This is a genomic window from Pseudomonas lopnurensis (assembly GCF_015070855.1).
Taxonomy (GTDB): Bacteria; Pseudomonadota; Gammaproteobacteria; order Pseudomonadales; family Pseudomonadaceae; genus Stutzerimonas; species Stutzerimonas lopnurensis.
The window spans coordinates 171,019-227,798 of sequence record NZ_JADDIX010000099.1; the positions used below are offsets into that span (position 1 = coordinate 171,019).

The 56,780-nt window shown below is 65.4% G+C and carries 47 protein-coding genes, 3 tRNA genes and 4 pseudogenes (2 of these 54 only partly in view); 20 read left to right on the forward strand and 34 right to left on the reverse strand.

Annotated features, from left to right (window positions below; all coding sequences use genetic code 11):
• From IN820_RS21605 to glgA, 4 genes and pseudogenes are all read right to left on the reverse strand, one after another.
• Positions 1-999 (reverse strand): annotated as a pseudogene (locus tag IN820_RS21605) (malto-oligosyltrehalose synthase) (it extends 1,820 nt beyond the left edge of the window).
• Positions 996-3,074: a 4-alpha-glucanotransferase gene (malQ, locus tag IN820_RS21610; protein ID WP_193682947.1), complete on the reverse strand. Its 2,079-nt coding sequence runs from the start codon at positions 3,072-3,074 to the stop codon at positions 996-998. Before malQ ends, IN820_RS21605 begins: the two are co-directional and overlap by 4 nt.
• Complete coding sequence (treZ, locus tag IN820_RS21615) at positions 3,071-4,843, reverse strand: malto-oligosyltrehalose trehalohydrolase (protein ID WP_193682948.1); 1,773 nt, start codon at positions 4,841-4,843, stop codon at positions 3,071-3,073. Before treZ ends, malQ begins: the two co-directional genes overlap by 4 nt.
• A 12-nt stretch (positions 4,844-4,855) precedes the next feature.
• Positions 4,856-6,409, reverse strand: coding sequence for a glycogen synthase GlgA (glgA, locus tag IN820_RS21620; RefSeq protein ID WP_193682949.1), 1,554 nt, complete (start codon positions 6,407-6,409; stop codon positions 4,856-4,858).
• Between the two features lie 296 nt (positions 6,410-6,705).
• Here glgA and IN820_RS21625 point away from each other — a divergent pair, with 296 nt between their 5' ends.
• Positions 6,706-7,200 (forward strand): CinA family protein, encoded by a 495-nt coding sequence (locus IN820_RS21625; protein WP_193682950.1) that lies wholly within the window; start codon positions 6,706-6,708, stop codon positions 7,198-7,200.
• A gap of 224 nt (positions 7,201-7,424) precedes the next feature.
• Here IN820_RS21625 and IN820_RS21630 read toward each other — a convergent pair.
• Positions 7,425-7,664: pseudogene (locus IN820_RS21630) on the reverse strand (putative toxin-antitoxin system toxin component, PIN family); the annotation flags it as partial.
• Positions 7,665-7,686: 22 nt separating this feature from the next.
• Positions 7,687-8,799 carry a mechanosensitive ion channel family protein gene (locus tag IN820_RS21635; protein WP_193683010.1) on the reverse strand — a complete coding sequence of 371 codons (1,113 nt, stop codon included), beginning with the start codon at positions 8,797-8,799 and terminating at the stop codon, positions 7,687-7,689.
• Positions 8,800-9,002: 203 nt separating this feature from the next.
• On the opposite strand from IN820_RS21635, the gene IN820_RS21640 reads away from it, so the two are divergent.
• Together IN820_RS21640 and IN820_RS21645 are read left to right on the forward strand one after the other, a co-directional pair.
• Complete coding sequence (locus IN820_RS21640) at positions 9,003-9,533, forward strand: ferritin-like domain-containing protein (RefSeq protein WP_193682951.1); 531 nt, start codon at positions 9,003-9,005, stop codon at positions 9,531-9,533.
• A gap of 127 nt (positions 9,534-9,660) precedes the next feature.
• Positions 9,661-9,948: a DUF2061 domain-containing protein gene (locus tag IN820_RS21645; protein WP_193682952.1), complete on the forward strand. Its 288-nt coding sequence runs from the start codon at positions 9,661-9,663 to the stop codon at positions 9,946-9,948.
• A gap of 30 nt (positions 9,949-9,978) precedes the next feature.
• On the opposite strand, the gene IN820_RS21650 is transcribed toward IN820_RS21645, so the two are convergent.
• Entirely contained in the window at positions 9,979-10,257 is a 279-nt protein-coding gene (locus tag IN820_RS21650) for a DUF1652 domain-containing protein (RefSeq protein ID WP_193682953.1), read from the reverse strand.
• Between the two features lie 287 nt (positions 10,258-10,544).
• On the opposite strand from IN820_RS21650, the gene IN820_RS21655 reads away from it, so the two are divergent.
• A complete protein-coding gene (locus tag IN820_RS21655; protein WP_193682954.1) occupies positions 10,545-10,838 on the forward strand; it encodes a hypothetical protein in 294 nt (97 codons plus the stop codon).
• Between the two features lie 30 nt (positions 10,839-10,868).
• Positions 10,869-13,433, forward strand: a complete 2,565-nt coding sequence (gene ligD, locus IN820_RS21660) for a DNA ligase D (protein ID WP_193682955.1) — start codon at positions 10,869-10,871, stop codon at positions 13,431-13,433.
• A gap of 66 nt (positions 13,434-13,499) precedes the next feature.
• Here the strand turns inward: ligD and IN820_RS21665 are convergent, their stop codons facing one another.
• The 6 genes and pseudogenes from IN820_RS21665 to IN820_RS21690 all read right to left on the reverse strand — a co-directional run bounded on the left by IN820_RS21665 (position 13,500) and on the right by IN820_RS21690 (position 19,607).
• On the reverse strand, positions 13,500-13,736 hold the full coding sequence (locus tag IN820_RS21665; protein ID WP_193682956.1) for a DUF2790 domain-containing protein: 237 nt from the start codon (positions 13,734-13,736) through the stop codon (positions 13,500-13,502).
• A gap of 283 nt (positions 13,737-14,019) precedes the next feature.
• A pseudogene (locus IN820_RS21670) lies at positions 14,020-14,956 on the reverse strand (LysR family transcriptional regulator).
• A 45-nt stretch (positions 14,957-15,001) separates the two neighbouring features.
• Positions 15,002-16,453, reverse strand: coding sequence for an efflux transporter outer membrane subunit (locus IN820_RS21675; RefSeq protein WP_193682957.1), 1,452 nt, complete (start codon positions 16,451-16,453; stop codon positions 15,002-15,004).
• Positions 16,450-17,349 carry an efflux RND transporter periplasmic adaptor subunit gene (locus IN820_RS21680; protein ID WP_193682958.1) on the reverse strand — a complete coding sequence of 300 codons (900 nt, stop codon included), beginning with the start codon at positions 17,347-17,349 and terminating at the stop codon, positions 16,450-16,452. The genes IN820_RS21675 and IN820_RS21680 overlap by 4 nt, the downstream gene beginning before the upstream one ends.
• Before the next feature lie 3 nt (positions 17,350-17,352).
• A complete protein-coding gene (locus IN820_RS21685) occupies positions 17,353-17,556 on the reverse strand; it encodes a DUF1656 domain-containing protein (RefSeq protein WP_193682959.1) in 204 nt (67 codons plus the stop codon).
• Positions 17,553-19,607, reverse strand: a complete 2,055-nt coding sequence (locus IN820_RS21690; protein ID WP_193682960.1) for an FUSC family protein — start codon at positions 19,605-19,607, stop codon at positions 17,553-17,555. The genes IN820_RS21685 and IN820_RS21690 overlap by 4 nt, the downstream gene beginning before the upstream one ends.
• Positions 19,608-19,779: 172 nt before the next feature.
• Here IN820_RS21690 and IN820_RS21695 point away from each other — a divergent pair, with 172 nt between their 5' ends.
• Both IN820_RS21695 and IN820_RS22740 read left to right on the forward strand, forming a co-directional pair.
• On the forward strand, positions 19,780-20,679 hold the full coding sequence (locus IN820_RS21695) for a helix-turn-helix domain-containing protein (RefSeq protein WP_193682961.1): 900 nt from the start codon (positions 19,780-19,782) through the stop codon (positions 20,677-20,679).
• Positions 20,680-21,072: 393 nt separating this feature from the next.
• Complete coding sequence (locus IN820_RS22740) at positions 21,073-21,351, forward strand: hypothetical protein (protein ID WP_235989222.1); 279 nt, start codon at positions 21,073-21,075, stop codon at positions 21,349-21,351.
• 18 nt (positions 21,352-21,369) lie between these two features.
• Here the strand turns inward: IN820_RS22740 and paoC are convergent, their stop codons facing one another.
• The 3 genes from paoC to paoA are packed head-to-tail and all read right to left on the reverse strand — an operon-like array spanning position 21,370 to position 25,180.
• Positions 21,370-23,577 carry an aldehyde oxidoreductase molybdenum-binding subunit PaoC gene (gene paoC, locus IN820_RS21705; protein WP_193682962.1) on the reverse strand — a complete coding sequence of 736 codons (2,208 nt, stop codon included), beginning with the start codon at positions 23,575-23,577 and terminating at the stop codon, positions 21,370-21,372.
• Positions 23,578-23,579: 2 nt separating this feature from the next.
• Positions 23,580-24,527: an FAD binding domain-containing protein gene (locus IN820_RS21710; RefSeq protein WP_193682963.1), complete on the reverse strand. Its 948-nt coding sequence runs from the start codon at positions 24,525-24,527 to the stop codon at positions 23,580-23,582.
• On the reverse strand, positions 24,524-25,180 hold the full coding sequence (gene paoA / locus IN820_RS21715; RefSeq protein ID WP_193682964.1) for an aldehyde dehydrogenase iron-sulfur subunit PaoA: 657 nt from the start codon (positions 25,178-25,180) through the stop codon (positions 24,524-24,526). The genes IN820_RS21710 and paoA overlap by 4 nt, the downstream gene beginning before the upstream one ends.
• 562 nt (positions 25,181-25,742) lie before the next feature.
• Here paoA and IN820_RS21720 point away from each other — a divergent pair.
• The 3 genes from IN820_RS21720 to IN820_RS21730 all read left to right on the forward strand — a co-directional run bounded on the left by IN820_RS21720 (position 25,743) and on the right by IN820_RS21730 (position 29,200).
• Positions 25,743-26,201, forward strand: a complete 459-nt coding sequence (locus tag IN820_RS21720; RefSeq protein ID WP_193682965.1) for a (2Fe-2S)-binding protein — start codon at positions 25,743-25,745, stop codon at positions 26,199-26,201.
• A 16-nt stretch (positions 26,202-26,217) separates the two neighbouring features.
• Complete coding sequence (locus IN820_RS21725; protein WP_193682966.1) at positions 26,218-28,401, forward strand: xanthine dehydrogenase family protein molybdopterin-binding subunit; 2,184 nt, start codon at positions 26,218-26,220, stop codon at positions 28,399-28,401.
• Positions 28,402-28,705: 304 nt separating this feature from the next.
• Entirely contained in the window at positions 28,706-29,200 is a 495-nt protein-coding gene (locus IN820_RS21730) for a copper chaperone PCu(A)C (RefSeq protein WP_193682967.1), read from the forward strand.
• A 51-nt stretch (positions 29,201-29,251) separates the two neighbouring features.
• Here IN820_RS21730 and gorA read toward each other — a convergent pair whose 3' ends face one another.
• Positions 29,252-30,610, reverse strand: a complete 1,359-nt coding sequence (gorA, locus tag IN820_RS21735) for a glutathione-disulfide reductase (RefSeq protein WP_193682968.1) — start codon at positions 30,608-30,610, stop codon at positions 29,252-29,254.
• Between the two features lie 71 nt (positions 30,611-30,681).
• Here gorA and IN820_RS21740 point away from each other — a divergent pair, with 71 nt between their 5' ends.
• Positions 30,682-31,104, forward strand: coding sequence for a VOC family protein (locus IN820_RS21740; protein WP_193682969.1), 423 nt, complete (start codon positions 30,682-30,684; stop codon positions 31,102-31,104).
• 34 nt (positions 31,105-31,138) lie between these two features.
• On the opposite strand, the gene galU is transcribed toward IN820_RS21740, so the two are convergent.
• Positions 31,139-31,978 (reverse strand): UTP--glucose-1-phosphate uridylyltransferase GalU, encoded by an 840-nt coding sequence (galU, locus tag IN820_RS21745; RefSeq protein ID WP_193682970.1) that lies wholly within the window; start codon positions 31,976-31,978, stop codon positions 31,139-31,141.
• Between the two features lie 1,227 nt (positions 31,979-33,205).
• On the opposite strand from galU, the pseudogene IN820_RS23100 reads away from it, so the two are divergent.
• From IN820_RS23100 to IN820_RS21770, 6 genes and pseudogenes are all read left to right on the forward strand, one after another.
• Positions 33,206-33,355, forward strand: a pseudogene (locus tag IN820_RS23100) (HAMP domain-containing protein); the annotation flags it as partial.
• Positions 33,356-33,490: 135 nt separating this feature from the next.
• Positions 33,491-34,219 (forward strand): methyl-accepting chemotaxis protein, encoded by a 729-nt coding sequence (locus tag IN820_RS23105; RefSeq protein ID WP_408005260.1) that lies wholly within the window; start codon positions 33,491-33,493, stop codon positions 34,217-34,219.
• A 227-nt stretch (positions 34,220-34,446) separates the two neighbouring features.
• On the forward strand, positions 34,447-35,835 hold the full coding sequence (gene hemN, locus IN820_RS21755) for an oxygen-independent coproporphyrinogen III oxidase (protein WP_193682972.1): 1,389 nt from the start codon (positions 34,447-34,449) through the stop codon (positions 35,833-35,835).
• 153 nt (positions 35,836-35,988) lie between these two features.
• Complete coding sequence (locus IN820_RS21760) at positions 35,989-37,623, forward strand: VRR-NUC domain-containing protein (RefSeq protein ID WP_193682973.1); 1,635 nt, start codon at positions 35,989-35,991, stop codon at positions 37,621-37,623.
• Positions 37,620-39,899 (forward strand): helicase C-terminal domain-containing protein, encoded by a 2,280-nt coding sequence (locus tag IN820_RS21765; RefSeq protein ID WP_193682974.1) that lies wholly within the window; start codon positions 37,620-37,622, stop codon positions 39,897-39,899. Before IN820_RS21760 ends, IN820_RS21765 begins: the two co-directional genes overlap by 4 nt.
• Positions 39,900-40,018: 119 nt before the next feature.
• Positions 40,019-40,105: transfer RNA gene (locus IN820_RS21770), tRNA-Leu, on the forward strand.
• Positions 40,106-40,599: 494 nt separating this feature from the next.
• Here the strand turns inward: IN820_RS21770 and arsJ are convergent.
• The 6 genes from arsJ to IN820_RS21800 all read right to left on the reverse strand — a co-directional run bounded on the left by arsJ (position 40,600) and on the right by IN820_RS21800 (position 44,906).
• Positions 40,600-41,820, reverse strand: a complete 1,221-nt coding sequence (gene arsJ / locus IN820_RS21775; protein ID WP_193682975.1) for an organoarsenical effux MFS transporter ArsJ — start codon at positions 41,818-41,820, stop codon at positions 40,600-40,602.
• Between the two features lie 42 nt (positions 41,821-41,862).
• A complete protein-coding gene (locus IN820_RS21780; protein WP_193682976.1) occupies positions 41,863-42,867 on the reverse strand; it encodes an ArsJ-associated glyceraldehyde-3-phosphate dehydrogenase in 1,005 nt (334 codons plus the stop codon).
• A 27-nt stretch (positions 42,868-42,894) separates the two neighbouring features.
• Positions 42,895-43,263, reverse strand: a complete 369-nt coding sequence (locus IN820_RS21785; RefSeq protein WP_193682977.1) for a YnfA family protein — start codon at positions 43,261-43,263, stop codon at positions 42,895-42,897.
• Positions 43,232-43,726, reverse strand: coding sequence for a cyclin-dependent kinase inhibitor 3 family protein (locus IN820_RS21790; protein WP_193682978.1), 495 nt, complete (start codon positions 43,724-43,726; stop codon positions 43,232-43,234). The genes IN820_RS21785 and IN820_RS21790 overlap by 32 nt, the downstream gene beginning before the upstream one ends.
• Positions 43,727-43,745: 19 nt before the next feature.
• Entirely contained in the window at positions 43,746-44,459 is a 714-nt protein-coding gene (gene arsH, locus IN820_RS21795; RefSeq protein WP_193682979.1) for an arsenical resistance protein ArsH, read from the reverse strand.
• A gap of 90 nt (positions 44,460-44,549) precedes the next feature.
• The gene (locus IN820_RS21800; RefSeq protein ID WP_193683011.1) at positions 44,550-44,906 is read right to left on the reverse strand and encodes a metalloregulator ArsR/SmtB family transcription factor; all 357 of its coding nucleotides are present in this window, start codon (positions 44,904-44,906) and stop codon (positions 44,550-44,552) included.
• Positions 44,907-45,181: 275 nt separating this feature from the next.
• Here IN820_RS21800 and arsB point away from each other — a divergent pair, with 275 nt between their 5' ends.
• Entirely contained in the window at positions 45,182-46,261 is a 1,080-nt protein-coding gene (gene arsB / locus IN820_RS21805; RefSeq protein WP_193682980.1) for an ACR3 family arsenite efflux transporter, read from the forward strand.
• A 42-nt stretch (positions 46,262-46,303) separates the two neighbouring features.
• Here the strand turns inward: arsB and IN820_RS21810 are convergent, their stop codons facing one another.
• Both IN820_RS21810 and IN820_RS21815 read right to left on the reverse strand, forming a co-directional pair.
• Entirely contained in the window at positions 46,304-46,549 is a 246-nt protein-coding gene (locus IN820_RS21810; protein WP_193682981.1) for a hypothetical protein, read from the reverse strand.
• 122 nt (positions 46,550-46,671) lie between these two features.
• On the reverse strand, positions 46,672-47,400 hold the full coding sequence (locus IN820_RS21815) for a hypothetical protein (protein ID WP_193682982.1): 729 nt from the start codon (positions 47,398-47,400) through the stop codon (positions 46,672-46,674).
• A gap of 86 nt (positions 47,401-47,486) precedes the next feature.
• Between IN820_RS21815 and IN820_RS21820 the strand changes: the two genes are divergently transcribed.
• On the forward strand, positions 47,487-47,645 hold the full coding sequence (locus IN820_RS21820; protein ID WP_193682983.1) for a hypothetical protein: 159 nt from the start codon (positions 47,487-47,489) through the stop codon (positions 47,643-47,645).
• Between the two features lie 27 nt (positions 47,646-47,672).
• On the opposite strand, the gene IN820_RS21825 is transcribed toward IN820_RS21820, so the two are convergent.
• The 5 genes from IN820_RS21825 to gacA form a co-directional block, all read right to left on the reverse strand.
• A tRNA-Cys gene (locus IN820_RS21825) sits at positions 47,673-47,746 on the reverse strand.
• A gap of 44 nt (positions 47,747-47,790) precedes the next feature.
• Positions 47,791-47,866: transfer RNA gene (locus IN820_RS21830), tRNA-Gly, on the reverse strand.
• Positions 47,867-47,935: 69 nt separating this feature from the next.
• Positions 47,936-48,493: a CDP-diacylglycerol--glycerol-3-phosphate 3-phosphatidyltransferase gene (gene pgsA, locus IN820_RS21835; protein ID WP_193682984.1), complete on the reverse strand. Its 558-nt coding sequence runs from the start codon at positions 48,491-48,493 to the stop codon at positions 47,936-47,938.
• A 34-nt stretch (positions 48,494-48,527) separates the two neighbouring features.
• Entirely contained in the window at positions 48,528-50,351 is a 1,824-nt protein-coding gene (uvrC, locus tag IN820_RS21840) for an excinuclease ABC subunit UvrC (protein WP_193682985.1), read from the reverse strand.
• Positions 50,351-50,995 (reverse strand): response regulator transcription factor GacA, encoded by a 645-nt coding sequence (gene gacA, locus IN820_RS21845; RefSeq protein WP_193682986.1) that lies wholly within the window; start codon positions 50,993-50,995, stop codon positions 50,351-50,353. Before gacA ends, uvrC begins: the two co-directional genes overlap by 1 nt.
• A 222-nt stretch (positions 50,996-51,217) precedes the next feature.
• Between gacA and IN820_RS21850 the strand changes: the two genes are divergently transcribed.
• Entirely contained in the window at positions 51,218-51,934 is a 717-nt protein-coding gene (locus IN820_RS21850; RefSeq protein WP_193683012.1) for a hypothetical protein, read from the forward strand.
• A gap of 27 nt (positions 51,935-51,961) precedes the next feature.
• On the opposite strand, the gene IN820_RS21855 is transcribed toward IN820_RS21850, so the two are convergent.
• The 3 genes from IN820_RS21855 to IN820_RS21865 all read right to left on the reverse strand — a co-directional run.
• Positions 51,962-52,252 (reverse strand): hypothetical protein, encoded by a 291-nt coding sequence (locus IN820_RS21855; protein WP_193682987.1) that lies wholly within the window; start codon positions 52,250-52,252, stop codon positions 51,962-51,964.
• A 181-nt stretch (positions 52,253-52,433) separates the two neighbouring features.
• Positions 52,434-55,610: an efflux RND transporter permease subunit gene (locus tag IN820_RS21860; RefSeq protein ID WP_193682988.1), complete on the reverse strand. Its 3,177-nt coding sequence runs from the start codon at positions 55,608-55,610 to the stop codon at positions 52,434-52,436.
• On the reverse strand, positions 55,607-56,780 hold the 3' portion of the coding sequence (locus IN820_RS21865; protein ID WP_193682989.1) for an efflux RND transporter periplasmic adaptor subunit. 299 nt of this gene lie beyond the right edge of the window; the window shows 1,174 of its 1,473 coding nt (coding positions 300-1,473); its start codon lies off the right edge, out of view — the gene reads right to left on this strand; its stop codon occupies positions 55,607-55,609. The genes IN820_RS21860 and IN820_RS21865 overlap by 4 nt, the downstream gene beginning before the upstream one ends.

A 56,780-nucleotide genomic window follows, 5' to 3' on the forward strand; every position in this document is an offset into this window, starting at 1 on the left:
GACCCGCCGGCGCAGGCGCCGGCAGTAACCGCGGGGATCGGCCAGGCCGTCGATGTGGTCGATGCGCAGGCCATCCACCAGGCCTTCGGCGATCAGCTCGAAGATTTTCGCGTGGGTTTCCTCGAACACCACTGGCCGCTCGACGCGCAGGCCACCGAGTTCGTTGATGTCGAAGAAGCGCCGCCAGTTGATGTCGTCAGCGGCGGTGCGCCAGCTGGCCAGTCGGTAGTGCTGGCGCTCCAGCAGCCCGTGCAGGCGCTGGAAGCCTTCGCCGGTGGTGCCGTCGTAGTGCTGCAGCGCTTGCTCCAGGGCCTGCCGGGTGTCGGCGTCCTCCAGTTGTTGCGCCAGTTCGCTGCGTAGCAGCCGCGCGGTCTGATAGGGAGCAGGCTCGGTCTTCAGTGCATCGAAATGTTGCGCCAGGGCGCGAAGCTGCGGATGGTCGGCGGCGCGCAGCACTTCGCCATAACTGGGCGGCGTGATGGGGAAACGGTGCTCGTAGTGCTCGACGTAGAGCGAACCGTTGTCCGCATCCAGCCGCAGGACGACGCTGCCCTGCTGCAGGGCTTCGCCATAGTCGCTGCCGAGGAAGGGCACCAGCAACTGCCCCTCGAGCAACGGGTCGGGCGAATTCCATTCGATATCGAAGAACAGCGCATAGGGGCTGCGCCGGCCCCACTCCAGCACGTCGAGCCACCAGGCATTGCCGGCACCACCGACCGCCATGTGGTTGGAAACGATGTCCAGGATCAGGCCCATGCCTTTGGCGCGCAGGGCCGTGACCAGCCGGCGCAGGGCGGGCTCGCCGCCCAGTTCCGGATTGATGCGGGTCGGGTCGATCACGTCGTAGCCATGCATCGAGCCCGGGCGGGCGGTCAGCAATGGCGATGCGTAGAGGTGGCTGATGCCCAGTTCGGCGAAGTAGTCGACCAATGCGGTGGCATCGTCGAGGGTGAAGCCGCGGTGGAATTGCAGGCGCAGGGTGGCGCTGAGTGCTTTCATCGATGCGCCGCTCCGCGGGTTGTGCGCCGTGCCTCGGCCAGGCACTTCAGGCGTTGGCTGCACACCGGGCTGTCGAGCAGGGTGGCGCTGTCGCCGGGATAGCGGCGGCGCCAGTTCGGATGTTTTTCGACGATGCCGGGCATGTTGGTCTGTTCGTCGAGACCGAGGGCGTCCTCCACCGGTAGCAGTACCAGGGGAGCCGGCGTCTGGCCGATGAAACGGATGCTGGCATCCACCGCCGCAGCGGGTGCCAGCGGGGCGTCGCCGGGCTCTCCCGAGGTTTCGCGCAGGGCTCGATTGAGACCTGCGCGTTCCCGCTCACGCTCCTCGAACTGCTCGGCGCGGGCCTGTTCGGTGACCTGGCCGACGCGAATGCGCCAGTCGATGTCATGACCCTGCCACCAGCCGCTGACGGTCGGGATGTCATGGGTGGTGGTGGTCGCCAGCGCGTGCCGGGACCAGTGCGCCGCCGGCAGGAAATTCGCGGCACCATCACGCTCGAAGAGCAACACGCGCATACCGAGAACGCCACGCGCGGCCAGCTTGTCGCGCAGACCTTCGGGCACCGTGCCGAGGTCCTCGCCGAGAATCACCGCGCTGTGCCGCCAGGCTTCCAGCGCCAGCAGACGCAGCAGGTCGTCGAACGGGTAGTTGAGATAGGCGCCCTGGTCCGGTCGCGCGCCGGACGGCATCACCCACAGGCGCATCAGCCCCATCACATGATCGATGCGCATGCCGCCGGCATGCGCCAGATTGGCGCGCAGCATCTCGATGAAAGCCCGGTAGCCATGATCCTTCAGGCCCCAGGGTGAAAAGGCGGAGATGCCCCAGTTTTGCCCGTCCCGGTTGAGGATGTCCGGCGGCGCGCCAACGGCGAGGGCCGCCAGCACCTCGTCCTGGCGGCTCCAGGTCTGGCTACCGCCGCCATCGGCACCGACCGCCAGGTCGCTGATCAGGCCGATGCGCATGCCGGAACTGCGGGCGGCCACCTGGGCACGTTCCAGGCCGCGCGCCATCAGCCATTGGCAGAAGGCATGGAAGCCGACCGCATCGGCGTTTTCCTCGGCGAAGCGCTGCACGGCGGCACTCTGCGGATCGCGGTACTGCAGCGGCCAGTCGCGCCAGTGCTGCGGGCGACCTTCAGGCGAGCGCAATGCGGCGTGCAGTGCCTCGAAACGGCAATGGTTCTCCAGCGCTTCGCCAGCAGCCTTGCGGAAACTCTCGAAATCCTGCTGCTGGGCGTTGCCACCGCTATTGAAGTCATGAAACAGCGTGCGCAGCAGGCGCTGGCGGGCCTCGGCCACAGCCGGCCAGTCGATCAGTTCGAGTTGCTCCAGCCGTTGCAGTTCGTCGCTCAGGCCGCAGCGTTCGATGGCCTGGCGCAGCGGGTAGTCGCCGAGGATGCTGCCCGGCGCGCTGTGCAGCACGTTGTAGAACAGCCGGCTGGACGGTGAATAGGGGCTGTACTGGTTGGGGTGTTCGCTGAACATCGCATGCACCGGGCTGATGCCCAGTGCATCGGCACCGTAAGCAGCGGCACTGCGGGCCATGGCTTCGAGTGCCAGGGTATCGCCCAGGCCCCCATCGCCGGGGCGACGCAGGCTGTAGAGCTGCACGGCGAGGCCCCAGGCGCCGTCGCCGGCAATCTCGGTCACGGACGGGCAGGCTGGCGGGGCAATGGCCAGCGTTACCCGGCTATCGCCGATCTCCAGTCGGTGATAGCCGGGGATTTCGATGGGCGGCAGGCATGCCTGGTCATCCAGTACGCCGTCGCGCCGCTCGCCATTCTCCAGCTGCAGGGCGAATGCCGCTGCCGGCCGAACATAGCTGGAAAGGTCCAGGGCCGCGTGCTGGTCGCCGGTCAGCAGTGGCGGCAGGCTGGCGCGGCGGTTGTTCATGTGCAGTTTTTCCAGGCTGGCATCGATTTCTGCGCGGGTTTCGGCCGCCAGCCCCAGGCCGGCGAGTATGGCGCGCAGCACATCCGGCTGGACCCGCTGATCACGGCCGTCGGCGTCCACCCAATCGATGGACAACCCTGCGGCCTCGGCCAGGCGGATCAGGCGTTCATCGCTCATGACGATTTCTCCAGATACAGCAGGGCGGTACGGGCCGGTAGTTGCCCGCAGGGGGCGTTCGGCAACTCGCGGCTGGCGAACAGCAGTTGCGCGGCGGCAGACGCGACGGATACCGGGACGGCGGTCGCGCCGAGGTTCAGCTCCAGTCGCAGTTCACTGCCATCGCCGAGGCGCCAGCGCGCGAGCGCCGCCGCTTCGCCGAGCACCTGGGCGCCGAGGAACCGTGCCCCCGGCAGGCGCGGGATGATTTCGGCATGTCGGATCTGCAGCAACTGGCGATACAGCGCATGCCACTCGGCGTGGCCCGGCTCCCGGCGGCTGCCGAAGTCGGGACGGGAATCCTCGAAGGTGGATACGGCATTGGGGTCGGGAATCCGCTCGCGGGTATGTTCGTCGGCGAATTCGGCAAACTCGGCGAACTCGCCACGCCGGCCTTCGCGCACCGCGTCGGCCAGCTCGCCATGGTGGCTGGTGAAGAACAGGAACGGCTGGCGGGCGCCCCATTCCTCGCCCATGAACAGCAGCGGGACCATCGGTGACAGCAGCAGCAGCGCGGTGGCCGCGCGCAGGGCGTGCGGATCAGTCAGGCTGATCAGGCGTTCGCCGAAGGCACGGTTGCCGGTCTGGTCGTGATTCTGCAGAAACAGCACGAAGGCGGTAGGCGACAGGTGCGCGCTGGGCTCGCCGCGCGCTTCGCCGCGCCGATTGTTCTGGCCCTGGTAGACGAAGCCTTCGCCGAGAAAGCGCGCCAGCTTGTCGGTCGTGTCCGGGTGATAGTCGGCGTAATAGCCCTGGCGCTCGCCGGTGAGCAGGGTGTGCAGGACGTTGTGACCGTCGTCGTTCCACTGCGCAATGAAACCCTGGGTCAGCAGGCTGGCGCGGTTATCCTCGTTCTCCAGCACCAGGTGCACGTGGCGCCCGGGCTCGACCGCGGCCTGTACCCGTTCGGCCAGTTCGGTAAGAAAGCTGCGATCGGGAATGGCGTGCACCGCGTCCAGGCGCAGGCCGTCGAAACGGTAGTCGAGCAGCCATGTCAGCGCGCTGTCGATGAAGAAGTCCCGCACCTCGCCGCGGCGGAAATCGATGGCGTCGCCCCAGGGGGTCTGCTGGTCGTGGCGGAAGAAATGCCTGGCGTAGCGGCCCAGATAGTTGCCGTCCGGGCCGAAGTGGTTGTAGACCACGTCGAGAAACACCATCAGGCCCAGGCCGTGGGCGGTGTCGATCAGGTGCTTGAGTTCTTCCGGGCTGCCGTAGGCGGCTTCCGGCGCGTAGGGCAGCACGCCGTCGTAGCCCCAGTTGCGGTCGCCGGGAAACTCGGCGATCGGCATCAGCTCGATGGCGGTGACGCCCAGTTCGGCGAGATCGGCCAGGTGCGCCTCCATCGCCGCGAAGCCGCCGTAGAGGCCGGCATGCATTTCATAGAGCACCGTCTCGTGCCAGGGGCGGCCACGCCACTCGGCGTTGCGCCAGAGGTAATCGTCGGGATCGACCACCAGACTCGGCGCATGCACGTCGCCGGCCTGGGCGCGCGAAGCGGGGTCGGGCACCTCCAGCTCATCGTCGATCAGGAAGCGATACAGCGTGCCCGCGCCGTAGGGCGCTTCGATACTGTACCAGCCGTCTTCATCGGCGATCATCGGCAGCGTTTGCGCACCCACCACGATCAGGCTGACCTTTCGCGCGTCCGGGGCCCAGAGCCTGAAGCGGGTGGTCCGACTATCCAGTAACTCCGGGCCGTGTCGCCCCCTGTGGGCACGCTGCTTCTGCATTGATCACCTATATCACGGGATGGAAAGACTGACCTCGCGGCGCTCCCCGAGCAACTGTTGATAGAGCGCGTCGTAAGGCCCGATGGCGTGCCGCCAGAAGAAGCCGGCGGCCATCGCCCGGCAGCGCATGGCACCGAGCAACTGCGGATGCTTGTGAATCTCCAGCGCGCGCTTCACCGCTTGCCGGTAGCTGTCGGCACTGGGCTCGTCGAACAGCAGGCCGGTGACGCCGTCCTCGATGGAATCCGCCAGGCCACCAGTACGACGGGCGATCGGCAATGAGGCGTAGCGCTGTGCGTACATCTGGCTGAGGCCGCAGGGCTCGTAACGCGAGGGCATCAACAGGAAATCGCTGCCGGCGAACAGCCGCCGGGCATCGGTCTCGTTGAAGCCGATGTGCGCCGCGACACGCCCCGGATGGCGCTGCGCAAGCTGCCGCACAGCCTCTTCGATGGGGGGCTCACCACGGCCGAGAATGGCCAATTGGCCGCCGCCCTCGACGATGCTGCGCGCCACGTCGAGGGTCAGGTCCACGCCTTTCTGGTGCACCAGTCGCGACACCACGGCGAACAGCGGAGCGTCGCAATGTTCGAGGCCGAAGGTTTCGCGAACGTAGGAGGCGTTGGCCTCCTTGCCATCCCAGTAGCGGGCACTGAAGCCGCGCACCAGATGGGAATCGCTTTCCGGCTCCCAGCTTTCGTCGATGCCGTTGAGCAGGCCGCTGAGCAATCCCTGGCGAGCCTTCATGCGCAGGAAGCCTTCCATGCCACAGCCGAACTCCGGTGTGGTGATCTCTTCGGCGTAGGTGGCGCTGACGGTGGTCACGTGGCTGGCGTAGGCGATGCCCGCCTTGAGCAACGAGAGCTTGCCGTAGAACTCCATGCGCTCCGGGTCGCAGGCTTCTGCCGGGATCCCCAGCGGGCGCCGCAGACTCATGTCGATGTTGCCCTGATAGGCGAGGTTGTGAATGGTGAACACGCTCGGCGTGGTCAGCCCGCGCCAGTGCATGTACGCCGGAGCCAGGCCGGCCGGCCAGTCATGGGCATGCACCAGCTCCGGGGCCCAGCTGATGCAGGCGGTGCCGGCGGCGATTTCCGCGGCAGCCAGCCCCAGCCGGGCGAAACGCACCGGATTGTCCGGCCAGTCGTTGCCGTGCTCGTCGCCGTAGGGCAGGCCCTCGCGCTCGTAGAGTTCGGGGCAGATCAGGACGTAGATGATCAGGCCGTCGGGCATGTCCATGCGGCCGATGCGGCAGCCCGGCACGTCGGCGTATGGCCCGAGCGTACCGACGATGCGAATGGGCTGGGCACCATTCATCACCTGCGAATAACCCGGGATCAGCACCCGCACGTCGTGCAACCCGCCCAGAGCGCGGGGCAGGGCAGCGGAAACGTCGGCGAGGCCGCCGGTCTTGATCAGGTCGGTCAGTTCGGAGGTGACGAAGAGGATTCGTCGTTTGTCGTCATGGCGACTGCGAATCTGCAACGTGGGGCGTATTGCCGGCGGTACGACGGGTGTGGTTCTGAGCAGGCTGAAAGGCCGGGTGTTCACAGCGGCAATACTCATCATGTTCTCCCCAGAGGCCCGGCTTCCAGATGCCGGAGCAGCTACGAGCATATTTCTCCCATGCAACGATCCGATGACCGCCGCACACCATGAACACGACAAGGCTGAAAGCTTGTTCGGAGCAGCCGCAAAGGGCGGTAGAGCTACGTTGGCCCTACCAGAAACCAGACACGGCGGCGCGGTAGAAGTTCTTGAATCCAGTCAAATATCTGCAGCTGGAACTCGCACCTTGCAATCTGCTCCGAAACACAAAGGCCGAGACGGCTGTGACCTGTAATCCGGGTGGAGCAAAAAGCATGCAAGAGATCGAGCGCATCGTCGCTTTTCTTCAGCGCGAAGGACTTCAGCTGACTACCGCCGAATCCTGTACCTGCGGGCTGATGGCCTCGCTGCTCGCCGATATCCCTGGCTGCGGGCAGGTGCTGGATAGCGGCTTCGTGGTCTATTCACCCAAGGCGAAGAACCGCCTGCTCAAGGTGGATTTCGAAACCATCGAGAAATTCGGTCTGACCAGCGAAGAGGTCGCCAGCGAGATGGCCGTCGGCGCGCTCAACGTCAGCGTCGCGACGTTTGCGGTCGCCAATACCGGCGTGGCGGACGACGCGCAGCAGGACGAAGGCGGCACCCAGTGCTTCGCCTATGCACTGATGCGGGGCGAACGGCAGGTGGTGGTGAGCGAAACGGTGCAATTCGAGGGTAGCCGGGTGGAGATTCGCGAACAGGCGGCGCGCCATGGGCTGACCCGGCTGCCGGAGAAATATGCCGAGCTGTTGGAGAGGCTTGGAGGGTAAGGCTGTTGGGATTTCGCCAAACTGTTGCCCGGCAAGCCGTTAACTGAACAATGCTTCCGATACGCGGCTCGGCCCCAGCGTATACGTAATAACCCGTGCAGCGGCTCCATCTCAGCCGTACTGTTCCGTCGCGAAGCGCGTGGCTGCAGGGTTCGCGTGACGTTCTTCCGCAATCCTTTCTTCAGTCGACACGCCGCTCTGTCCGTAAAGCCGCCCGGCATCGGTCACAGCACCTCGGCGCAGAACTCGGCGGGCGTGACGATCCGGGTCCGCCCAATATGGCCACGTTGCAGCAGGCCGGCGCGGCGATCCCCGGTCACGAGGTAGTCCGCCTCTCCCGCCAAGGTCATGGCCAGCAGGAAGGCGTCGTCCGGATCGTCTGCTTCGGCCTCGATATCCAGGCGCTCCAACACCACCGCTCGTTGCAGGTTGTTGATCATGGTGCCGACCTTGGCGGGCTGGAGAGAAATTGAACACCAACCTCGCTCACACCGGTGGCTGCCGCTCCGGTTCTACATGCTCCGGCTGCGAGGTATCCACCGTCGGTTTCTGCCCGACACTCAGGTCCGCGCGGACCAGCGGCAGCGCATGCGGGTATTGCCGCTGGATGAACCCGAGCAGGTTCTCGCGGATATGGCAGCGCAGGTCCCAGTTGCGCGACGAGTCAGGCGAGCTGACCAGCGCCCGCAACTGGATGGATTTCTCGCTGGCATCGGTCACCTGCAGCACGCAGACCCGGCCGTCCCACAGTTCCGGTACGTCCTTGCACAGGCGGCGCAGTTCCTCGCGCAGCGGCTCCAGCGGTAGCGAATAGTCGGCCCAGAGAAACACCGTGCCGATGAGGCTCGAGCCGCGACGGGTCCAATTCTGGAACGGTTTCTCGATGAAATATTGCAGCGGCACCACCAGCCGACGGTCATCCCAGATGCGCACCACCACGTACGTACCGGTGATTTCCTCGATGCGCCCCCATTCGTTCTCGACGATCACCACGTCGTCGAGGCGGATCGGCTGGGTCATGGCGATCTGTACACCGGCGATCAGGTTGGCCAGCACCGGCCTGGCGGCGAAACCCACCGCAAGCCCGGCGAGACCGGCCGACGCCAGCAGGCTCGCGCCGAACTGGCGCGCGCCGGGGAAGGTCATCAGCATCGCCGCGATGCCCACCAGCAATACGAAGAAGGCCAGGGTGCGCAGCAGTACCCGCGACTGGGTCTGGATCTGCCGCGCCCGCAGGTTGTCGACCACGTCCACCGGGTTGCGCAGCTGGATGAACAGTTGCAGACCGCGCAACAGCCGCAGCGCCATCCAGGTGAGGGTCGCGATGATGAGCAGCGTGGTGACCTGTCGCGCCGCGCCGATCAACAGCAGATCGTCGGGCGCCGAGGCCCAGACGCCTTGCAGGCCGAGCAGCGGCAGCAGCATGCGGATGGGCTTTTCCAGCTGTTCGGAGAGTTCACGCGTGAACACGAAGACTCGGGCCAGGCGCAGCATCAGCGCGGTGAGCACGCGCCCGAACAGGCTCAGTACCAGGACCACGAACAGCGCGACCGCCAAGGTGCGCAGTCCCGGCTGGCTGATGTACTGGTCCCATTGCAGGAGAAAGTGTGGAAGTTCGATGACGCAGGCTCCGGTTCGCCATTTGTCTGGGCAGTGACTTGAACGGCCATGCAAAGTTCATGGCCGTTTCGCCTGCCGATGCAGCCAGTCGGGCCGGGGGAACTCCTGTCGACGGGGTGTTTCACAAATTACAGGCGGGCTGAAACGGGCCCGGATCATTCAGACCTCGCAGGAGTACCACCATGCAGAGTGCACAGACCGGCAACGATGTCCGTACCGAACGCTTGATCGAGTGGCTGCGCGATGCCCACGCGATGGAGGCCCAGGCCGAAACCATGCTGAAGAAGCAGGCCAGCCGTATCGAGCACTATCCGGAGCTCAAGGCGCGCATCGAGCAGCACATTACCGAAACGCAGAACCAGGCCAGGCTGATCGAGAGCTGTCTGCAGCGCTATGACAAGTCCTATTCCGGTTTCAAGGACCTTGGCGGCAAGATGATGGCGATGGGGCAGGCCATGGGCGGAATGATGGTCAACGACGAGATCGTCAAGGGCGCGCAGATGGGTTACGTGTTCGAGAACCTGGAGATCGCCTCCTACACGATTCTCATCGCCGCGGCCGAGGCGGTGGGCGATCTGCAGACCAAGGAAGTCTGCGAACGCATTCTGGTGGAAGAAATCGCCATGGCCGACTGGCTGCGCGACCACCTCGCCGAATTGACCCAGGCCTACCTGACCCGCGCCGCGGAGCCGCATGTCGAGGCCAAGCGCTGAGCCATGGCGCTGCTCAACGTACTTCCCTCCGGTCGGATGCATGATGCGTCCAACCGGGGCCTGAATACTCATTCACCGCATGGGTTGGTCGAAGGGCTGCGGCCACCGCGCCTGACGGAAGCAACCGATGAGAAACCGACCACTGCTCAAGACCTTCACCTTCACCATCCTGCACTTCGCCACCGCATTCACCGTGGTCTATGCACTGACCGGCAGTGTCGCCATCGGCGGCGCGGTTGCGCTGATCGAGCCGCTGTGCAACACGCTCGTCTACTACCTCCATGAGCGGGCCTGGCAGCGCTTCGGCCGGCAACGGTCCGAGCAGTCGCACGGCTACGGCCATGACCTGTTCCTGAAATATCTGAACCGCACACGAGGCAGTGCCGCCTCCAGCAGCATTCGCACCCCGCGCTGAGCGGCCGGCGAACGCTGCTGGCGAGCGCGGTCACTCCGCGGCGCGAAGGCGCTCAGGTTCGGTCGCGGTGGTACTGCGCGTGGCGTACATCTCGACGCGCAGTTCCTGCGCCAGGCGCACCAGATTGGCGGCGTCGCGGCACTGGTCGTAGGAAATGCCGAGGACGGTCAGCTCCTCGCTCTGGGAGGGATCGCGGTAGAGGCGCACGCTCAGCGAACTGTCCGGCTCCGCCCGGCATTCGCACTGATAAGGGCGCAAATAAGTGTGCAGAATCGCTTCGATTTTAAACAGAGGAAGACGTGAGCTCATAAATCCTCCCTAGGGTCTGGAGTGATTGAGGCGCAGCGCTATCCTGCGCACCACCGATTTCCCGCCACCATCCAACCGTAGCAGCCATCCTCGGCTTGTACATTGCGTCATATGGCCGCTCGGCGGATTAAATCCGCAAGCGCCGTGCTACGGCCTTCGCTGCCGCTGCCGCTCATCGGGACGTGCAGCCCGAGGCGCTTTGGGAGCCTTGAACTCATACCCGCGGAGGGTGACCAAAATAGCAATGCAGCCGCTTCTTTTCGGCGGCTGCCCCTGCGGAGGTTCGAATGAAAAGACTCGTCCTGACAGTGGCCCTGAGTGGTCTGATCGCTTTGCCGGCCATGGCGCAGTTTCCCGCCGGCACCCCCGAGGATGATCAGGGCTCGGCGCCGAGCCCGATGGGCAATCCGACGCCTCAGGAGGAGGTGGAAACCCGCAAGGACCACAAGGGCCGCACGGTTACCGACGACGGCCGCCCCGTGGCGCCGACGAACGACGAGCAGGAGTCCACCGACCCCACCCGGCATTCGGCGCCGGGCGGTCCGAACGATCCGTCCACGGACCCCGGCACGCTGGAATGACAACGCCGTATCGCCAGTGGGAGCGCCGCCATGGCCCTCGATGAATACCAGCGCATGCGCGATTTCGCCGCCACGCCGGAGCCTTCGGGCGGCACGGCGCGGGGCAAGCGGGGCAAGGCGGCGCATGCGCTGCAGTACTGCATTCAGAAGCACGACGCCACGCGCCTGCATTACGACTTTCGCCTGGAACTCGATGGCACGCTGAAAAGCTGGGCCATTCCCAAGGGGCCGAGTCTCGATCCAGGCGTGCGCCGCCTGGCCGTGCATGTCGAGGATCACCCGCTGGACTATGCCACCTTCGAGGGGCACATCCCGGAAGGTCACTATGGCGCCGGCGACGTGATCGTCTGGGACCGGGGCGTGTGGATACCGCAAGGCGATGTGCACGAGGGTTATCGCAAGGGCAAACTCAAGTTCATCCTGGAGGGCGAGAAGCTCGCCGGCAGTTGGAACCTGGTACGCACGCGCATGGAGGGCAAGAAGGAGCAGTGGTTCCTGATCAAGTCCCGGGACGAGGCGGCGCGCGAGGAGAGCGAGTACGACATCGTCACCGCGCAGCCGCACAGCGTGCTCAGCGATCGCACGCTGGTGCCGCGCAAACGCGCTGCGGCGAAGGCGCGGACCGAGGAAACGCCGGCCAGGCCGGTGGCGCGCCCCGCCAAGGCTCGCCCGCGCAAGCAGGAACCGGGCGTCTCGCTGCAAGGCGCCAAGCCGGCAACCTTGCCCGATAGCCTGAAGCCGCAACTGGCGACACTGGTGGACTCGGTACCCGACGGCGACTGGCGCTACGAAATCAAGTTCGACGGCTACCGCATCGTCGCGCGCATCGACGCCGGCAAGGTTCAGCTGTTCACCCGCAACGGTCATGACTGGACGGCGAAGATGCCGCAACAGGCCGCGGCGTTGGCGGGCCTGGGGCTGGAGTCGGCCTGGCTCGACGGTGAGATCGTGGTGCCGAACGAGGAGGGCACGCCGGATTTCCAGGCGCTGCAGAATGCCTTCGAAGCGGGGCGCAGCGGCGCCATCCTCTATTACCTGTTCGACCTGCCTTATCTGAACGGCATGGACCTGCGTGAAGTGCCGCTGGAACAGCGCCGCGCCGCGCTGCGCGAGGTGCTGGAGCGCAGCGACAGCGAACTGCTGCGCTTTTCCGAAGACTTCACCGAACAAGCGGACAGCATTCTCGAAAGCGCCTGCCAGATGAAACTGGAGGGGCTGATCGGCAAGCGCGGCGGCAGCCTCTACACCTCGCGGCGCAGCAGCAGCTGGGTCAAGATCAAGTGCAGCAATCGCCAGGAGTTCATCATCGTCGGCTACACCCAGCCCAAGGGCGCGCGCACCGGCTTCGGCGCGTTGCTGCTCGGGCTGCACGACGACAACGGCGAGCTGCGCTACGCCGGCAAGGTCGGCACCGGCTTCAACCACGCCACCCTGCAAAGCCTGCACAAGCAACTGAAGCAGCGGGAAACCGAGCGCTGCCCGCTGGCCAAGGCGCCGCCGGCTGCCGATGTGCGTGGCGCTCAATGGCTCGAACCCGAACTGATGTGCGAAGTCGCCTATGCCGAAATGACCCGGCAAGGCGTGGTCCGCCATTCGGTGTTCCACGGACTGCGCACGGACAAGCCGGCCAAGGCGATCACCCGTGAGCGAGCCAAGCCAGTCAACGGTACGCCGGAACGCTCCGGCCACGGGAAGGCCGATCCGATCGCGAGCGGCCGGATCAGGATTTCCAATCCCGAGCGGATCATCGATCCGGCCAGCGCTACGACCAAGCTCGAACTGGCGCGTTTCTACGCACGGATCGCGCCCTGGGCGCTGCCGCAGCTACGCGCGCGCCCGCTGGCGCTGGTTCGCGCGCCGGAAGGTATCGAGGGCGAGCTGTTCTTCCAGAAGCACGCCGACAAACTGGCCATCCCGCACATCACCCAGCTCGATCCGGCACTGGACCCGAAACACGGCGCCCTGCTGGTGATCGACAGTGTCGAGGCGCTGGTTGGCGCAGCGCAGATGGGCACCATCGAATTGCACACCTGGAACGCCGTGGCGCCGAAGCTGGAGCATCCCGACCGCTTCGTGCTCGACCTCGATCCCGACCCTGCACTGCCGTGGAAACGGATGATCGAGGCCACCCAACTGACGCAGACGCTGCTGGACGAGATCGGCCTGGCTTCCTTCCTCAAGACCAGCGGCGGCAAGGGTATGCACATCATCGTGCCGCTCGAGCCGATTCACGGCTGGAGCGAGGTGAAGGCCTTCAGCCAGGCCATCGCCAAGTACCTGGCCAAGCTGCTGCCCAGCCATTTCTCGGCGGTCAGCGGACCGAAGAACCGGGTCGGCCGCATCTTCATCGACTACCTGCGCAACAGTCGCGGCGCCAGTACCGTGGCCGCCTACTCGGTGCGCGCGCGGGCAGGCCTGCCGGTGTCCGTACCGATCCATCGCGAGGAACTGGGCGAGCTGAAGGGCGCCAACCTGTGGACGGTTGGCAATCTGTTCGAGCGGCTGCAGGAGCTGGGCGACGACGATCCCTGGACGGCTATCGCGCAGGTGGAACAGGCGATCAGCGGGCAAATGCGCGAACGCCTGGGCATCTAGGACGAGGGTGGGGAAGTAGTCGGATGGGCCGCGGCCGGTGCACCGCGCACACCGGCCAGGGGCGGTTCAGAAGTTGCTGCAGTCGGCGCCTTGTCGCAGATAGGTGGTCTCGTGGGTTTCGCCGTTGGAATCCACGTAGGTCATCTTCGCTTCGACCACATCGCAGCCGCCGGCGGGCACCTCCAGTGAAACCACCTTGGCGATATCCAGCCGGTCGCCATAGCGGTACGCGGTGGGTTCGTTCGCTGCATGGGCCCATTGTGCGCAAAGCGCCAGGCCGACAATTGCGATCAACTTATTCATCACGACCTCCAGAGTGCCTGCGTGCCGTAACGCGGCGAGGCGCCCGGCGAAGGCTCGATAGCGGCGCCTGCAGCGTGGCAGGCGTCAGGAATAAAACGAGGCTGCCACAAGGCGGGAGCAGCCCAAAGGTGACAGGGCATTCGATCGAAGGAGCGGCCGATCGAACGACAGAAGCGGAATCGACCCCCACTACTTGTTGCCACCGCACAAGAGTAAGGCGGCCGGGCGGCGGGAAAAACAGCGCTGCCGTTGATGAAGCTTTACCGGATGCGCAACAGTCGCCTCAGGCCCAGTGTTCGGGGTTCTGCAATATCTCATGATAGTTGTGAAAGGCCCGGGGCAGTTCCTGTTTGAGGAACTCGACCCAGGTCCTGATCTTCGCATCGAGAAAGCGCCGTGAAGGGTAGAGCGCATGGATGTGCTTGTGCTGCAGGTGGAACTGCGGCAGCACGCGCACCAGCGCGCCACGCTGCAATGCCGGCGCGGCGACGTAGTCCGGCAGCAGGCAGATGCCCATGCCGGTCTCGGCGGCGCTGGCCATGGCTTCGGCGACGTTGACCTTGAAGGTTTCACCGGGGCGAATCACCTCGTCGATGCCCTCGCCGACGAAATGCCAGTCATCGGCGAACACGGGATCGGCCAGGCGCAGACAGCGATGCCGATGCAGTGCGGACGGCGTCCGCGGAATGCCGTGTTGCACCAGATAGCTCGGCGCGGCGCAGACCACGCTGAATACCGTGCCCAGTCGCTGGGTGACCAGCTCGGAATCGGGCAGCTCGCGAGACAGCGTGATGATGACGTCCAGGCTCGCCGCGAGCGGGTCCGGTTGGCATTGCGATAGCGCCAGATCCAGGCTGACCTCCGGATAGCGTTCGTTGTAGCGCCCGGCCAGGCTGGACAGTAGCTGGATGCCCAGGCCGGTGCTCGAATGCACGCGCAACCGTCCACTGGGCGTCAGGTGCGCCCCGCTGGCTTCCAAGCCGTGCCTGCTCCACCTGGGCAAGAATCTCCCGGCAGCGCTCGAGAAATCGCGCCCCGGCCTCGGTGAGCGCAAGGCGGCGGGTCGTGCGATGCAGCAGCCGGGCCTGCAGGTGGTTTTCCAGCTCGGCTACCAGCCGGGAAGCCTGCGCCGTGGACATGGCCGCCTGCGTCGCCGCCGCGGTGAAGCTGCCTGCATCGACCACCCGCACGAATACCCGCATCGCTTGCAGCATGTCCATCTATCGTTACCTCTCAGGTCATGATGCGCCGCTCATGGCCACGTTTCAGTGCTCCAGCCGGGCCGATGGCTCGCCTGCACTGCCTTCCCAGCCGCCACCCAGGGCAAGAAACAGGTTCACCTGATCATTCGACAGCTGTCGCGCCGATGCCGCCAGCGCCGCTTCGGCGGACGCCAGGGTACGCTCGGCGTCGAGGCTGTCGAGGTAGGCCAGGCGGCCTTCCTGATAGAGCCGCCGGGTGTGATCCGCGGCGCGGCTGGCGGCATCGCGGGAATCGCGCAGCGCGAGGTTGCGTTGCAGATCGTGGGCATAGCGGCTGAGCAGCGTCTGGGTTTCGCGCAGCGCGTCGAGCACCGTGCCGTCGAAACGGGCGAGGGCGGCATCGGCGCCAGCCTCCATGGCGCGAACCCGCGCGCGGTCGACCCGGGTCGGGAAATGCCAGCTGATCGCCGGCCCGAATGCCCAGCGCCGGGTGACCGCGTCGCCCATGTGTTCGAGCATGCCGGTGGAGCCCGCCGAGGCGCCCAGGCTGACCTGCGGATACATCATGGCGGTGGCGACGCCGATGTCCGCGCTGGCCGCGGCGAGCAGGCGTTCGGCGGCGCGGATGTCCGGACGCCGCTTGAGCAGCGCGGCGCCATCGCCGACCGGGATCGGCTGCTCCAGTCGCGGCGCATGGCTGCAGGCGGCGACCGATGCCGGCAGATCACCCGGCGTGCGCGCGAGCAGCGCGGCGAGCTGGTACAGCGCCGCGGACTTCTTGGCTTCGAAAGGCGGCAGCTCGGCGCGTAGCGCCTCGACCTGTGCCTGCGCGCGCGCCACGTCCACTTCACTGCCGCGACCGCCACCGAGCAGGCGTACGGCCACGTCCAGCTGCCGCTCCTGAATCGCCAGCGAACGTTCGGCAATCGCCAGCTCCTCGCTGGCATGGCAGGCCTGGACATAGTTGCGCACCACCTGCGCGACCACGGTGATGCGCGCGCTGTCCAGCGCCGCGGCGCCGGCATCGGCACTGGCGCCGGCCGCTTCGGCGGCGCGCCTGAGCTGGCCGAACAGGTCGAGCTGGTAGCCCACGGCGAGCCCTGCATCGGCGAGGTTCATCACCGGCAGTTTCTCCTGCAGGGCCAGCGCTTCGCTGGACAACTGGCCGCGCGCGAGCGAGCCGTTGCCGCCGACCTCGATCTCCTGCGCGTGATGGGCCATCTGGAAGCCTTCGTAAGCGCGACGCAGGTTGTGGTAGGCCAGCCGCACGTCGGTGTTGCGCTCCAGCGCCTCGCTCACCAGGCGGTCGAGCAGCGGATCGTCGTACAGCTTCCACCAGTCGTCGGGCAGCGGCGCCTGTTCGACCTGCGCATTGCCGCCCAGATCGAACGGCGCCTGTGCCTCGGCGCGGCGGAACGCGGAATCATCCGGCAGCCGATAGTCGGGGCCGACCATGCTGCAGGCACCGAGCAGCCCGGCCAGGACCAGCAGCGGCGCGTGGCGGTAGCGGCTCATGGCGTCGCCGGCCTGGTTGCGGTGCCCGGCCAGGGGAGGACCGACAGCGTTGCGGTGCGGCCGATGACCAGGCGAATGTCGCTCTGCTGGCCTTCGTCGAGCACCACGCGCACCGGAATCCGCTGGGCCAGGCGCACCCAGTTGAAGCTGGGGTCGATATTGGGCAGCAGCGAATTACCGCGCGCGCGGTCGCGGTCCTCGATGCCGGCGGCGATGCTCTGTACATAGCCGTACAGGTGCTGGGATTCGCCCATCACCTTGATGTCCACCGGTTGGCCGATCTCGATGGCGTGCAGCTTGGTTTCCTCGAAGTACCCCTCGATGCGCAGCGAGCGGGTATCGACGATCGACAGCACCGGCGTACCGGTCTTGACGTAGTCGCCGACGCGCATGGTCTGGTCGCTGAGGTAGCCGTCCACCGGGCTGCGCACGGTGGTACGCTCGAGATCCAGGCGCGCCACGCCCAGGGCCGCTTCGGCGGTGGCCAGCGCGGCTTCGGCGCGCTTGACCCGGGTGTCGCCGATTTCCACGGTTTCGGCGGCGATCAGGTCCTTCAGTACGCGGTTGCGCTTGGCTTCGCGGCGCGCCTGCTCCAGCTCGGCGCGGCGCTCCAGCACCGCGGCCAGGCTCTCGTCCACCGCGAGCTCGAAGCGTGCCCGGTCGATCACGAACAGCACCTGGCCGCGATCGACCTTCTGGTTGTCGCGCACGTGCAGCTCGGTCACCAGCCCGGAAACGTCAGGCGCGACCTGGATGATGTCGGCCTGCACATGGCCATCGCGCGTCCACGGCGCCTCCATGTAGTAGTCCCACAGGTGTAGGCTGACGGCGACGGCGACGGCTACGGCCAGCAGGGTCAGCACCACTGAGCCGGCGGCGGGTATCCATTTGTTCACGTTTCACATCCGGGGCATGAGGTTGAACAGGGCGCCCAGCACGAGGACGTACAGGGCGAGGTTGAACAGCGGCGGGTGCCAGACCCAGCGGTAGAAGCCCAGGCGCTCCAGGGCCGTGCCGAGCAGGCTCTTGAGCAGGTAGGCGCCGAGCATCAGCACCAGCAGCACGGGTACGTAGACGCCGTAGAGATCGATGTGTCCGGTCATGTTCCGGCTCCTGCAGGTTCGAGGCCGCCGATTGGCGGCAGTGGCCGTATGGTTGACGAGGCATCGGGGAACAGCGCCAGACGCAGGCCATGCAGGGCCAGGCAGGCTTTGTAGGCAACGCGCTCGGGACGCGCCTGCAGCCGTGGCAGGCAATCGTCCAGTTGCCGCCGCAGGCCCTCGGGCGCCGGTGGCGGCTGGCGGCTCCTGGCGCAGGCCTGGAAGTAGTCGTGCGCGGCCAGCAGGATCGGCTGCAATTGCTCGCGGAGCGCCGTCGGTAACTGCAACTGCTTGAGTTCCAGCAGGCGGAAGCACAGCCGCAGTTCGCGAGTGGCGTCGTGCAGTGCCAGGCCCTGATCGCCCAGCTGGCCGAGGCGCGGCAGCAGTTGCGCGGTGCGGTCGATGACATCGGAAGCGACCTCGGCGTGATCGCCTTGCTTCTTCGCCACTGCCAGCCGTGCAAGGCTCAGCCACCCGGCACGGGCCAGGCGGCGGGCTGCCCAATGCATGCCGAATGGCCGGGTCAGGCGCGCCCAGACCAGCGCGAAGACCACGCCCAGCGTGCAGGACAGGGCGATGTCGGCGAACAGCGGGAAATCGGCTTTGTAGCTGTCCTGGATGGTGATGTTGGAGATGGTCTGCACCGCCAGCACGATCACCGTGCCGGCGTACTGCGGCCGTCCGGCGAGGGTGCCGAGCAGCAGCAGCGGCACGGCCAGGAGCGCGGCCAGGCTACCGAAGTCGTGCACGTTGGGCATCAGCGCGAACAGATAGATGGCGGCGACCACCGACGAAATCACCGTGGCGACCAGGAACGACTTGATGAACGGCGCCGGATTGTCCTGCCCGGCGAAGAAGCAGCCGGCCACTGCGGCGATGAACACAGCGCTGTAGCCATGTTCCCAGCCGGAAACGAACCACAGCAGACTGATGCAGAGTATCGAGAGCGCCACCGAGGCGGACGAAATGGCCAGCAGGCCGTAGTCGTAATGGCGTGGCCCACCGATCAGTTGGCGCACGCGGTAGCGCAACAGCGGCGCACGCTCGGGGTGACCCTTGGCGAATTCCAGGCGCAGGTTGAGGCAGTCCTGCCAGAGATCGATCAGGGCACGCAGTTGCGTCAGGGCGCTGGAAAATGCCAGCGCGTGCTCGGGATGGGTGTCGCCGAGCCAGGTTTGCAGGTGCCGGCCGCGCAGGCGCAACTGGTGGGGAGTCGCCTGCGGATCATCACCCTGGACCCAGCTGTCGACACGCCGCAGGTATTCCTCCAGTTCCGGCAGCGTCCCGTGCAACTCGCGCTGCAGACGGCGCAGTGAATCGCCGATGGACATCAGCTGCGGCGTCAGCATCGCCACGCGCGCCCGAAATTCACGGGCGTGGCGCGCGGGCAGGGCGCTGCGGCTGTCGTAGCCGAGGTGGACGATCATCCCGTCGAGGCCCATCACATCCACCAGCAGTCGATGCAGCTCGCCGTGATCGGCGGCGTCCCGGTGGCGGGTCGCGAGCATGCGACCGACCGCGGCACGGCCGTCGCGCAGCAGCATGTCCATCCGCGCGCCGAGCACCGGGGCGATGCGGCTGGGAAACAGCACGGCATTGACCACGCTGGCGCAGACGATGCCCAGGAGAATCTCCTCGGAACGGGCCAGTGCCACGTCGAAGATGGTTTCCGGGTGGTTCACCTCGCTGAGGCTGATCAGCGGCACCGTGTAGGCCGCGAGCATGAAAATGTAGCTGCGCGGGCTGCGGTCGAGCAGCGAGAGGAAGAGCAGGCCGCCGACCCAGAGCGCGATGACGATGCTCAGCATCATTGGCTGGTGGGCGAACAGCGGCAGCAGCGCCACCGATGCGGCAGCGCCGGACAGCGTGCCCAGGACACGGTAGAGCGCCTTCGACCGGGTCGCCCCGGACAAGGGGTGGGATACCACGTAGACCGAGGCCATGGCCCAGTACGGGTTGTCGAGAGGAATCGCCAGGGCGATATAGAGCGCGAGCAGGGCGGCAATCAGCGCTTTGGCGGAAAACAGCCATTCACGCCAGGTCGGCATGTTCATAAGAGTTCTTTTTTTGAAGGCCGTGCCGAAGGCGGGGGCATGCAAAGGCGGCACGGCTGCACAACAAGTTGTTACATTTAACGCGAAAACGACATGACGAATCGAGCAACCAACAGGACGATTCGATCCAATTGAGCACTCGTCATACGGCTCATCCGTACCCAAGGTAACGATGAAACGCATCCCCAATTACGCGCTGTACGGTGAAAACGCACTGCCGGCCTGGCAGGATCTGCTGCACTTCGAGTGGATCAACGAGCGCAGCGAGCTGCACAAGCAGGAGATCAAGCCGCATCAGCACGATTCGTTGCTGCAGGTGGTGTACATCCGCAGTGGCAAAGGCGAGGTTTCGCTGGAGAACAGCCGCATGACCTTCAGCGCGCCGAGTCTGGTGCTGCTGCCGTGCCGCACGGTGCATGCCTTCAGCAACAGCCACGACACCAACGGCACGGTGATCACCGCGGCGCAGCGACCGCTGGAATCCATGGCGCGCATCGTTTCCAGCGAACTGCTGGGGTTGATGCGCCGCCCCGGCGTGTTCCCGCTGCCGTGGCAGGCCGATGGCAGCGAACCGATCTGGCCGCTGATCGAACTCATCCGGGAAGAGGCCACCAGCCATGAACGCGGCAACGTGGCCGCCGGGCATGCGCTGCTGCTGGCATTGCTGATGCGCATCGCGCGGCTGGGCACGCCCGCCACGATGCCGCGTGGAAGCAATCCTCGTCGTACGGCGTTGCTCGGCCGGTTTCGCGAACTGGTGGACGAACATTTTCGTCGCCACTGGCCGGTTGCACGCTATGCGGAAGCGCTCGGCATCACGCCAACCACGCTGGGGCGAATCTGCCGTGACGAACTGGGCGAGCCCCCCACGGCGCTCATCAACGAACGCCTCATCCGCGAAGCACAGCGGCAACTGGCGTACACGGAACTGGAAATCAAGCAGATCGCCCATGACCTGGGCTTTATCGACAGCGCCTATTTCAGCCGCTATTTCCGCAAGCAGGCGGGGCTCAAACCCAGCGAATTCCGCGTGGCATTCCAGCAGCCCGCGCCGTCGGCGAATGCCGAATAAGAGGGGGCATGCAATGCACAGGCTCTTGAACCCCGACAACCGCCGCGATAATCGCTGTTTCGACCCGACCCGTGGCAGTCGCGTGCTCATAGGAGTCAACAGTGCGGTGAGAAGATGTTTGGTATTTCGATGATTAGTAAGGTGGGGCTGAAGCCCGCTCTACAGGGTTTCGGCCACCCATGAATCCATGCGTGGCGCGCACGGCGCTGTTCCAATGGCTGGTGTTCAACGTGTTGGTGGGCAACCCCGACGCGCACCTGAAAAACCTCTTTCCTGCTCTCCCATGCCGGCATCCAGCTGGCGCCGTTCTATGACCTGATCTGCACGGTGGTATACGGCACACCTGCCTTCGGCAGCGATCGCTGGCCGAGCGCCACGACGCTGGCGTGGCCATTGGAAGGCTGGACCCGGCTCGCCGAGGTCGACCGCCGCGGCCTGGCCGAAGCGGGTGAGGCCATGCGGATCAAGCCGAACACGGTGGAGCGTCTGTTGGACAACCTGCGCAGCAAGATTGTCGGCGAGGCGCATGCCCTGTATGCGCAGATCGAACGCGAGAATGCCGAGCTGATCGAACGCCGCCCCGAATTAGCGGCCACCCTTGCCGGAGAACTGCGCTGTCTGCGGGCCATCCTCCATGTGGTGATCGCCGAGCAGGTGGTTCGCCTGGGATGACCGCGTCGGTAGGCCCGGTCATACGGCCTGCGGCAGCCCCTCGAGCATCTTGTCCAGCGTCACCGGATAACTGCGCACTCGCACGCCGGTGGCGTTGTAGATGGCATTGGCGACCGCCGCGGAGATGCCGCAGATTCCCAGCTCGCCGACGCCCTTGGCCTTCATCGGCGAGGACAGCGGGTCGGTCTCGTCGAGGAAAATCACGTCCTGATGAGGGATGTCGGCATGTACCGGCACTTCGTAGCCGGCCAGGTCGTGGTTGACGAAGAAACCATGGCGGGTGTCGACCGCCAGCTCTTCCATCAAGGCGGCGCCGACGCCCATCGTCATGGCGCCGATCACCTGGCTGCGCGCCGTCTTCGGATTGAGGATGCGCCCGGCGGCGCAGACGGCAAGCATCCTGCGGACGCGCACCTCGGCAGTGGCCGAGTGGACGGCGACCTCGACGAAGTGGGCCGCGAAGGTCGAGAGCTTGTAGCGCTCGTCCAGGTCGCCGAACTCGATGGCGTCTTCCGCGACCAGGTTGCCATCGGCGGCCGCGTCGCGAAGGGACACGCGGCGGTCCCCCTGGCGAATCTCGCCGCCCTCGAACAGCGCCTGCTCGGCATCGAAACCGAGTTTCTGCGCCACGCTCGTGCGCAGCTTCACACAGGCGGCGTAGACACCCGAGGTGGAGCTGTTCGCGCCCCATTGCCCGCCGGAGCCGGAAGATACCGGAAAGCTCGAATCGCCCAGCTTGACCACCACCTGTTCGAGCGGCACGCCCATCATTTCGGCGGCCGTCTGGGCGATGATGGTGTAGCTGCCAGTGCCGATGTCGGTCATGTCGCTTTCCACGGTGACGATGCCGCGCCCATCCAGGCGCACCCGGGCGGCGGAGGGCGTGACCGGGCTGTCGCGGAAGCCGCCGGCAACGCCCATGCCGATCAACCAGGCGCCTTCGCGGCGGGTGGCCGGCTGCGCCGCACGCCGATTCCAGCCGAAATGCTGCGCCCCTTGCAGCAGGCATTCCTTCAGCCGGCGCTGGGAGAAGGAGCGCTCCGGCTGCTCGGGTACGACCTGGGTGTCGTTGATCAGGCGAAATTCGATCGGGTCGAGCCCGAGCTTTTCCGCCATTTCGTCCATGGCGATCTCCAGCACCATGGAGCCGGGCGCATCGCTGGGCGCACGCATGGCATTGGCTTCGGGCAGGTCGAGGCTGGCCAGTCGCGTCGCGGTCATGCGGTGCGCGCCGGCGTACAGCGGCCGGGTATAGCGCACCCCGGATTCGGCCTTCTCGCCGTTCAGGTCGCCGGACCAGTTTTCGTGGCCGATGGCGACGATCCTGCCGTCTGCGTTCGCGCCGATACGGATGCGCTGGATGGTGGCGGCGCGGTGGGTGGTGTTGTTGATCATCAACGGACGGGACAGTGCCACCTTCACCGGACGGCCGGCGGCGCGCGCGCCGAGCGCCGCTAGCAACGCATCGGCCCGCACGAACAGCTTGCCGCCGAAGCCGCCGCCGATATAGGGCGAGATCAGGCGGACATTGTCGACGGGCAGGTTCAGTGTCTTCGCGACGTCCTGCTTGCCCCACTCGATCATCTGGTTGGAGGTCCAGAGCGTCAACCGGTCGCCGTCCCAGGCGGCGATCGACGCATGCGGTTCCATCATCGCGTGGGACTGGTCGGGCGTCGTGTAGGTCGCGTCGAGCTGCACCGGCGCAGCGGCGAACGCCGTTGCGAAATCGCCCACCGCCGTGTCGGCCGGGCCGCCGGTGATCGTGTCGGGTTTGGCGGCGCGGTCTTTCGCCGCCTCGAGATCGAAATGCCCCGCTTCGCGGACATACCGTATGCGCACCAGCTGCGCCGCGGCGCGGGCCTGCTCGAGGCTTTCCGCGACCACCAGCGCCACCGCCTGGTGGTAATGCTGGATCTCGGGACCGCCGAGCAGTTTGGCGTTGTTGTATTTACCCTTACCGAGCGCCCCGGCCGTTTCTGCCGTGACGATGGTGACGACCCCCGGTGAGCGCCGGGCATGACTCAGGTCGATGGAGGCGATGCGACCCTTGGCGATGGCGGAGCCGATCACATGGCCATAGGCGGGATTGCTGACCTGGTCGTGCCACTCGTAGGCGTAGGACGCCGTGCCGGTGGTCTTCAACGGTCCGTCGATGCGATCGACGGCCTTGCCGACCACCTGCTGGCGATCGATCGGGTTGTCTCCTGCGGCTGTCTCGAATTTCATCGCTAGGCCCTCGCTTCGGCCAGCACGGCACCGAGCGTGCGTTGAACCAGGGTGAGCTTGAATGCGTTGTGGTGAGTGGGCCTGGCATCCGCCAGCAGGCGCTCGCTGACGGCGCGCGCACCGCGCGGCAGCTCCGCTTCTGCCGCTTCCACGCGCCACGGCTTGTGCGCGACGCCGCCGATCGCGACCCGGCCGCTGCCGTCGGCCTGTACGATGGCAGCCACCGACACCAGGGCGAAGGCGTAGGAGGCGCGGTCGCGCACCTTGTAATACAGTTGCGCGCCGCCGATGGGCCTGGGCAGGGTGACCGCCGCGATGAGTTCGCCGGGCGCCAGGGCATGCTCGATATGAGGGGTGTCGCCCGGTAATCGATGAAGCTCGGCGATTGGAATGCGCCTGGTCGAGCCATCGGGCCGTACGGTTTCCACCGTGGCATCGAGCGCGCGCATGGCGACTGCCATATCGCTCGGGTGCGTCGCGATGCAGGCATCGCTTGCGCCGATCACCGCATGCTGGCGGCTGAAGCCTTCGAGCGCGCCACAGCCGCTGCCGGGCATGCGTTTGTTGCACGGTTGGTTGGTGTCGTAGAAGTAGGGGCAGCGGGTGCGCTGCAGCAGATTGCCGGCGGTGGTCGCCTTGTTGCGCAACTGGCCGGAAGCGCCGGCGAGCAGGGCACGCGACAGCACGCCGTAGTCGCGCCGCACCCTGGTGTCGGCGGCCAGGGCGGTATTGCGCACCAGCGCGCCGATGCGCAGTCCGCCGTCGGCGGTGGTCTCGATGCTGTCCAGGGCCAGACCGTTCACGTCGATCAGGTGCATGGGCGTCTCGATCTCCAGCTTCATCAGATCGAGCAGGTTGGTGCCGCCGGCGATGAATCGTGCACCCGGCGCCGCCGCGGCGGCCGCGGCGGCGCTGGGGGAGGCCGGGCGCTCGTAGGTGAAGGATTTCATGCGCGCTCCCCAGCCACCTCGGTGATGGCCTCGATGATGTTGGAGTAGGCGCCGCAGCGGCAGATGTTGCCGCTCATGCGTTCGCGAAGCTCGTCCACGCTCAGTTGCGGCGTGGCGGCGATGTCACCGCTCGCATGGCTCGGAATGCCCTGTCTGATCTCGTCGAGTACCGCCACCGCCGAGCAGATCTGTCCCGGCGTGCAGTAGCCGCACTGGTAGCCGTCGTATTTCACGAATGCGGCCTGCATCGGATGAAGGCGCTCCGGCGTGCCCAGGCCTTCGATCGTGGTGATTTCGGCGTCCTGATGCATGATCGCGAGAGTCAGGCAGCTGTTGAGCCGCTGGCCGTCGACGAGCATCGTGCAGGCACCGCACTGACCGTGATCGCAGCCTTTCTTGCTGCCGGTGAGATGCAGGTGCTCGCGCATCGCATCGAGCAGGGACGTGCGGTTGTCCAGTTCGAGTTCCCGCCGCTGGCCGTTGACCAGAAAGGAGACTTTCGAGGTGACCGCCTGGCGTACCGGGGATTCGTCCGCAGCAGCGGGCGATGCTGTCAGCGCCGTTACCGGCGTCGCCCCCAAGACCAGGAGGCCGCTGCCGAGGGCGAGCACCTCGCGGCGCGACAGGCCGCTATCGTCGCTGGAGTCACTCATGTTCATATCCTCATGCTGATGCTGATCGAGCGAACACGGACCTGCGCAGCAAAGGCGGCGGCGCAGCCGGACCTCGGTACGGCCTCGCCCTGAAGGTCTCGCGATCCTGGAACCGGCATGGCGGCGCGAGCGCTCGCAACCCGTCGCGAAGCGAGTTGCCACCCTGCGGGATGCATGCGACCCAAGGATGGTAGGCCCGACAGCAAGCGCTTATTACCTGGCGCAATGTGCATACGGCTATGCGTTGCATTCATGAATCCTCGGCGGGTAACGACGTCGCATGTCGATCGGGCAGGGCGATGGCGAAATGGCTCTGTGCTGGTGTCCAGACAGATCGTGCCGCGCCGCCCGACGCTCCGCTCATGCACATGGCTTATGACCGTATGCGGTTTTGGCGGGGCAGTCCCTTTGCATACGACGCTTAAGATGCCTCCTGGTTTCCCTTCTATAGTGATTCGAGTGATTCGTAGATAGAACTTCGGTGCGCTGGCAGACGGAGCGTGCAAGGCTGCTGAAGCCGTTTAGCCGGCGTGGATGGCGATCCGCTCAAATGGGGCATTTCATGATCACGCTCAATATCAATGGCGAGGAGAAGTCCGTCGCGGTCGCTCCTGATACGCCGCTGCTGTGGGTGCTGCGCGATACCTTGCAACTCACGGGCACCAAGTACGGTTGTGGTATGTCGTTGTGCGGCGCGTGCACCGTGCATATGGACGGACAGGCGGTGCGTTCCTGTAGCACGCCGGTTTCCGCAGCAGCCGGGGCAAAGGTCATCACCATCGAGGGCGTTGGCGAAGGCGTGACAGGCAAGGCGGTGCAACAGGCCTGGCAGGGGCTCGATGTCGTGCAGTGCGGTTACTGTCAGTCCGGGCAGATCATGAGTGCCGTGGCCTTGCTGGACGGCAACCGCACGCCCACGGATGCCGATATCGATCAGGCGATGGGCGGCAACCTCTGCCGCTGCGCGACCTATGTACGCATCCGCGCCGCCATCCACGACGCGGCCAGGTCGTTGGCCTGACGCACGAGGTGAAGACATGACTCGCCCCATCGAGAACCACAGCCGGCGTCGTTTTCTCAAGGGCGCGGCGGGCCTGACGCTGGCGATCTATTTCCCCTGGTCCTTCGCGCAGAATGCGGCGAAGCGGGAGGCGCCGGCCGCTACGTTCGAACCCAACGCCTTTCTACGGATCGGCGAGGACAACGCGGTCACCGTGATCGCCAAGCACCTGGAAATGGGGCAGGGGACCTATACGGGCCTCGCCACCATCGTCGCCGAGGAGCTGGATGCGGACTGGTCGCAGGTGCGGGTCGAAAGCGCACCCGCCGACGCCAGTCGCTACAACAACCTGAACTGGGGTCCCATGCAGGGCACCGGAGGCAGCAGCGCCATCGCCAATTCCTGGGAACAGCTGCGCCAGGCAGGCGCTGCGGCCCGGGCGATGCTGGTGGCCGCGGCGGTGCAGCGTTGGCAGGTTCCCGCAGACTCGATCACGGTCGCGGAGGGGGTGCTCCGCCACACGGCATCGGGCCGGCAGGCGAGTTTCGGCGAACTGGCCCGCGCCGCCGCCGAGCAGCCGGTGCCGGAACAGGTGAGGCTCAAGAAACCGAGCGACTTCAAGCTGATCGGCCAGCGCCTCGCGCGCAAGGACTCGGCGGAAAAGACCAACGGCAGCGCGATCTACACCCAGGATATCCATCTGCCCGACATGCTGACCGCCGTCGTCGCGCACCCGCCGCGGTTCGGCGCGATGGTGGCATCCTACGACGCCGAACCGGCGCTCGCCATCGACGGGGTGGTCGAGGTGGTGGCGATTCCCACCGGCGTTGCAGTGCTTGCCCGCGATACCTGGACTGCCAAGCGTGGGCGTGACGCCCTGCGTGTCGAGTGGAATGAAAGCGCAGCGCTCCGGCTGAGCTCGGCGCGGGCGTTCGAGCAGTTCCGCGCGTTGGCCGAAACGCCTGGCAACGTCGCCCGCGAGGAGGGCGACAGCGAGGCAGCGCTTGGCAGCGCCGCGCGCACCCTGGAGGCCGAATACGATTTTCCCTACCTCGCGCATGCGGCCATGGAGCCGATGAACTGCGTGATCAGGCTCAACGGGGAGGGGTGCGACACCTGGTTCGGGGCGCAGATGCAAACCCACGACCAGGCGGTGCTGGCCGAGCTGTTCGGCCTCGAACCCGAGCAGGTGCGTATCCATACCCTCTATGCCGGCGGCAGCTTCGGTCGTCGTGCCAGCAAGGGGGGCGATTACATCCTGGAAACCGCGCACATCGTCAAGGCCATCGACGGCCGCGCGCCGGTGAAGCTGGTGTGGCTGCGTGAGGATGATATGCAGGGCGGCAATTACCGGCCCATGTTCCATCATCGCCTGCGGGCCGGCCTGGATGCGCAGGGGCAACTGGTCGCCTGGCAGCACCGTCTGGTCGGCCAGTCCGTCGCCGCCGGTTCACCATTCGAGGGCGCGATCCAGAACGGTATCGATGCCACCTCGGTGGAGGGCGCGGCGAATCTGCCCTATGCCATACCCAACATGCGGGTCGACCTTCACACACCCGGCGATATCGGGGTGCCGGTGCAATGGTGGCGGGCGGTGGGTTCCACTCATACCGCATTCTCCACCGAATGCTTCATCGACGAGCTGGCCCAGGCAGCCGGACAGGATCCGGTGGCCTGGCGCCTGGCGATGCTCGAGGCGCACCCGCGTCATGCCGGCGTATTGAAACTGGTCGCAGAAAAGGCCGGCTGGAGCCAGCCGCTGGAATCGGGCAAGAACGGTGAACGACGCGGTCGCGGTGTCGCGGTGCATGAAGCCTTCGGCTCCTTCGTGGCGCAGGTCGCCGAGGTCACGGTAGAGAGCGATGGGCGTTATCGCGTCGACCGTGTCGTCTGCGCCGTGGATTGCGGCATCGTGGTCAACCCCGACGTCGTGCTGGCCCAGGTCGAAGGCGGCGTGGGTTTCGCTCTGTCCGCAGCGATGAACGAAGCCATCACCTTCACCGACGGCAACGTGGATCAATCCAACTTCCACGACTATTCGCCGCTGCGTATTGCCGACATGCCCAGGGTCGAGCTGCATATCGTCCCGTCCACGGCCGCACCTACGGGCATCGGCGAGCCCCCGGTCGCGCCACTGGCGCCGGCCGTGGTGAATGCCTTGGCGGCAGCTACCGGCAAACGTGTGCGGCGTCTACCGATCGGCCAGCAACTGAGTGGTTGAGTGGTCGCAATGCACCACGAGGCATTTCGCATCATCAGCGCCTCATGGGCGATCGGCCCGATGAACACTGCGAGCGAGTGGGTACGGTCGATGACATATGCGAGACCGAATCTGCCGACTTCGAGAGCTGATACTTCGCATAATCTATATTATGTTAAATTGTATAGGCTATGTTGGGTGTGTTCATAAGCTCTGCAAGGTCTTGATTCGACTGATCGATAGCCAATCTGCAATGGATTTGTCGCCCATCGCTGCCGAGCCGGCGTGATATCGTGCGCCCTTCAACCGGATTCGGAGTTTTCCCATGCTGCTTCGTTTATTGGTCGCCGGCGCCTTGAGCGGGTTCTGTCTGCATGCCCTCGCGCAGGATCACGGCCACGATCACCACGCCACGGCGCATCAATCCGCGAGCGATCTGTCCGTCAGCCAGGCCTGGTCGCGGGCGATGCCGCCCAGCGCACCGACCGGCGCCGTCTATTTCGCTCTGGAAAATCGCGGCGAGCAGGATCGGCGCCTGATCGCCGCACAGACACCGCGAGCCGACAAGGCCGAGCTGCACACTCATCTGCATGAAGGCGGCATGATGAAGATGCAGCAGGTCGAGTCGGTTGCGGTACCCGCTGCGGCCAAGGTGGAATTCAAGCCGGGGGGCAACCACGTAATGCTGTTCGGCCTGAAGCAGCCGCTGGTCGCGGGTGAGAGTTTCCCGCTCACGCTGCAGTTCGAAGGCGGTATCGAGGTCACCACCGAGGTGAGCATCGAGGACGAGGCGCCCACGTCCGATGCCATGCATCACTGATTGAAAAGGTTCGGCGCGGTGTCCAGCCGGCACGGCGCCGAACCGAACCGGTCAGATCGCCGCCGGCGTGCGCATGGTGACGAATTCTTCCGCCGCCGTCGGATGAATGCCCAGGGTATCGTCGAAGACCCGCTTGGTGGCGCCCGCCTTCAGCGCCACCGCCAGCCCCTGCATGATCTCGCCGGCGTCCGGGCCGGCCATGTGGCAGCCCAGTACGCGGTCGGTTTCGGCATCGACCACCAGTTTCATCAGGCTGCGCTCCAGGCTCTCGGTCATGGTCAGTTTCATCGGCCGGAAACGGCTCTCGAAGATGGTGACCTTGTGCCCCTGCTCGCGCGCCTGCTCTTCCGTCAGGCCGACGGTGGCCAGGTTCGGCAGGCTGAACACCGCGGTGGGAATGGTCGCGTAGTCCACCGGGCGATATTCCGCCGGCTTGTACAGCCGCCGGGCCACGGCCATGCCTTCGGCCAGGGCCATCGGGGTCAGCTGCACGCGGCCGATCACGTCGCCGATGGCGAGAATCGAGGGAACCGACGTGCGGAACTCGTCGTCGACCGCGATATAGCCGCGCTGGTCGAGCGCCACGCCGGCCTGGTCGAGACCCAGCCCATCGAGCATCGGCCGGCGGCCGGTGGCGTAGAAGATGCAGTCCGCCTCCAGCGTCCGCCCGTCTTTGAGCACCGCCAGCAGGCTGCCGTCGGTCTGCTTGTCGATGCGGGCGATATCGGCGTTGAACTGCAGGTCGACGCCCTTCTTGATCATCTCGTCCTTCAGGTGGTCGCGCAGCGAGCCGTCGAAGCCGCGCATGAACAGTTCGCCCCGGTACAGCAGCCGGGTGTCGGCGCCGCAGCCATGGAAAATCGACGCGAACTCCACCGCGATATAGCCACCGCCGACCACCAGCACGCGGCGCGGCAGCGTCTCGAGATAGAAGGCCTCGTTGGAGGTGATGGCGTGCTCGCGCCCCGGGATGTCCGGTATCTGCGGCCAACCGCCGGTGGCGATGAGAATGTGCTCGGCGCTGTAGCGCTTGCCCTCCACTTCGACGCTATGGGCGTCCACCAGGCGGGCGTGGGCCTGCAGGAGCGTCACGCCGCTGTCGACCAGCAGATTGCGGTAGATGCCGTTTAGGCGCTGGATCTCACGATCCTTGTTGGCGATCAGGGTCTTCCAGTCGAAGGTCGCGCCGTCGATCGTCCAGCCATAGCCCTGGGCCTGGCCGATGTCCTCGGCATAGTGCGCGCCGTAGACCAGCAGTTTCTTCGGCACACAGCCGACGTTGACACAGGTGCCGCCCAGATAGCGGCTCTCGGCCACGGCCACCCGTGCGCCGAAACCCGCCGCGAAGCGCGCGGCACGCACGCCGCCGGAACCCGCGCCGATGACGAATAGATCGAAGTCGTAAGCCATGAAATGTTGTCTCCTTCTAGAATCGACAGCATAACCCAGGGCCGCGGCCCGATTCATCGAAGGAGCGTTGCATGCGCCCTACCCTCACCCACCTGGCCCTGCATGTGCCCGATCTGGATGCCTGCATCGCGTTCTACGCCCGCTTTTGCGGCATGCATGTATTTCACGAACGCGCCGGCAAGGGTTCGCGCATCGTCTGGATGGCCGAACCCGGCAAGGAGCGTGAATTCATTTTCGTGATCATGCCCGGCGGCAAGGACCGCGCCTTGGCCGCGGACGACTACAGCCATTTCGGCTTTGCCCTCGCCAATCGCGAAGAGGTGGACGCGATTGCCGCCCGCGCGCGCCAGGACGGCTGCCTGATCTGGGAGCCACGCGACGAGCCCTATCCCGTGGGTTACTACTGCGGCTTGCGCGATCCTGCCGGCAACTACGTCGAGTTCAGCTACGGCCAGCCACTTGGCCCGGGCGCCGAGGACATGCCGGCGCCCTGAACGACAGGGCCACCCGAAGGTGGCCCCATGAGGGTCAGAACGCCTTGCCGGTGAGGTAGAAGTTCTCGTAGCAGAAGTTGGTCGCCTCGATGTAGCCCTCGGCGCTACCGCAGTCGAAACGCTGGCCCTTGAACTTGTAGGCCAGTACGCAGCCATCCTTCGCCTGCTTCATCAGCGCATCGGTGATCTGGATCTCGCCGCCCTTGCCCGGTTCGGTCTGCTCGATCATTTCGAAGATGTCCGGGGTGAGGATGTAGCGCCCGATGATCGCCAGGTTCGACGGGGCATCTTCCGGCTTGGGCTTCTCCACCATGTGGCTGACGCGGAAGATGTCGTCGCGGATCATCTCGCCGGCGATCACGCCGTATTTGCTGGTCTCTTCCGGCGGCACTTCCTGGATGGCCACGATCGAGCAGCGGAACTGATTGTAGAGCTTGACCATCTGCGCCAGCACCGGATCGCCGTCGATGTTGATGCACAGGTCATCTGCCAGCACCACGGCGAAGGGCTCGTCGCCAATCAACGGACGGCCACTGAGGATCGCATGGCCCAGGCCTTTCATTTCCACCTGGCGGGTGTAGGAAAAGCTGCATTCGTCGATCAGGCGACGGATGCCTACCAGGTATTTTTCCTTGTCGGTGTTGCGGATCTGGTGCTCGAGTTCGTAGCTGATATCGAAGTGGTCTTCCAGGGAACGCTTGCCGCGCCCGGTGACCATGGCGATCTGCGTCAACCCGGCGGCCAATGCCTCTTCGACCCCGTACTGAATCAGCGGCTTGTTCACCACCGGCAGCATTTCCTTGGGCATGGCCTTGGTTGCGGGAAGAAAACGTGTGCCATATCCGGCAGCAGGAAAAAGGCATTTTTTGATCATGTGAGTCCTTGAAATGAAGGTTCCAGTCGATGCACTGCCGCAGGGACAGACAGTAGCTGCCTTGCGGTGTCGTCCGGCGATACCGGCGTAGAGCCTACGACCATCGTTTTCCAAAGGGGTTCGCAGTGAGCACCGCAGGTAAATGCAGAAACTATGCCCACCCGCCGAGGGCTCGCAGCGCCGCAACCGGACCGGGGGCTGGCAACGCTAATGCCCCTTTGACGTTCTGTAAAGCGGCCGCTGTGCGGGTGCCGCATGCGAGCAACATGACTGCCGAGCCGAGTGACACACCTACGCACATATACAGCCGAACATTGCGCTTTGTTGGCGATCCGCCGTCCGCTATGGAAATTGACTGACCTGTGTCAGTAAAACGCAGGATTCCGTTGTGATCGGGTACCCGGAGCCGATCCCACCAAACGTGAAACACATAACATATTGCCACCATTCGCCAGCGACCGGAGCATGACCATCAGCGAATGGAAACCCCCTTAAAGAACAGGGATATTTGGCCGATATATGGCCATATACCATCGCGGCCGTCAGCGCCCTGGTAGGCAGAACTACAACAACGATGCGAAACGGCATCCCCGCGTGGCAGCAGTACTAAGGACCGACATGAACAACAGCTTCGCTTCTCGACAAATGTCCGTACAGGCCAAGATCAACCTGGCTCTGGTGCTGGTGTTGGTGGTGATCATGTCCGCCTCGCTGTTCATCGCCGCCAGCACCGAAAAGCGCCTGGTGCTGCAGGTCGTGGAGCAGCAGACCAAGGATGCCGCCGACTCCTATTTCGACAGCATCAATACCATGATGCTGACCGGCACCATGGCCCAGCGCGACGTGCTGCGTAACAAGATCCTGGCCCGCCCGGGCGTCATCGACGCCCGTATCGTGCGCGGTGACGAAGTCACCAAGGCCTTCGGCCCCGGTTACGAGCACCAGGCGCCTGGCGACGCGCTGGACCGTCGCGCCCTGTCCGGCGAAGCCATCATGGAAGTGAGCGAACAAGACGGTGGCCGTGTGCTCACGGTCATCAACCCGATCCTCGCCCACACCGATTACCGCGGCACCAACTGCCTGACCTGCCACCAGGTGAAGGAAAACGCCATCATGGGGGCCGTGCGCATCAGTTACGACCTCAAGGCGCTGGATCGCGAGGTCGACCGCAACATCATGATCACCGCGGGCATCCAGCTGTTGCTGTTGATCGTCGGCGTGGTGGTGATGGGGCTGACCGTGCGCCACGTGATCCTGCGTCGCATCAACGCCATGCGCCACACCATGGAAGCGATGACCGAGGACGAGGACCTCAGCCGCAGCGTCGCGGTCGGTGCCCAGGACGAAGTCGGTGCCATGGGCCATGCCTTCAACCGGATGATCGGCAAGTTCCGCCACAGCCTCGAAGCGGTCGCCAGCGTCACCCATCAGCTCAGCGACGTTTCCGACCGGGTTTCGCAGGTGGCGGAAAAGACCCTGACTGCGGTCAACGAGCAGCGCAGCGAAACCGACATGGTTGCCTCGGCGATGAACGAGATGAGCGCTACGGTGCAGGAAGTCGCGCGCAATGCCAGCCAGACCGCTACAGCTTCCAGTGGCGCCGACAGCGAATCCAGGGCCGGCGTGCAAGTCGCCACCGAGGCGCTCGACGGCATCGAGGTACTGATTCACGAAATAGAGAAGGCGGCCCAGGTCATCCAGCAGGTCGAACACGACAGCGCCAACATCGACATGGTGCTCGGCGTGATCAACGGCATCGCAGAGCAGACCAACCTGCTGGCGCTGAACGCCGCCATCGAAGCGGCCCGCGCCGGTGAACAGGGCCGTGGCTTCGCCGTCGTGGCCGATGAAGTCCGCACCCTGGCCTCGCGTACGCAGAAGTCCACCGAGGAAATCCAGGCCATGATCGAGCAGCTGCAGGGCGGCGTGCGCAACGCGGTGCAGGCCATGGAAGCGGCGCAGCAGCGTGCCCGCCTGGGTTCGCAGTGCGTGGAGAAGGCCGCGCAGAGCCTCGGCGTCATCGCCAACGAGGTCGGCACCATCAACGAGATGAACACGCAGATCGCCACGGCGGCCGAACAGCAGAGCGCCGTGGCCGAAGAGATCAACCGCAACATCACCACCATCAGCCTGATCGCCGATACCACCTCGACGGATGCGACCCAGACCTCGCAGATCAGCGACGAGCTGGTTCACCTGGCGGCGGAACTGAACCGCCTGGTCGGGCAATTCAAGCTCTGAACGAACGGGGCGAGGCCGATCCGCGCCTCGCCCCGTTCATCGCCCGCGTCCCAGGCCGGCCGCACCGGCTATCCGGCGATCTATCCGGCCATCATTGTTGATCTGAAACAGTCGGCGCACGGCCGCCAATCGGCGATAATCCGTGCCCATGATCCGCCGGAACCGGATACCCGAGGGGGATGCCGCGTTCCGTGCCCGACTCCCGAATTCGAAAGGTGAACCGAAACATGGAGCAACTGCCGAGCTTTGACCGGGCCCTGGTCGAGAAATATGACCGCCCGGGTCCGCGCTACACCTCCTACCCCACCGCGCCGCAATTCCACCAGGCCTTCGCGGTGGACGACTACACGGCGGCCGCCCGCGCGAGCAACGAGGCAACGCCGCCCAAGCCGCTGTCGGTGTACATCCACATCCCCTTCTGCAAGAGCCTCTGCTACTACTGCGCCTGCAACAAGATCATCACCCACAAGACCGAACGCGCCGTCGAGTACCTCGAATACCTCAAGCGCGAGATCGCCATGCAGGCCGCGCTGTTCGACCGTTCGCGCAAGCTGACCCAGCTGCACCTGGGCGGGGGCACCCCGACCTACTTCAGCAGCGAACAGCTGGCCGACCTGATGGCGACCCTGCACCAGGCCTTCAACATGGATGACAGCGACAACCATGAGTTCTCGCTCGAGGTCGACCCACGCACCGTCACCCCGCAGCAGATCCACACGCTGCGCGAACTGGGTTTCAACCGCCTGAGCTTCGGCGTGCAGGACTTCGACGAGCAGGTGCAGATCGCAGTCAACCGCATCCAGACCGAGGAACAGACCCGCGAACTGGTCGAGGCGGCGCGCGCGGCGAGGTTCAAGTCCATCAGCGTCGACCTGATCTACGGCCTGCCGCTGCAGACCGTGGCCAGCTTCGACACCACGCTGGACAAGATCATCGACATTCGCCCGGACCGCATCGCCGCCTACAGCTATGCGCACCTGCCGGAGCTGGTCCGCGCGCAGAAACTGATTCGCCCCGAGGACATGCCGCCGCCGGAGCGTAAGCTGGAACTGCTGGAGCTGACGATCAAGCGCCTGACCGCCGCCGGTTACGTCTACATCGGTATGGACCACTTCTCGCTGCCCGACGACGAGCTGGCCCTGGCCCGCGCCAACGGTACGCTGCAGCGCAATTTCCAGGGTTATTCCACCCATGCCGATTGCGATCTGATCGGCCTGGGCATTTCCTCCATCGGCAAGGTCGCCAACAGCTACAGCCAGAACGTCAAGGAGCTTTCGCAGTATTACGCGCGCCTCAACGAGGGCCTGCTGCCGGTACAGCGCGGTTACCGCCTGAGCGACGATGACTGCCTGCGCCGCGACGTGATCGTTTCGCTGATGTGCCACGGGCGCATCGACTACGCCGAGATCGAGCGCAAGCACGCCATCGCCTTCCGCGAATACTTCGCCGAAGCCCTCGCCAAGCTGGACGAGCACGTCGCCGACGGCCTGGTGGAGCTGCACGACGACCAACTGATCCTGCTTCCGCAGGGGCAATTGATGATGCGCAACGTCGCCATGGCCTTCGATGCCTACCTCGGCGGCGAGCAACGCGGGCGTTTCTCGCGCACCGTCTGACCGCCCATACGGGGCCGGTTCGCATCCGGCCCCATTCTGTCCCGCCTTACCGCTCCGTTGATCGTACCGGGATTGCCAAGGCGCGCTCGAACTGTATAAATAGCCAGCCTTCGTTCGGGCTGCCTTCACGCCCGAGTTTTCAACGGACGTGTGATGCGCCAGGCTCTGGAAAACCCCTTCTACTACCTCGAGAACTTCCAGCAGGTGCTGAGCTGGGTCGGTCGGCATCATGGCGATCTGCTGGACGAGCACGAGCGCGCCTTCCTCGACCGTTTTCCCCAGTTGCCGCAGGCATCGCGCGCCTTGCTGGTACGCATGGTCATGCGCAAGGGCGCGCTGTTCCGCGCCAGCAAGCTGCTCTACGGGGAAATAGGCTGCCCCCATCGAGCCGCGCAGGCGCTTATCGAGCAGGGCTGGGTCGGTCCCGCCCCCGCACTTTCACTGGAACAGCTGTTCGGTTTGCTGAAAAAGAACGAGCTTGTGCAGATATTCGGAGCTGCCCGAGCGAGCAGCCTGCGTAAATCCGAGCTGCTGGAGAACCTGCGCCCCCATTATTCGGAAGCCCGGCCCCTGGAGGATTGGTGCGCACAGCTCGACGACAAGGTGTTCGCCCTGTGCATCGATCCGCTGTGCGAACGCCTGCGCCTGATGTTCTTCGGCAACATCCATCAGGACTGGTCCGAGTTCGTCCTCGCCGATCTCGGCATCTATCGCTACGAGCAGGTCCCGTTCAGCTCCGAATCGCGTGCATTCCAAAGCCGCGCCGATCTGGATGCCTATCTCCAACTGCAGCGCAGCCGTGAACGCTTCGATGCCGGTGACGACCTTGCCGAGGTGCTGGCGGACATTCCCCGGCAGCCTTACGCCAACGACTGGCTGGAAAGCCGCCGCGGCAAGCTGCTGCTGCGCATCGCCCAGCAGTTCGAGCGCCTCGGCGAGCTGCCCGAGGCCTTGCGCCTGCACGCCTGCAATCGCTATCCCACTGCCCGGGAACGGGCCATCCGTGTGCTGGAGCGCTGCGGCCAGCCCGAGGCTGCGCTGGAACTGGCGCTGCAGGCCCAGGCGGCCCCGGAAAGCGAGCATGAGACACAGCAGCTCGAACGCCTGTTGCCAAGGCTGCAACGCGCCCTGGGGTTGCAGACGGCCCGCTGTCACCGCACGGAGCCGGAACGTATCGACCTCGTCCTGCCCCGTGCCGCCAGCGTCGAGCAAGCCGTGCGCGAACACTTGTCCACGCCGCAGGCCCCGCTGTACTACGTGGAGAACGCCCTGGTCGGCTCGCTGTTCGGCCTGCTCTGCTGGGAGGCGATCTTCGCTCCGCTACCCGGCGCGTTCTTCCACCCGTTCCACTGGGCGCCGGCGGATCTGAACCGGCCGGACTTCCATCAGCGGCGTGCCGAGCTGTTCGCGCGCTGCCTCGCCTGTCTGGACAGCGACGATTATCGCGATTGCATTCAGCGCACCTTTCAGGCGAAGTTCGGCATCCACAACGCGTTCGTCGCCTGGGGCCTGCTCGATGACCAGCTGCTGCAGCAGGCGCTGGACTGCCTGCCCGCCGCGCACCTGAAGCTGATGTTCCAGCGCATCCTCGCGGATGTCTGTGGCAATCGCTCCGGCCTGCCGGACCTGATCCAGCTCTGGCCGAGCGAACGGCGCTACCGGATGATCGAGGTGAAGGGGCCCGGAGACCGCCTGCAGGACAACCAGAAGCGCTGGCTCGACTATGCCCACCGGCACGGTCTGCCCGTCGCGGTGTGCTACGTGCGATGGGCGGAGACGGCGCAGTGAGCTATCGCGTGGCGGTGCGGGCGCTCTGCGAGTTCACCGCCAAGACCGGAGACTTGGACCTGCGCTTCACCCCTTCGCCGACCGCGCAGGAAGGCATCGCCGGCCACGCACAGGTCACCGCCCGGCGCGGTGCGGGCTACGAACGCGAGGTCGCGTTGGAAGGCCAATACCGGCAATTGACGATACGTGGCCGTGCCGATGGCTACGATCCACAGCGCAACCGGCTGGAAGAGATCAAGACCTTTCGCGGCGATCTCGAACGCCAGCCCGACAACCATCGGCACCTGCACTGGGCCCAGGCCAGGGTGTATGGCTGGCTGCTGTGCCAGGCGCGCGGTCTCGCTGAAATCGAGCTGGCGCTGGTGTACTTCGACGTGGCCAGCCACAAGGAAACCCTGCTCGTCGAACGCCACACCGCCGGTGCCCTGCGTGATTTCTTCGAGACCCTGTGCCAGCGCTTCGTCGACTGGGCCGAACAAGAACTCGTGCACCGCACCGAGCGCGACCAGGCGCTGCGCGCACTGCGCTTCCCCCATGCGGATTTCCGCAGCGGCCAGCGTCAACTGGCCGAGGCGGTGTACAAGGCCGCCTGTACCGGCACCACGCTGATGGCCCAGGCGCCGACCGGCATCGGCAAGACGCTCGCTACGCTGTTCCCGCAGCTCAAGGCCTTTCCGGGCCAACGGCTGGACAAGCTGTTCTTCCTCGCCGCGAAGACCTCCGGCCGACGCCTGGCCCTGGATGCGCTCCAAACGCTGCAGCGCAACGGGGCGACGACGCTGCGCGTGCTGGAACTGGTGGCGCGGGAAAAGTCCTGCGAGCACCCGGACAAGGCCTGCCATGGCGAGGCCTGCCCGTTGGCGAAGGGCTTCTACGATCGCCTGCCGGCGGCCCGCGCCGCGGCGCTGGAACATCCGCTGCTGGACCAGGCGGCGCTACGCGACGTCGCTCTCTCCCACCGGGTCTGTCCCTACTACCTCAGCCAGGAGCTGGCGCGCTGGGCCGACGTGGTGGTGGGCGACTACAACTACTACTTCGACATCGGCGCCCTGCTCCACGGCCTGACGCTGAGCAACGAATGGCGCGTCGGCGTGCTGGTGGACGAAGCGCACAACCTCCTGGATCGCGGCCGCGGCATGTATAGCGCGGAGCTCGATCAACGCATTTTCAAAGGGTTACGGCGCAAATCTCCAGCACAACTGAAGAGCCCGCTCGCGCGCATCCAGCGCTGCTGGAACGAGCTGCACCGCGATCAGGCGCAGGCCTACCAGGTGCTGCCCGAACTGCCCCTCAAGCTGCTCGGTGCGCTGCAGCAGGCCGTCAGCGCCATCACCGACTACCTGGGTGAAAACCCCGGCGGCCTCGATCCGGAGCTGCAGCGCGCCTATTTCGATGCCATGCACTTCTGCCGCGTGGCCGAACTGTTCGGTGAGCACTCGCTATTCGACTGCAACCTGCTGCCGACCCCCTCACGCAACAAGACCAGCCTGTCGCGGCTGACCTTGCGCAACGTCGTCCCGGCGCCGTTTCTTGCGCCACGGCTGGCGCTGGCGCGCTCCTGCGTGCTGTTTTCCGCCACCCTGAGCCCGCGGCGGTTCTACGCCGACACCCTCGGCCTGCCGTCGGCGAGCGTGTGGCTGGACGTCGAGTCGCCCTTTCGCAGCGATCAGCTGCGGGTTCGCCTGGCCCGCCACGTCTCCACCCGCTATCAGCACCGTGCGGCATCGCTGGCGCCGATCGTCGAGCTGATCGCCCGCCAATACCGTGAACGCCCCGGCAATTACCTGGCCTTCTTCAGCAGCTTCGAGTACCTGCAACAGGTCACCGCCCTGCTGTGCAGCCGGTACCCTGACATCCCGTTCTGGGAGCAGACCCGCGGCATGCAGGAAGACGCCCGCGCCGCTTTTCTCGCCCGCTTCACTAGCCACAGCAGCGGCATCGGCTTCGCCGTGCTCGGTGGGGCATTCGCCGAAGGCATCGACCTGCCCGGGCAGCGCCTGATCGGCGCGTTCATCGCCACCCTCGGGCTGCCCCAGGTCAACCCGGTCAACGAGCAGTTCAAGTCGCGCATCGAAGCCTTGTTCGGCCGGGGCCATGGCTACGACTACACCTATCTCTATCCCGGCTTGCAGAAGGTCGTACAGGCCGCGGGGCGTGTGATCCGCACCCAGGACGACGAAGGCTCCGTGCACCTGATCGACGACCGCTTCGGCCGTCCGCAGGTACGCCGGCTGCTGCCGAACTGGTGGAATATGGGCGCCGATGCCGACAGCTGATCGATGGGCAAAACCGCTAGGCCCCCAGCATGGCACCGCCGTTCTGGTTGCGCGGGCCACGGAGGCTGGTTATAGTCCTGCGCCGCTGATTTCCCCGATCAGCAGCGCGCAAGCATCACGCCCGGATGGCGAAATTGGTATACGCAAGAGACTTAAAATCTCTCATCCGAAAGGGTATGCGGGTTCGACCCCCGCTCCGGGCACCAGTCAAGACGCTCACACCATACCGAGCGCCCGCGTCGATGCAGGTTGAAGGCCTGCGCAGAAGATCAAAAGCATCGCGCCGTGGGCACCCCTGGAAAAAGCAGTCGGTGCACGCCGCTTCGCGGCGCCTTTTGCAGCGATGTAAATTCAGACTCGATCCGAAACGGATCGACCTGCCGCACCACAGATCGCGACGTCAGGAGCGGCCCGTCGGGCCAAAGCCAGGGCATTCGGCGGCCGGTTCGAGCTGGCCGCCGGTTGCCGATCACGCCAATGGGCCTGCGGCTGGATAGCGCCGATTTCCGATTTATTGACCAGGTCTTCAAGTGATCGCTTGCTCATCAGAACCCCCTCGCTTCGTCGTGGGCATCCGTGCCGATCGGATGTCCGTTGCGAGTAGCATGCGCCGCCGACTGTTACAGAGGCTTTTCAGCGCGCCCCGATCACACCCCTGGTTGGCGCTGAATAGCGAAGCCCAACATTGGCGCCCCACGATCTATGCATCGGCCTGCTGCCGTGGCAGGCCTAGCGAAATCAGCGCGGCCAGCGCCACGAAGGCCGTCGATACCCAGAGGCAGGCCTGCAGGCCCCAGGCCTGGAAGACCCACCCCGAGAGCAAGGTGCCGATCAACCGGCCCAGCGCGTTGGACATGTAGTAGAAGCCCACATCCAGCGAGACCCCATCTTCCTTGGCATAGCTGACGATCAGGTAGCTGTGCAGCGAGGAGTTGACCGCGAACAGCGCACCGAACAACAGCAGGCCGCCAATCAATATCAGCACGGGCGACGACCCGCCGGCCAGGCCGATGGCGATCGCGGCGGGCAGCACCGCCAGCATCGCGGCCCAGATGAATGCGGCGCGGCCATCCGGCACGTGGCCGCGCTTCCCGCCGGTGATCGCCGGTGCGAGCGACTGGATGATGCCGTAGCCGATGACCCAACTGGCGAGAAAGCCGCCGACCATCCAGAAGCTCCAGCCGAAGACCGAGCTCAGATACACCGGCAGGGCAATGACGAACCACACGTCGCGGGCGCCGAACAGGAACAGCCGCGCTGCGGAAAGGATATTGACCGCCCGGCTCTTGGACAGGATGTCCTTGAACCTGGGCTTGGCCTTGGTTTTGCCGAGATCCTTCTTCAGCAGAACCAGGCTGCCCAGCCAGATCAGCGCCAGCACGCAGGCCATCGCCAGCACCGCGCCGCTGAAACCGAGCGTCGCCAGCAGCGCGCCGCCGAGGAAGAAACCCGCCCCCTTGAGCGCGTTCTTCGAGCCGGTGAGAAGCGCTACCCACCTGTACAACCTGCCCTGTTCGCCAGCGGGGACCAGCAGCTTGATCGAGCTTTTCGCCGACATCTTGTTCAGGTCCTTGGCGATGCCGGACAGCGCCTGCGCGCCCATGACCCAGGGCACGCTCAGCCAGGCGGCGGGCACCGTGAGCATCAGCAAGGCCACCACCTGCAGCGCCAGACCGATGTTCATCGTCCGGTTGAGGCCCAGCCGCGCGCCCAGGTAGCCCCCGACCAGATTGGTGATCACCCCGAAGATTTCGTAGAACAGGAACAACGCGGCGATTTGCAGCGGCGTATGGCCCAGCGCATGGAAATGCAGCACGACCAGCATCCGCAGCGCGCCATCGGTCAGCGTGAAGGCCCAGTAGTTACCGGTGACGATCAGGTACTGGCGCACCTCGGGGGATAGTCGGGCAAGAGCTTGCATGATAGGTTCCGGATTGTTCGGACAAGGGGATGGGCGCGCCGCTCAGCCAGCCAGTCCCACCTTGCGCGCCAGCTCCACCGTGCGGTTGGCATAGCCCCATTCGTTGTCGTACCAGGCATAAAGCTTCACCTGGGTGCCATTGACCACCATGGTCGACAAGGCATCGATGATCGATGAGCGTGGATCGGTGCGATAGTCGATGGATACCAGCGGTCGCTCCTCGTAACCGAGGATGCCTTCGAGCTCGCCGGCGGCGGCCGCCTTGAACAACTGGTTCACCTCCTCCACGCGGGTGGCGCGCTCGACTTCGAATACGCAGTCGGTCAGCGAGGCGTTGGCCAGTGGCACGCGCACGGCATGGCCGTTCAGCTTGCCGCGCAGCTCGGGGAAGATTTCCGCGATGGCGGTGGCCGAGCCGGTGCTGGTCGGGATCAGGCTCATGCCCGAAGCCCGCGCACGGCGCAGGTCCTTGTGCGGCTGGTCGAGGATGCTCTGGGTGTTGGTCAGATCGTGGATGGTGGTGATCGAGCCATGGCGGATGCCGAGGTGCTCGTGGATCACCTTCACCACTGGCGCCAGGCAGTTGGTGGTGCAGGACGCGGCGGTGACGATGCGGTGCCGGGCCGGGTCGTACAGCCCATCGTTCACGCCCATGACGACGTTGAGCGCCCCCGGCTCCTTCACCGGCGCGCTGACCACCACGCGCTTCACGCCCTGTTCCAGATAGGCCTGCAGCACGGCGACGGTCTTCATCTTGCCGCTGGCCTCGATGACCACGTCGCAGCCGGACCAGTCGCTATCGGCAATCGCCTTGTTGGCGGTGACCTTCACCCGCTGGCCGCCGATCAGCAGACAGTCGCCATCGGCGCCGGCCTCATGCTGCCAGCGGCCATGCACTGAGTCGAAGTTCAGCAGATGGGCGTGGGTCGCCGCATCGCCGGCGGGGTCGTTGATCCGTACGAAATCCAGCTCCGGCCAGTCCCAGGCCGCGCGCAGGGCCAGGCGTCCGATGCGGCCGAAGCCGTTGATGCCAACTTTGATGCTCATGGGTGACTCGCTCTTGGAAGCATGAAATCAGATGTTTCGCGGGGCGAACATGATGATCGCCATTCCCAGCAAGGCCACGGCGCAGCCGAGCAGGTCCCACCCGCTCGGGCGGACGCCATCGACCAGCCACAGCCAGAGCATCGCCACGCCGACATAGACACCGCCATAGGCGGCGTACACCCGCCCGGCAGCCGTGGGATGCAATGACAACAACCAGGCAAACAGGGCCAGCGACAACGCCGCGGGCACCAGCAACCAGATGCTCTTGCCCTGCTTCAACCAGAGGTATGGCAGGTAACAGCCGACGATCTCGGCGACGGCGGTGATCACGAACAAAGCCAGGGTATTCAACGTGCAACCCTCGTCATCCGCCGAAACGTTCGATCCAGCCGGCATGAGCCGGATGCCGGATGGCCTTGGGCCGCAAGGCCTGCACGGCGGCGATGGCATCCTGGCGTGGCACGCCCCGGTCGATCAGGATGCGCGCCGCAATCAGGCCGGTACGGCCGGAACCGCCCTTGCAATGAATGGCGACGTTGCGACCACTGCCCAGCAGTTCGGCGATGCGTGCACGGGAACGTGCCCAGGCACTATCGAAATCCGCCAGCGGCACCTGCTCGTCGGCCACCGGCAGATGGATCCATTCCAGGCCTCGTTCGGTACAGAGCCGCGGCAGTTGCGTGACCTCGTTGCGAGCCAGTTCCTCATGCGGCATCAATGTGACCAGTGCCTCGGCTCCGGCGGCCTGCAGGGCGTCCAGCGCCTCGGAGACACTGGTGTCCCGGGTACCGGGACATGGCGTGAAGATCAGCTGGCCGCCGCCGGCTGTGTCGAGGATGTCATAGGGGTGGTGGGGCATGTCGGCTACTTCCTGTAGATCAGATGGCGCGTTGGTTGACACGCAGGGACAACGCTTCGGCCGACTCCTTGCGCTCGGAATAGCGGTCGACCAGGTAGTCGGCGCGGCCACGTACCAGCAGGGTGAATTTGAACAGCTCTTCCATCACATCCACCACGCGATCGTAATAGGCCGACGGCTTCATGCGGCCGTCGTCGTCGAATTCCAGATAGGCCTTGGCCACCGAAGACTGGTTGGGGATGGTGATCATGCGCATCCAGCGGCCCAGGACGCGCATCTGGTTCAGGGCATTGAACGATTGCGAGCCTCCGCTGACCTGCATGAGCGCCAGGGTCTTGCCCTGGGTCGGACGCACCGCGCCCAAGGCCAGCGGCACCCAGTCGATCTGCGCCTTGAATACCGCGCTCATCGAGCCGTGACGCTCCGGCGAACACCACACCTGCCCTTCCGACCACTGCATCAGCTCGCGCAGTTCCTGAACCTTGGGGTGGCTGACCGGCGCATCGTCCGGCAGCGGCAGCCCCGCTGGATCGAAGATCCGCGTCTCCGCACCGAAGCGTTGCAGCAGGCGCGCGGCCTCCTGCGTCAGCAAGCGGCTGTATGAGCGCTCGCGGTTCGACCCATAGAGCAGCAGGATGCGCGGCCTGTGTTCCGGTTGCGGCGCCAGGCCGAGTTTTTCCAGGCTGGGCAGGTCGAGCAGTTCGGGAGCGATATTGGGCAAATCATCGTGCATGGAGCCGTCCTGCGGGGGGGGTTATGTATTGCCGATGCGGGCCACCTCGGCCTTTCGCACGTCGGCACCGGATATTGTCATGCCCGTGGTTCAGGCGCAGGCGCTGGAGCGTCCCGGGCGGTTGCGCATGTTTTCCAGGCGCTGAACGTTACTGCTCAGCCAGTTCTTGTTGGCCGTGACGATCGGCTGGAGCATGTCCGTCACCCAGTCGGGCAGATGCGGATGCAGGCGGTAATAGACCCACTGTCCCTGGCGCCGATCCTCCAGCACGCCGCAGCCACGCAACAGCGCCAGATGCCGGGAAATCTTCGGTTGGCTTTCATCCAGGGCGCAGGTCAACTCGCAGACGCACAGCTCCCCCTCACGGGCGACCAGCAGCGCGATGCGTGCCCGGGTTTCGTCCGCCAGGCATTTGAATACGGTGGTGGGAGTCAGATGCTCGACCATGGGAATGAATGACACCTCAGCGCTTGCGAGATACGTTCCGGCGAATATATTGCCTGTCGAATGGCCAAGTAAAGACCCGGCTGTTCATTCCTGCGGCGGCCAGGTGGATAACGAAACCGTCACATTGTCGGCATGGTCATGCGGGTGTATATTCCGAAAATCATATATGTACCTGAGTACATGTTCTGGGCATCAATGCATCGAGAGAACCAGCCGATGCCGTCGTCGAGGCCCTCGTCCCGCTCAATCATCGCGATGCAAGAAGGTGGAAACCAATGTCCAGTCAATGCGAAGTGGCCGGCAAGCAGAACGCCGGCTCCCCGCTCGGATTCTTCGAGCGCTACCTGACGCTGTGGGTGTTCCTTTGCATCGTCGTCGGCACCCTGCTCGGCCTGGGCCTCCCTTCCGCCGCGCAAGCGATCGGCGCGCTGGAAATCGCCCACGTGAACGTTCCGGTCGGGTTGCTGATCTGGGTGATGATCATCCCCATGCTGATGAAGATCGATTTCTCGGCACTGCGGGAGGTCTATGCCCAGCGCACCAGCATGGGCATCACGCTGTTCGTCAACTGGGCGGTCAAGCCCTTCAGCATGGCCCTACTGGGCTGGCTGTTCATCAAGCAGATCTTCGCGCCCTGGCTGCCCGCGGCTGAACTGGACAGCTACATGGCCGGCCTGATCCTGCTCGGTGCCGCGCCCTGCACGGCGATGGTCTTCGTCTGGAGCAACCTGTGCAACGGCAACGCCAATTTCACCCTGACCCAGGTGGCGCTGAACGACGTGGTGATGATTTTCGCCTTCGCCCCCATCGTCGCCCTGCTGCTCGGCGTTTCGTCGATCCCGGTGCCCTGGGACACCCTGCTGCTCTCCGTGGCGATGTACATCGTCATTCCGCTGGCCATCGCCCAGTTCATCCGCGCACGCCTGATGAAACGAGGCGTGCAGGCGTTCCAGGCGGCGCTGGCGAGGATATCGCCGTTCTCCATCCTCGCCCTGCTGGCGACCCTGGTGCTGCTGTTCTCCTTTCAGGGGGGCGCCATCGTCGCCCAACCGCTGATCATCGCCCTGCTCGCCGTGCCCATCTTGCTGCAGACGCTGTTCATTGCCGGGCTCGGCTACTGGCTCAACCGCAGCTTCAGGGTTCGCCATGACGTGGCCGGCCCCTCGGCGATGATCGGCGCGTCGAATTTCTTCGAACTGGCCGTCGCCGTCGCCATCGTGCTCTATGGCTTCGACTCCGGCGCGGCGCTGGCCACCGTGGTCGGCGTGCTGATCGAAGTGCCGGTGATGCTCTGGCTGGTACGCAGCGTCAATCGCAGCCGCGACTGGTACAACCGCGCGTTGCCAGCCACCTGAAGCAGGCCTAGCGATCATCGGCGGTGGACGGCAGGCTCGGCGTCAGGGGTTGGCGCTGAGCAGATCGAGCGCCTCGCCGAGCGCTTCCACCGACTCGGCATGCTTGCCGGCGTTGTGCAGCTCTTCGCCCTGCGCGCGCAGTTCCTTGACCCGCTCGAGCGTGGCCGCATCCTCTGGCGGGTTGTTCTGTAGCTGTTCATCGATCTTCGCCATGTCCATCGGGCAGTGCATGGCGAACAGTGAAGTGCTGAAGGCAATCGCGAGGGTGAAACCAAGCAGGCGGCGCATGGCGGCTCTCCTCTACAAGAGATTCATCGAGTATAGGAGTCCCTGCCGGTCCGTTCGGGTTTCGGATATGCGGTCGGGTGATGGATCAGGGCATCCAGCGGCGGAAGCGCCTTGGCGAAGACCTAATGAGGGTCCTGCCCGTTCCTGGCATGCAATCCTCCGCCAAGGGACATGCCCCCAGCACCGCCTCCATCCCCGCCTGCGCCCCCAGCTTTGCCTGCGCCCTGCCTCGCCTCGTCCTTTGCGCTTTTGCCTCCGCGCGCAGTGGCGGGACGGACCGGCCCCTGTTTTGGAATCGAGAGCTGAGTGGGTATCGGGTCCAGATCGAGCGCGCTGCGGACGAAGTCGCGCAGGTGAATGACAAGTTCGGCGGTGTGTATCGGGCGGCCATCGACCAGTTCGGAAGCCGCCCTGGCCGCCAGCCGTACCTGTTCCTCGGTGCCCAACAGGATGATGTCGGACAACGCGGCTTCGACGGCATCGCGCATCCGCCGCGATCGATCACTGCCCGCCCATTCGGTGCCCGGCCCGGCAGATACCGCCGGCTCCAACACCATGCCCGCATCGGCCTCCACGCGTTCGGCAGCGGGCGCATCGTCCTTTCGGCGTCGCAGATCACGCAGGTGGGTAGGATCGACCTCTAGGTTCCCGGTGAATGAGCCGCCCAGCGTTTTGTAGGCTGCTATGAGCGTGCGCAGACGCTCGTTGATCTGTCGGTTTTCACGCTCGCGCCGCTGTTGGATCGTCTGCATGGCGAGCAAGCGGATACCAACCCCGATCACGCTAATCACGGTCAGCCCGAACAGGGTCAACAGAAGCCCTTCCCACGAACTGAAATCCAGATTGCGCATACACGCGACTCCAAGGACACGAACGTCGAATCGGCCGGAACAGGCCCTGGCTTCTCATCGGACCGCCACTCGGGGGCTGGATTCCAATGCGCCTCGAGCAGGCGCCGCTCTCGGAACGGCTCGCCGCAAGCCTTGCCGTCTATGGCCTGCTCGCCGAGCCTGCCGGGCAGGCAGCAATTGCGAAAACGCCACCCGAACTGGCGGAAACCGCATCGCGCAATCGCGCAAAAGAAAAAGCCCCGTAGATCTGTGATCTACGGGGCTTTTCGATATGGAGGCCGATGTCGGAATCGAACCGGCGTACACGGATTTGCAATCCGCTGCATAACCACTCTGCCAACCGGCCTCAAAACGACGGCGCCGCAAACTTCTGCGGCGCGATCTTCAAACTGGAGCGGGAAACGAGACTCGAACTCGCGACCCCGACCTTGGCAAGGTCGTGCTCTACCAACTGAGCTATTCCCGCGTTGTCTTGGTGACGGGCGCCATTCTATACCATCGAATGCTGCCGTCAACCCCTTGATTAAAAAAGTTTTTATTTCTTTTCCGTAGTGCTCAGGTGCGGCCACGCGGCGACCAGGTAGTTGACCATCGACCACAGCGTCAGGCCGGCCGCGACGATCAGCAGCGCATATCCCATCCCGACCCAGATGGTCGGCTGCGGCGGGTTGGCCAGCAGGATCACCAGGGCCACCATTTGCGCGGCGGTCTTCCACTTGCCCAGGTTGGATACCGCCACCTGTGCCCTGGCACCGAGCTCCGCCATCCACTCGCGCAGCGCCGACACCACGATTTCGCGGCCGATGATGATCGCCGCCGGCAAGGTCAGCCAGAGGTTGCCGTGCTCCTCGACCAACAGCACCAGGGCCACCGCAACCATCAGCTTGTCGGCGACCGGATCGAGGAAGGCACCGAACGGGGTGCTCTGCTCCAGCCGGCGCGCCAGGTAGCCGTCGAGCCAGTCGGTCAGTGCGGCCACGGTGAACACCGCGCTGGCGGCCAGGTAGCTCCAGTAGAACGGTAGGTAGAACAACAGGATGAAGATGGGTATCAGCAGCACGCGCAGTACGGTGAGCAGGTTTGGGATATTCATCGGTACCACTGATCTGCGGAATTCGGAGGAGAGTTTACTCACTGTGCAGAGCGGCATAAATCGACTCGGCAAGCTTTTTACTTATACCAGGCGCTTTTGCGATCTCATCGAGGCTGGCTCTGCACAATTCCTGAAGACCACCGAAGTGCTTGAGCAGTTCGCGACGGCGCTTGGGGCCGATGCCCGGAACATCCTCGAGCGTCGAGGTGCGCCGCGCCTTGCCGCGCCGTGCCCGGTGCCCGGTGATGGCGAAACGGTGGGCTTCGTCGCGCACCTGCTGGATCAGGTGCAGCGCCGGCGAATCGGCCGGCAAGGTGAATTCGTGGGCGGCATCGTTCAGATAGAGGGTTTCCAGGCCCGGCTTGCGCGTCACGCCCTTGGCCACCCCGAGCAGGATCAGCTCCGGCACGGCCAGCTCTTCGAGCACGTCGCGGGCCATGTTGAGCTGGCCCTTGCCGCCGTCCACCAGCAGGATGTCGGGCAGCTTGCCCTCCCCCTCGGCGGCCTTGCGAAAGCGTCTGGAGAGAGCCTGGTGCATCGCCGCGTAGTCGTCGCCGGCGGTGACGCCCTCGATGTTGTAGCGCCGGTAGTCGGACTTCAGTGGGCCTTCCGGGCCGAACACCACGCAGGAGGCCACGGTGGCCTCCCCGCTGGAATGGCTGATGTCGAAACATTCCAGGCGCAGCGGCGGCTCGTCGAGCTGCAGCGCCTCGGCCAGCGCCTCGAAGCGCGCCGACAGGTGTTGCCGGTTGGCCAGCCGCGCGGTCAGCGCCTGTTCGGCGTTGGTCAACGCCAACTGCTGCCAGCGCGCCCGGGTGCCACGCACGCGATGGGTGATGTTCAGTTCCAGCCCGCGCAATTCGGCGATGGCGTTGATCAGCGTGGCGAAGTCCTCGTGCACGGCGTTGACGATCAGCTCGCCCGGCAGGTCGCGCTCCGACGAGCCCAGGTAATACTGCTCGAGAAACGCCTGCAGCACTTCGCTGACGCTTTCCTCGATCGCCACCTGGGGGAAGAAGTTCTTGCTGCCCAGCACCCGGCCACCACGCACCGTGATCAGGTGGACGCAGGCACCGCCCGGGCTGACCGCGGCGGCGATGATGTCGACGTCACCGGAGCCGCCTTCCATGCTCTGCTGATCCTGCACCCGACGCAGGATGCCGATCTGGTCACGAATCTCGGCGGCGCGCTCGAAGTCCAGGCTCATCGCCGCCTTTTCCATGTTCCGCGACAGCTCCTCGGTCAGCGCGTTGCTGCGGCCTTCGAGGAACATCACCGAGTGGCGCACGTCTTCGGCGTATTCGGCCTGCTCCACCAGGTTCACGCAGGGCGCCTTGCAGCGCTTGATCTGATACTGCAGGCACGGTCGCGTGCGATTGCGGTAATAGCTGTCCTCGCACTGGCGCACGAAGAAGGCCTTCTGCAGCAGGCTCAGGCTTTCGCGGATGGCCCCGGCGCTGGGATAGGGACCGAAATAGCGCCCCGGCTCCTTCTTCGCGCCCCGGTGGATGCTCAGCCGCGGAAACTCCCCGGTGGAGAGGAATACGTAGGGATAGGATTTGTCGTCGCGCAGGAGGATGTTGTATGGCGGCCGCCACTGCTTGATCAGCGTCTGCTCGAGCAGCAGTGCCTCGGTTTCGTTCGCGGTGATGGTGGTTTCCACCTGCGCGATCTTCGCCACCAGAGCCGCGGTCTTCGGCGCCTGGCCGGTCTTGCGAAAGTAGCTGGCCAGGCGCTTCTTGAGGTTCTTGGCCTTGCCCACGTAGAGCAGTTTGCCATCGCTATCGAACATGCGATACACGCCCGGCCGACTACTGCAGGCGGCCAGGAACGCGGCGGAATCGAAGGGACTTGTCATCAGTTGACGGTATCGACCATCCCGTGGCGAACCGCCAGCAGGGCCAGTTCGACGTCACTGGTAATCGAAAGCTTCTCGAAGATGCGATAGCGGTAGGTGTTGACCGTCTTCGGCGAAAGACAGAGCTTGTCGGAAATGCTCTGCACCTTCTGACAGTTGGCGATCATCAACGCGATCTGGATTTCCCGCTCGGAGAGCAGATCGAATGGCGACTCGCTGAGCTGCGGCTGGAACGACTTCAGCGCCAGTTGCTGAGCGATCTGCGGGCTGATGTAGCGCTGGCCGGCGAAGACCATGCGGATGGCCTGGACCATTTCCTCGAGCGCCGCCCCCTTGGTCAGGTAGCCCGCCGCGCCGGCTTGCAGCAGGCGTGTGGGGAAAGGATCCTCCTCGCAGATGGTCACCGCGATGACCTTCAGGTCGGGATAGCTGCGCAGGAGCTTGCGGGTCGCCTCCAGGCCACCGATTCCAGGCATTTTCACGTCCATCAGGACCACATCGGGCTTGAGCTCGCGGGCTTTCTTGATGGCTTCTTCGCCAGAATCGGCCTGGCCTATCACATGCAGCCCGTCGATATCCCCCAGCATGCGACTGATGCCTGTGCGAACCAGATCGTGGTCGTCGACCACCAGCACCCTAATCAAGCAGACACCTCGTTGATCGTATTGAAAGCTGGCTGGCTGCTCGCTTTTCAGGAGCGAACTCTACCAAAAAAAACCATCTGGCTGGCCGATCGACAAGCCAAGCAACTGATCGAGATCATAAGACGCTTTTCGCCAGCCGACGAACTGCTCACTGAACACCGGCGGACGGTCGCAGTCTCAGGCCTGGTAATCACCTCCATTCAAGCTGTGCCCACGCCTGCCATGCCGACACTGATCGCCGCACTGGTCCTGACATTCACCCACCTGCTCGCCGGCCGGCTGGATGAACTGCACCAGTTGCCGCGCAGCCGCTGGCTGTCCGTTGCCGGCGGCGTCGCTGTGGCTTATGTGTTCGTCCATCTGCTACCCGAATTGGCACACGGGCAGCGAGTGATCGAAGACAGCGGCTTTCACCCGTTGCGTTATCTGGAACACCATGCCTACCTGCTCGCACTGATCGGGCTGTCCTGCTTTTACGGACTGGAGCGTCTGATCAAGGCCCACCGCAGCGACCTCCCCGACGATGCCGACACCCATGCCAGCATGTTCTGGCTGCACATCGGCGCCTTCGCCGGGTACAACGCCCTGATCGGCTATATCCTCGCCAACCGTGGCGCGGACCGGCCCGTCGAGCTGATCTGGTACACCGTAGCGATGTCGCTGCATTTTCTGGTCAACGACGTGGCCCTGCAGAGCGATCACCAGCGCCTCTTCGTCCGTCGTGGCCGCTGGATCCTCGCCGCATCGGCGTTGGTCGGCTGCGGCACAGGATTGCTCACCGAGCTGTCCGAACTCGCCGTATCGGCGGTCACGGCCTTCGTTGCCGGCGCTATCGTGCTTAACGTGCTCAAGGAAGAGCTGCCGACCGAGCGTAACAGCCGATTCGGCGCATTTCTCGCGGGCGCGCTGGGCTATTCGGCGTTGCTTTTGCTGTTGTGACCAGGCACGCGCGGGCCGTGATCGTAGTCAACGCCTTATCCGGTCGTTGTCCAGCGGCGGCCGGGTCGGTGTGGGACGTGGCTGCGGCTGTTGCCGTTCGAAACCCGGTAGCGTCGGCTGCCGCTCATTGATTCGGGCCGGCGGTAGCGCCGGGAGCAATGGCGGCTTGGCCGATGGCAAGGTCGTTGGCCGGGGCGGCCCCGGCTCGGTATAGGGACGAGGCGTCGGCGAGCCGTGCGCACCGATGCCCTCCTCCCTTGCCAGCGCCTCGCCCAGGGCAAACAGCAGGATGCCCATGGCGATGCAGATTCGCTTCATCTTCGTGCCCTCGGTAGCTCTGCCGATACTATAGCCACTGCTCATCGCCCGCCCCGACGACTCGTCGGGGCGATGGCCCGCCATTGCCATGAGGACGCGCCCACAGGTCCGGTGTGCAACTGCCGTTATTGTGGGCCTGCCCCGCAGCGATGCTGTCGGGCCAATGTTCGGCGCGTGGCATTCATCCTATCCCATGGGATTGTCCGGCCTCGGGACGGGCTTCGCTCAGTCGAGCATTGCTGCCCCGGCGCCGCATCAGCCTGTAGGCCGCCGGAATCACGAACAGCGACAGCAAGGGCGCGCTGAGCATGCCGCCGACCATGGGCGCAGCGATGCGGCTCATCACTTCGCTACCGGTGCCTGCGCCCCAGAGGATGGGCAGCAGGCCGGCGACGATCACCGCCACGGTCATCGCCTTGGGCCGCACCCGCTGTACCGCACCTTCGCGAATGGCCTCGCAGAGCGCCGCCTCGCCATGCCGGCCGGCCCGCTGCCGCTCGGCCCAGGCGCTCTTCAGGTACAGCAGCATGATCACGCCGAATTCCGCCGCCACGCCCGCCAGGGCGATGAAGCCGACGCCAGTGGCCACCGACAGGTTGAAGCCCATCAGATAGAGGAACCACACCCCGCCGGTAAGGGCGAACGGCAGCGTCAGCATGATCAGCAACGCCTCGTCGAAGCGTCCGAAGGTCAGGTACAGCAGCACGAAGATGATCAGCAGCGTGGCCGGCACCACCAGCTCGAGTCGCTCGTTGGCGCGCTCGAGGAATTCGAACTGGCCGGAGTAGCTCAGGCTCATGCCCGGCAGCAGCTCGACATCGGCAGCGACCGCCTGGCGCAGGTCGGCCACCACCGAGGCGATGTCGCGGCCGCGCACGTCGACGTACACCCAGCCGGCCAGCCGCGCATTCTCGCTGCGCAGCATCGGCGGGCCGTCGCTGATCCGTATCCGCGCCACGCTGCCCAGGGTGATCTGGCCGCCCAGCGGCGTCAGGATCGGCAACTGCTCCAGGGCCTGCGGCGAATCGCGCCATTCGCGCGGGTAGCGCACGCTGATCGGATAGCGCGCCAGGCCCTCCACCGTCTCGCCGACGGTCTCGCCGCCAATGGCGCCAGCGACGATGGACTGCACATCGGCGATGTTCAGCCCATAGCGCGCGGCATCCCGCCGGTCGATGTCGATATCGACGTAGCGCCCGCCCACCAGCCGTTCGGCCAGCGCCGAACTGACACCCGGTACGCCCTTGGCCACCGCCTCCACCTGCTGGCCGATGCGGTCGATCTCTTCCAGACTGGCCCCGGCGATCTTTACGCCGATCGGGCTCTTGATACCGGTGGCGAGCATGTCGATGCGGTTGCGAATCGGCGGAATCCAGATATTGGTCAGGCCCGGCACCTGCACCGCGCGGTCCAGCTCCTCGACCAGCTTTTCCGGCGTCATCCCGGCGCGCCATTGTTCCCGTGGCTTGAAGCGGACAGTGGTCTCGAACATCTCCAGCGGCGCCGGATCGGTGGCGGATTCGGCGCGGCCGGCCTTGCCGAACACGCCGGCCACTTCCGGTACGCTGCGGATCATCCGGTCGGTCTGCTGCAGCAGCTGCGCGGCTTTCTGTGCCGAAAGCCCCGGCAGTGCCGACGGCATGTAGAGCAGATCGCCCTCGTCCATCGGCGGCAGGAATTCGCCGCCCAGGCGTGCCAGCGGCCACAGCGTGGTAGCGAGGATCAGCACGGCGACGGCCAGGGTGGACTTCGGATGCGCCAGTACCGCTTCCAGCGCCGGCCGGTAGAGGCGGATCAGCCCACGATTGAGCGGATTGCGCGCCTCGTCGGGCAGCCGGCCGCGAATCCAGTAGCCCATCAACACCGGCACCAGCGTCACCGAGAGTCCTGCCGCAGCGGCCATCGCGTAGGTCTTGGTGAAGGCCAGCGGCCCGAACAGGCGGCCTTCCTGGGCCTCGAGGGTGAACACCGGAATGAACGACAGCGTGATGATCAGCAGGCAGAAGAACAGCGCCGGCCCCACTTCCTGGGCGGCCGCGGTCATCACGCGCCAATGTTCCTCGCCCGCCAGTGCCCTGCCCGGGTTGGCATGGCGCCAGGCCTCGGCCTTCTTGTGCGCGTTCTCGATCATCACCACCGCCGCATCGACCATGGCGCCGATGGCGATGGCGATGCCGCCCAGGGACATGATGTTGGCATTGATGCCCTGGTAGCGCATCACCGCGAAGGCGATCAGCACGCCGATCGGCAACGAGACGATGGCCACCAGCGACGAACGCAGGTGCCAGAGAAAGAGCCCGCAGACCAGGGCGACGACGACGAACTCCTCCAGCAGCTTGAAGCTGAGGTTGGCCACCGCGCGGTCGATCAGTTGGCTGCGGTCGTAGGTGGTGACGATCTCGACGCCCGCCGGCAGGCTCGTCTTCAATTCCTCGAGCTTGGCATGCACGGCGGCGAGGGTTTCCCGCGCGTTCTTGCCGCTGCGCAGGATCACCACGCCGCCGACGGTTTCGCCCTCGCCGTCGAGTTCGGCGATGCCGCGACGCATCTGCGGGCCGAGCTGGACCTGCGCGACGTCGCCCAGGGTCACCGGCACGCCGCCCGCGCTGAGCTGCAGCGGGATGCGGCGAAAGTCGTCGAGCGTCTGCAGATAGCCGGAGGCGCGCACCATGTATTCGGTTTCCGCCAGCTCGAGCACGGCGCCACCGGTTTCCTGGTTGGCCATGCCGATGGCCTCGATCACCTGGGCCTGGGTCACGCCGAGGCTGGCCAGCTTCAGCGGATCGAGCACGACCTGGTACTGTCTGACCATGCCGCCAATGGTGGCGACCTCGGCCACGTTGGGCAGCGTGATCAGCTCGTACTTGAGGAACCAGTCCTGCAGGCTGCGCAGTTGCGCCAGGTCATGCGTGCCGCTGCGGTCGACCAGCGCGTACTGGTAGATCCAGCCGACCCCGGTGGCATCCGGGCCGAGCGACGGCGTGACGCCGGCCGGCAATCGGGCCTGCACCTGGCTGAGGTATTCCAGCACCCGCGAACGCGCCCAGTACAGGTCGGTGCCGTCCTCGAACAGCACGTAGACGTAGCTGTCGCCGAAGAACGAATAGCCGCGTACGGTCTTCGCGCCCGGGACCGACAACATGGTGGTGGTCAGCGGATAGGTCACCTGGTTCTCGACGATCTGCGGCGCCTGCCCCGGATAGGGCGTGCGGATGATCACCTGCACGTCGGAAAGATCCGGTAGCGCATCGATCGGCGTGGTACGCACCGCCCAGATCCCCACGGCGGTCATCAGCAACGTCGCCAGCAGCACGAGGAAGCGGTTGACCACCGACCAGCGAATCAGCGCGGCGATCATGGCCGTTGCTCCTGTTTGTGCAGCCGCTCGATCACCAGGCCGCTGGACGTTTCGCGGGCAGCGAAACGCACCCGGTCGTTCTCGGCCAGGCCATGCAGCAGGTGTGGGTTCGCCACCGCGAAACTCATCGTCATGCCCGGCATGCCCAAGGTATGGAATGGCCCATGGGCGATCCTCACACGGTCATCGCCCAGCGCGAGGATACGGCCCTCGGACTCGTGCAGCGCAGGCGCCATTGCTTCATGGGCATGGAGCGCCGCGCCGTCGTTCGGTATCGCGGTGATGCCCCGCAGACTGGCCTCCGAATCCAGCAGGAACTGCCCGGATGCGACCACCTGCTGGCCTTCTTCCAGGCCGCTGAGGATCGCCGTGTGGCTACCATTTTCGCGACCCGGCTCGACCTCCATGGGTCGATAGCGCCCGCCGCTTTCCGCGAGCATCACCAGTGCGCGCCGGCCGGTGCGGATCAGCGCCTCGCTGGGCACCAGCAGGAGCGCTTCGCTGCCAGCATCGGCCAGCGCGACCTGCGCCGTCAGCCCCGGGCGCAACAGGCCTTCGGGATTGGGCAGTTGCACCCGTACGCGCAGCGTGCGACTGGCCGGATTGGCCTCCGGCAGTACCGCCGTGACCAGCCCATCGATGCGTCGGCCGGGCAATGCCGGCAGGCGCGCGGTCGCCTCCTGCCCGACGTGGATGCCCTCGCTCTGCGCCTCCGGTACGGCCACCTCGAGCCAGACGCTGTCCAGGCCGTTGATCCGCGCCAGGGGCGCGCCCGCCGCCAACGTCATGCCTTCGCGCACGTCCAGCTCCTGCAGCACGCCGCCGATGGGGCTGGAAAGCGTGATGGAAGCATCGACCCTGCCGCTGCGCTCGAGCCGGCCGACCGTTTCCGCCGGCATCCCGGCCAGGCGCAGCCGCTGGCGAGCGGCTTCCAGCAGGGCGTGGTCACCGGCCCTGCGCAGGGCGAGATACTCCTCCTGGGCTGCCGTCCATTCCGGGATCAGCAGGTCCGCCAGCGGCGCGCCCTTTTCCAGCAGATCGCCGGGAGCGTGGCGGTAAACCCGCTCGACGAAGCCACCCGCCCGCGCCTGCACCACGGCCACGTCACGGGCGTTGTACTCGAGCACGCCGACCGCCTCGACACGGCTGGCCAGTTGGCCGCGGCTGACC

Bases quoted from the DNA above. Each gene is read 5' to 3' on its own strand.
- malQ (WP_193682947.1), bottom strand. From the start codon at position 3,074: ATGAGCGATGAACGCCTGATCCGCCTGGCCGAGGCCGCAGGGTTGTCC.
- treZ (WP_193682948.1), bottom strand. From the start codon at position 4,843: ATGCAGAAGCAGCGTGCCCACAGGGGGCGACACGGCCCGGAGTTACTG.
- glgA (WP_193682949.1), bottom strand. From the start codon at position 6,409: ATGAGTATTGCCGCTGTGAACACCCGGCCTTTCAGCCTGCTCAGAACC.
- IN820_RS21625 (WP_193682950.1), top strand. From the start codon at position 6,706: ATGCAAGAGATCGAGCGCATCGTCGCTTTTCTTCAGCGCGAAGGACTT.
- IN820_RS21640 (WP_193682951.1), top strand. From the start codon at position 9,003: ATGCAGAGTGCACAGACCGGCAACGATGTCCGTACCGAACGCTTGATC.
- IN820_RS21645 (WP_193682952.1), top strand. From the start codon at position 9,661: ATGAGAAACCGACCACTGCTCAAGACCTTCACCTTCACCATCCTGCAC.
- IN820_RS21650 (WP_193682953.1), bottom strand. From the start codon at position 10,257: ATGAGCTCACGTCTTCCTCTGTTTAAAATCGAAGCGATTCTGCACACT.
- IN820_RS21655 (WP_193682954.1), top strand. From the start codon at position 10,545: ATGAAAAGACTCGTCCTGACAGTGGCCCTGAGTGGTCTGATCGCTTTG.
- ligD (WP_193682955.1), top strand. From the start codon at position 10,869: ATGGCCCTCGATGAATACCAGCGCATGCGCGATTTCGCCGCCACGCCG.
- IN820_RS21665 (WP_193682956.1), bottom strand. From the start codon at position 13,736: ATGAATAAGTTGATCGCAATTGTCGGCCTGGCGCTTTGCGCACAATGG.
- IN820_RS21675 (WP_193682957.1), bottom strand. From the start codon at position 16,453: ATGAGCCGCTACCGCCACGCGCCGCTGCTGGTCCTGGCCGGGCTGCTC.
- IN820_RS21685 (WP_193682959.1), bottom strand. From the start codon at position 17,556: ATGACCGGACACATCGATCTCTACGGCGTCTACGTACCCGTGCTGCTG.
- IN820_RS21690 (WP_193682960.1), bottom strand. From the start codon at position 19,607: ATGAACATGCCGACCTGGCGTGAATGGCTGTTTTCCGCCAAAGCGCTG.
- IN820_RS21695 (WP_193682961.1), top strand. From the start codon at position 19,780: ATGAAACGCATCCCCAATTACGCGCTGTACGGTGAAAACGCACTGCCG.
- paoC (WP_193682962.1), bottom strand. From the start codon at position 23,577: ATGAAATTCGAGACAGCCGCAGGAGACAACCCGATCGATCGCCAGCAG.
- IN820_RS21710 (WP_193682963.1), bottom strand. From the start codon at position 24,527: ATGAAATCCTTCACCTACGAGCGCCCGGCCTCCCCCAGCGCCGCCGCG.
- paoA (WP_193682964.1), bottom strand. From the start codon at position 25,180: ATGAGTGACTCCAGCGACGATAGCGGCCTGTCGCGCCGCGAGGTGCTC.
- IN820_RS21720 (WP_193682965.1), top strand. From the start codon at position 25,743: ATGATCACGCTCAATATCAATGGCGAGGAGAAGTCCGTCGCGGTCGCT.
- IN820_RS21725 (WP_193682966.1), top strand. From the start codon at position 26,218: ATGACTCGCCCCATCGAGAACCACAGCCGGCGTCGTTTTCTCAAGGGC.
- IN820_RS21730 (WP_193682967.1), top strand. From the start codon at position 28,706: ATGCTGCTTCGTTTATTGGTCGCCGGCGCCTTGAGCGGGTTCTGTCTG.
- gorA (WP_193682968.1), bottom strand. From the start codon at position 30,610: ATGGCTTACGACTTCGATCTATTCGTCATCGGCGCGGGTTCCGGCGGC.
- IN820_RS21740 (WP_193682969.1), top strand. From the start codon at position 30,682: ATGCGCCCTACCCTCACCCACCTGGCCCTGCATGTGCCCGATCTGGAT.
- galU (WP_193682970.1), bottom strand. From the start codon at position 31,978: ATGATCAAAAAATGCCTTTTTCCTGCTGCCGGATATGGCACACGTTTT.
- IN820_RS23105 (WP_408005260.1), top strand. From the start codon at position 33,491: ATGGTTGCCTCGGCGATGAACGAGATGAGCGCTACGGTGCAGGAAGTC.
- hemN (WP_193682972.1), top strand. From the start codon at position 34,447: ATGGAGCAACTGCCGAGCTTTGACCGGGCCCTGGTCGAGAAATATGAC.
- IN820_RS21760 (WP_193682973.1), top strand. From the start codon at position 35,989: ATGCGCCAGGCTCTGGAAAACCCCTTCTACTACCTCGAGAACTTCCAG.
- arsJ (WP_193682975.1), bottom strand. From the start codon at position 41,820: ATGCAAGCTCTTGCCCGACTATCCCCCGAGGTGCGCCAGTACCTGATC.
- IN820_RS21780 (WP_193682976.1), bottom strand. From the start codon at position 42,867: ATGAGCATCAAAGTTGGCATCAACGGCTTCGGCCGCATCGGACGCCTG.
- IN820_RS21785 (WP_193682977.1), bottom strand. From the start codon at position 43,263: ATGCCGGCTGGATCGAACGTTTCGGCGGATGACGAGGGTTGCACGTTG.
- IN820_RS21790 (WP_193682978.1), bottom strand. From the start codon at position 43,726: ATGCCCCACCACCCCTATGACATCCTCGACACAGCCGGCGGCGGCCAG.
- arsH (WP_193682979.1), bottom strand. From the start codon at position 44,459: ATGCACGATGATTTGCCCAATATCGCTCCCGAACTGCTCGACCTGCCC.
- IN820_RS21800 (WP_193683011.1), bottom strand. From the start codon at position 44,906: ATGGTCGAGCATCTGACTCCCACCACCGTATTCAAATGCCTGGCGGAC.
- arsB (WP_193682980.1), top strand. From the start codon at position 45,182: ATGTCCAGTCAATGCGAAGTGGCCGGCAAGCAGAACGCCGGCTCCCCG.
- IN820_RS21810 (WP_193682981.1), bottom strand. From the start codon at position 46,549: ATGCGCCGCCTGCTTGGTTTCACCCTCGCGATTGCCTTCAGCACTTCA.
- IN820_RS21815 (WP_193682982.1), bottom strand. From the start codon at position 47,400: ATGCGCAATCTGGATTTCAGTTCGTGGGAAGGGCTTCTGTTGACCCTG.
- IN820_RS21820 (WP_193682983.1), top strand. From the start codon at position 47,487: ATGCGCCTCGAGCAGGCGCCGCTCTCGGAACGGCTCGCCGCAAGCCTT.
- pgsA (WP_193682984.1), bottom strand. From the start codon at position 48,493: ATGAATATCCCAAACCTGCTCACCGTACTGCGCGTGCTGCTGATACCC.
- uvrC (WP_193682985.1), bottom strand. From the start codon at position 50,351: ATGACAAGTCCCTTCGATTCCGCCGCGTTCCTGGCCGCCTGCAGTAGT.
- IN820_RS21850 (WP_193683012.1), top strand. From the start codon at position 51,218: ATGCCGACACTGATCGCCGCACTGGTCCTGACATTCACCCACCTGCTC.
- IN820_RS21855 (WP_193682987.1), bottom strand. From the start codon at position 52,252: ATGAAGCGAATCTGCATCGCCATGGGCATCCTGCTGTTTGCCCTGGGC.
- IN820_RS21860 (WP_193682988.1), bottom strand. From the start codon at position 55,610: ATGATCGCCGCGCTGATTCGCTGGTCGGTGGTCAACCGCTTCCTCGTG.